The sequence below is a fragment of the Azospirillum sp. TSH20 genome (genome assembly GCF_003115935.1).
In the GTDB taxonomy this organism is placed as follows: Bacteria; Pseudomonadota; Alphaproteobacteria; order Azospirillales; family Azospirillaceae; genus Azospirillum.
Genome location: NZ_LGQU01000118.1, coordinates 1 through 55,592, shown reverse-complemented (window position 1 = coordinate 55,592; position 55,592 = coordinate 1). Strand labels below are relative to the sequence as shown.

Below are 55,592 nucleotides of genomic sequence, written 5' to 3'. Positions count from 1 at the left end.
GCATGTAGACGAAATACTCGACCGAGCCGTGCAACTCCGCCACCCGCTCCGCCGTCAGGCCCAACGAGTCCGCCAGCTCCGCCAGATCGGGGCCGAGGTCGGGGTCGTAGCAGACCGGCAGGCGCCACAGCCGTCCCTCCGCCGGGGCGGCGTCGCTGCCGGCCAGCGCCGCCTCGACCGCCGCCTGCATCTCGCGGCGGCTGGAGGTGACGGGATCATAGACCACCAGCAGCGAGCGGAAGGTCGGCACCGTTTCCACCAGTCCCGGCGGCGGGGCGGCCTTCAGCCGGGCGTGCAGGGCCATGACGCGGGCGTTGGTCGCCCGGTCGATGGTCTCGCCGAACTCGACGTTGAAGGCGGTGTCGCCGGCGCTGGTGAAGCGGACCTCCACGCTGTCGCTCCTCACCCGATCATTTTCGACGGCAGCCAGGTGACCAGCCCGGGGAACACCCACAGGAGGACCACCATCACCACCATCAGCAGGAAGAAGGGCATGCTGGCCTTGCCGATGGTGAAGATGTCCTTGCCGGTCATCGCCTGCAGCACGAACAGGTTGAAGCCCACCGGCGGGGTGATCTGCGCCATCTCCACCACGATGATGATGTAGATGCCGAACCACAGAAGGTCGATCCCCGCCTGCTGCACCATCGGCAGGATCACCGAAGTGGTCAGCACCACCATCGAGATGCCGTCGAGGAAGCAGCCCATCACGACGAAGAAGGCGGTCAGCGCCACCAGCAGCGCCGCCGGCGACAGCTGCATGGTGGTGATCCACTCCGCCAGCAGGCGCGGGATGCCGGTATAGCCCATCGCCACCGTCAGGAAGGCCGCGCCGGCCAGGATGAAGCCGATCATGCAGGAGGTGTGGGCGGCGCCGAACAGGCTGTCGCGGAAGGTCGTCCAGTTCAGCGTGCCGGTCACCAGCGCCAGCACCAGCGAGCCCAGCACGCCGATGCCCGCCGCCTCCGTCGGGGTGGCGATGCCGACATAGATGGAGCCCAGCACCGCCGCGATCAGCAGCATGACCGGGATCAGCGCGCCGGTGTCACGGATCTTTTCGGCGAAGCTCTGCGAGGCCTCCGGTGGCGGCACCCGGCCGGGGTTCAGCAGAGACCAGCCGCCGACATACAGCATGAACAGCCCGGTCAGCACGATGCCGGGAATGACGCCGGCGATGAACAGCCGGGCGATCGACACGTCGGCGGCCACGCCATAGACGATCATGATGATCGACGGCGGGATCAGCAGCCCCAGCGTGCCGGCCCCCGCCAGCGATCCCAAGGTCATCATCGGGTCGTAGCCGCGCCGGTTCAGCTCCGGAATGGTCATGCGGCCGATGGTGGCGGCGGTGGCGGCGGACGAGCCGGACACCGCGGCGAAGATTGAGCAGCCGATGATGTTCACATGCATCAGCCGCCCGGGCAGCCAGCCGGTCCAGGGCGCCAGACCCTTGAACATGTCGGACGAGATGCGGGTGCGGAACAGGATCTCGCCCATCCAGATGAACAAGGGCAGGGCGGTCAGCGTCCAGGAGGTGCTTGCGCCCCACACGTTGGTCGCCATCACCATGCCGACCGGCCTTGCGGTGAACAGCGCCATGGCGACGAAGCCGACGCCGGCCAGCGCCAGCGCCACCCAGACGCCGGCCCCCAGCATCAGGAACATCGTCACCACGACGACGATGGATGCGGTCGTCTCGTCCATCGCTCAGCCCTCGCTCTGCATGCCGGCATGCTGGTAGGAGGCGTCGCGCCCCTGCAGCACGGCCAGCAGGTCGTCGATCAGGGCGATGACCAGCACCACCAGACCCGCCGCCATCAGCGCCTGCGGGATCCACAGCGGGATCGGCAGCACGCCCTGGCTGAGGTCGCCGAAATCGTAGGAATCATAGGTCATGCGCACCCAGTACCAGGCGAAATAGGCGCTGAGCGCGGTGGCGAAGCCCAGGCACAGCAGCTCCATGACGCGGCGGGCGGTGCCGTTCAGCCGCTCCACCAGCACGCCGACGCGGATATGGGCGCCGCGGCGCAGCGCCGGCCCCAGCATGAGGAAGAAGGACGCGGCCATGCAATAGCCCGCCAGCTCGTCGGCGCCCGGCACCATGCGGTCGAACAGGCGGCTCGCCACCTGGGTCACGATCAGGACGGCGATGGCGGCGAGCGAAACCGCGCCCAGGATCTCGGCGGTTCGGTAAAGAATGGACAGTGCGGTGCGCATGGCGCAACCACCTCCTGCGGTCGGTCGTGACGAAGGGGCGTCAGGAATGGAGAGGCCCGGCCGGCCGCCCACGCTGCTGGCGGCCGGCCGAACTCAACACCTTACTTGCGATAGGCCGCGATGATGGCCTCGCCGTCGGCGCCGGCCGACTTGATCCATTCCTCGGTCATCGTCTTGCCGATGGCGGACAGGCCTTCCTTCAGCTTGTCCGACGGTGGCAGAACCTTCATGCCGTTGTCCGACATGGTCTTGTTCAGCTCGGCCGTCTTCTTCTCCCACTCGGCCCAGCCCTTGGCCTCGGCCTTCGCCGCGGCCTCCTGGATCGCCTTCTGGGTGTTGGCGTCCAGACCCTTCCAGACTTCGGAATTGACGAACACCATGTTGCGCGGCAGCCAGGCCTGGACGTCGTAATAGACCTTCACGAAGTCCCAGGCCTTGGTGTCGACGCCGGTGGCGGCCGAGGTGATCATCGCGGTGACGATGCCGGTGCCGAAGGCCTGCGCGACCTCCGCCGCCTCGATCTTCACCGGAATGGCGCCGGACAGCTCGGCGATGCGGGTGGTGGCCGGGTTGTAGGCGCGGAACTTCTGGCCCTTCAGCCCTTCGACCGACTGGATCTCGTCCTTCACATACAGGCCCTGCGGCGGCCACGGGATCGAATAGAGCAGCTTCAGGCGCTGGCGCTCCAGCTTCTTCTCCAGAAAGGGCTTGGAGACGTCGTACAGCTTGTGCGCGGCCTTGAAGTCGGTGGCGAGGAAGGGCACGGAATCGAGACCGTAGAGCGGATCCTCGTTCGCCCAGGAGCTGATCAGCACCTCGCCCAGCTGGGCCTGACCGGACTGGACCGCGCGCTTGATCTCCGGATGGCGGATCAGCGAGCCGTTGGTGTGGACGGTGATGCTGATCTTGCCGTTGGTGGCCGCCTTCACGTCGTCGGCGAACTGCTTCACCACCACGGTGTGCAGGTTCGTGTCCGGATAGGGGGTCGGCATGTCCCAGGTCTCGGCCGCGGCGGCCAGCGGCCCGGCGGCGACGACGCCGAGGCCGAGCAGGCTGGCGACCACCGGACCGGCGATCCGGCGGGTGAGACGGGATTGCAGCGTGTCAGCGGTCATGATGTTCGGAAGCTCCCTGTTGTTGGCCGATGCGGCACCCGCCGGCCTTATGGCCGGTCGGACGGGAGCGGAAGCCGCATCACCGGCCCGGCCGCCCCCCTGATCCCGCCCTGCTTCGGACTCCAAAGGTTCACCGTTCCGGACCTTCCGTCAAACCTCCTGTGAGGAATGCGGGAAAAAAAGTCAGCGCTGCCCGCCGCTTATTGGCTGCAACGCATCCGCCGGTCAGTAGATCAGCTCGTTCTCGCCGCTGCCTTCGGCCAGGACCAGCTCGCCGCGGGCGGCAAGGTCCTTCGCCAGCTGCACCATGTACATCTGCGCCTCGTCCACGTCGCGGACACGCACCGGACCCATGGCCGCCATATCCTCGCGCAGGATCTTGGCGGCGCGCTCGGACATGTTGGAGAAGAACAGATCCTTCAGCGACTCCGACGCGCCCTTCAATGCGGTTCCCAGCTTCTGCTTGTCGACCGTGCGCAGCATCGTCTGGACGCCGGTGGGGTCGAGCTTCGACAGATCCTCGAAGGTGAACATCAGCGACTTGATGCGCTCGGCGCTGTCGCGGTTGCGCTCCTCCAGGGCGGCCATGAAGCGGTGCTCGGTGGTGCGGTCCAGGCCGTTGAAGATCTCCGCCAGCATCTCGTGGCTGTCGCGGCGGCTGGTGCGGGCGAGGTTGGTCATGAACTCCGTGCGCAGGGTGCGCTCGACGTCGTCCAGGACCTCCTTCTGCACCGCCTCCATGCGCAGCATGCGCATGATGACTTCCATGGCGAAGCTTTCCGGCAGCTGGGCCAGGACGCGGCCGGCATGGTCGGAGCGGATCTTGGACAGCACGACGGCGACGGTCTGCGGATACTCGTTCTTCAGATAGTTGGACAGCACCGACTCGTTCACGTTGGTCAGCTTGTCCCACATGGTGCGGCCGGCCGGACCACGGATGTCCTCCATGATCTGGTCGACCTTGTCCTTCGGCAGGGTCTTCAGCAGCAGCCGTTCGGTCGAATCGAAGGAGCCGACCACAGTGCCGCTCGACGACATCTGCTCGGCGAACTCGACGAACAGGCGCTCGATCAGGTTGGCCGACACCGTGCCCAGGTTCGCCATCACCTGGGACAGTTCCTTGATCTCCTCGTCGTCCATCAGCGAGAACAGCTTGGACGAATGCTCCTCGCCCAATGCCAGCATCATGATGGCGGCCTTTTCCGGGCCGGTGAGGGTCCGGTAGTCCTCACGAACCTTCTGAGCCATTGCTACCCTTCATGATGCGCGATTCCGACAATGCGCGATGATTGCGGCAAACATCGTTAACAAACGATAAGGAAGGCGCTGGGGACGTTGCGAAAGGGCGGGGCCGGAACCGAATCCGGGTGGGGCGGTTGGTGGGGGCAGCCCCAACCTCCCGCGCGAAAGGTGGCCTCCATGCCCGCCCGTGCCGCCCTTCTGCTGCCCTGCCTCGGGGCCGTCCTGTCGGCGATCCTGCCGGCCTCCGCCCTGGCGGAACTTGCGGTGACGGTTCAGGGGGCCGACTGCCAGGTCTGGGACCAGTATCCCGACCGGCGCAAGACCATCCGCTGGTCCGGGGCCTGCCCGAACGGCTGGGCGAGCGGTCCCGGCGTGCTGAGCTGGTCCTACGACGGCCGCTATGACGGGCAGGTGGAGGGCACGCTGGTCGACGGGCGGCTGGAAGGGCAGGCGCGCGTCACTTGGCGCGATGGACGCCGCCTCGACGGGAATTTCCGCGACGGTCTGGTCTCGGGGCAGGCGACCCATGTCTGGCCCGACGGGCGCGTCTATGAGGGGGAGTGGAAGGACGACCGCCGCACCGGCTTCGGCACGCTCACCTTCCCCAGCGGGAACAAATATGTCGGCCGGTTCCACCGCAACCGCCCGACCGGGCCGGGCGAGTTCGTCACGGCGGACGGCCACCGCTATCGGGCGCGGATCGACGCCGGCGGCAAGGTCAGTGCCGGCGCCCCGCTGGACCGCCCGCCGCAATCGGCGGAGGCCTCGTCGGCCGCGGAGCCCGACGCCGTTTCGGCTCCGGTCCGAGCGGGCCGGCCGCAGAAGCTGGAGGAGTGGCTGAACCAGCCGGATCATCTCCTTCGCGACAGCTCCCGCTAGGGGGCAATCCCCCTCTCCCCGGGGGGAGAGGGGATCCTCACCCGGACCCACGCCCACCGCATACGCCACTATGTGAAAATGGATTTACAGAAATATGCCGATCCTGTAACTCTATCGACATAGAGGCCGCGCTGACGCTGCGAAGGGGATCGGGGGATGGTGTCGCCCATTCAGACGGGATCGCTGCTGATCCGCATGCAGAACTGCCAGCAGCAGCTTCCGGCGGCGCTCGCCAAGGTCGGGGCCTGGGCGCTGGCCTATCCCTTCCGCACCGCGACGCTGAAGATCGGCGAGCTGGCGGCGGCGGCGGAGGTCTCGGTGGCGTCGGTCAACCGCTATGCCCGCTTTCTCGGCTATGACGGCTTTCCGGAATTCCGCGAGGATCTGCTGCGCGCCTTCGAATCCACCTTCGCGCCGGTGGAGAAGCTGCGCGTCGCGGTGCAGCGCGACACCTCGAATGCCGAGATCATGCGGGAATCGCTGGCCAGCGACGCCGGCAACATCACCCGTACCATGGATCTGCTCCAGCCCGAACAGTGCGAGGCCGCCATCCGCCTGATCCGCGAGGCCGGCCGCGTCGTGGCTCTGGGCCTGGGCGACAGCGCCTATCTCGCCCTGTTCCTGGCCGACGTGCTGGAGCCCTATGTCGACAATGTCCACGAAGCGATCGAGTTCGCGGGCACCGAGCGCACCATCCGCCGGCTGATGACGATGAAGCCCGGCGATCTGGTGATCGCGATCACCTCGCCACGCTATTCGCGCCGGACCATCGAGCATCTGCAGATGTGCCGGGAGCACGGGGCGAAGGCCATCGCGCTGACCGACGCGCCGGACAGCCCGATCGTGCCGCTGGCCGACGTCACCCTGCTGGCCGGGGCCGACCATGGCGTGCGCCACAGCTCCCCAACGGGGCTGATGGCGCTGATCGTGGCGCTGGGCACCGCGCTGTCGCGCTCCGGTCCCGACAGCGTCCATCAGGCCGCCGACATGGCCGAACGCATCCTGCCCTACCTGCACGTCGTGCCGAAAAGCAAGCAGCCGACGGATTGAGCCGGGCTTTCCCTTCCACGCGACAAAGAAGCCGAAAAGCGATGACGATCTCCTATTGGAACGGGCGTTACCTGCCGCTGGACGAGGTCCATGTGTCGCCGCTGGACCGCGGTTTCCTGTTCGCCGACGGCCTCTATGAGGTGACCGCCGCCTACAATGGCCGCCTGTTCGAGCCGGAGGCGCACATCGCCCGCCTGCAGCGCGGCCTGTCCGAACTGCGCATCGACTGCGCCCTGTCGGCCGGCGATTGGCTGGGCATCATGGAGCGGCTGGCGGCGGAGTCCGGCATCGACGGCGACCTGACGGTCTACCTGCAGGTCACCCGCGGCGCAGCATCCAGCCGCGGCCATGCCTTCCCGGCCGGCGTCACCCCGTCGGTCTTCGGCATGGCCAGCCCGCTGAAGCGTCCGCCCGCGGCGTGGCGCGACCAGGGCGTCGCCGCCATCACCATCCCCGACATCCGCTGGGGGCGTTGCGACCTGAAGACGGTGGCGCTGCTCGGCAGCGTGCTGGCGCAGCAGGCGGCGACCGACGCCGGGGTGGTCGATGCGCTGCAACTGCGCGACGGGATGGTGACCGAGGGCGCCGCCACCAACATCTTCGTGGTGAAGGACGGCGTCATCGCCACCCCGATCAACGACACCCGCATCCTGGAGGGCATCACCCGCACCGTCATTCTGCGGCTGGCCGCCGAGGCCGGCCTGCGGCTGGAGGAGCGCGACATCCCGGCGGCGGAGCTTGAGACCGCCGACGAAATCTGGATCGCCAGCACCACCAAGGAAATCACTCCGGTCACCAGCCTGAACGGCAAGCCGGTCGGCAGCGGCGCGCCGGGCATGGTCTGGCGCCGCCTGTTCGCGCTGTTCGCCGAAAGGCTCGGCCGATGAGTGTCGCCGCAGCCGTGAAAGCGGTCGACACCGCGCCGGCCCTGCTGTCGGTCGAGGGGCTGAGCGTCGCCTTCGACGGCGAGCATGGTCCCGTGCGTGTGGTCGACGATGTCAGCTTCACCGTGGCGCCGGGCGAGACGGTCGCCATCGTCGGCGAGTCCGGCTCCGGCAAGTCGGTGACCTCGCTGTCGCTGATGCGGCTGGTCGATTATGCCGGCGGACGCATCGTCGGCGGGCGCATCCGCTTCAAGGGCCGCGACGGGCGCGAGCGCGATCTGGCCTCCCCGCCGGCCGAGGCGCTGACCGACATGCGCGGCAACGACATCGCCATGGTCTTCCAGGAGCCGATGACGTCGCTGAACCCGGTCTTCACCATCGGCGACCAGATTGCCGAGGCGGTGATGCTGCACCAGCGTCTCGACCGCAAGGCGGCGCGGGCGGAAGCCCTGCGCATGCTGGAGAAGGTGCGCATTCCCGAACCGGCCCGGCTGCTCGACCGCCACCCGCACCAGCTCTCCGGCGGCATGCGCCAGCGCGTGATGATCGCCATGGCGCTGTCCTGCCGCCCGTCGCTGCTGATCGCCGACGAGCCGACCACGGCGCTGGACGTCACCATCCAGGCGCAGATCCTGCGGCTGATCCGCCTGTTGCAGGACGAGATGGGGATGGGCGTCATCTTCATCACCCACGACATGGGCGTTGTGGCGGAGGTGGCCGACCGCGTCGTCGTGATGTGGCGTGGCCGCAAGGTGGAGGAGGGGCCTGTCGAGCGCATCTTCCAGGCGCCGCAGCACCCCTACACCAAGGCGCTGCTGTCCGCGGTGCCGAAGCTGGGCGCCTTGCGCGGCCAGGATCTGCCGATCCGCTTTCCCCTGCTCGTGGTGGACGACGCCAAGGCCGATGCGCCTCCGCCGGCCCCGCCGGTGCAGGACACCGTGCGCGCCGCCGACGCGCCGCTCTTGGAGGTGCGCGACCTCACCACCCGCTTCGACGTGCGCAAGGGCATCTTCGGCTCGCTGAAGGCCCGCGTCCATGCGGTGGAGAAGGTCAGCTTCGCCGTCCGTCCGGGCGAGACGCTGGCGCTGGTCGGCGAGTCCGGCTGCGGCAAGTCGACCACCGGCCGCACCATCATGGGGCTGCAATCGGCCACCTCCGGCACCATCCGTTTCGACGGCGTCGACACCGCCACGCTGGATTCCAACGGTCAGGCGAAGCTGAAGGAAAAGATCCAATACATCTTCCAGGATCCCTTCGCCTCGCTGAACCCGCGCATGACCGTCGGCTTCAGTGTCGCCGAGCCGATGCTGGTCCACGACTATGCGCCGGCCGCCAAGCCGGGCATGTCGCGCCGCCGCGCCATCGAGGAGCGGGTGGCGGAGCTGCTGACCCAGGTCGGCCTCAAGCCGGAGCATGCGCGCCGCTATCCGCACGAATTCTCCGGCGGCCAGCGCCAGCGCATCTGCATCGCCCGCGCCATCGCCTGCGATCCCAAGCTGATCATCGCCGACGAGGCGGTGGCGGCGCTCGACGTGTCGATTCAGGCGCAGATCGTCAATCTGCTGATGGAACTGCAGGCCAAGCGCGGCCTGTCCTACCTGTTCATCAGCCACGACATGGCGGTGGTGGAGCGGGTCAGCCACCGCGTCGCGGTGATGTATCTCGGCCAGATCGTCGAACTGGGCCCCCGCCGCGCCGTGTTCGAGAATCCGCAGCATCCCTACACCCGCCGTCTGATGGCGGCGGTGCCGATCGCCGACCCCAGCCGCCGCACCCGCGACCTGCGGCTGCTGACCGGGGAGATCCCGAGCCCGATCCGCAACCTCGGCGACGAGCCGCTGGTCCAGCCACTGGTGCCGGTCGGCGACGACCATTTCGTCGCGCGCCACGCCGTTGGCGGCGATTTCTGAACCAAAAAACAGGGAGTTCTCACGTGAAGCGTTTCGCTCTTCCCCTGCTGGCCGGCCTGCTCGCCGGCACCGCGCTGGCCGGTCCGGCCTTCGCCGCCAAGGATTTGGTCGTCGGCATCCCCGACAACATCACCACGCTGGACCCGGCCGACATCAACGACACCCTGTCGCAGTCGGCCAGCCGCACGATGATGCAGGGCCTGTTCGGCTTCGACAAGGACATGAAGCTGGTGCCGCTGCTGGCGGAAAGCTTCACGGTCAACGACACCGCCACCGAATACACCTACCACCTGCGCAAGGGCGTCACCTTCCATGACGGTTCGCCCTTCAATGCCCAGGCGGTGAAGACCAACTTCGACCGCCTGTCCAACCCGGCCAACCGGCTGAAGCGCCAGAGCCTGCTGGCGATGCTGGCCGAGACGGTGGTGGTCGACGACTACACCGTCACGCTGAAGCTGTCGCAGCCCTTCGGCGCGCTGAACAACAACCTCGCCCATCCCGGCGCCATGATCCACAGCCCGAAGGCGCTGGAGACCTATGGCAAGGAGATCGGCCGCCATCCGGTCGGCACCGGCCCCTACAAGTTCGTCAGCTGGGAAGCGGACACGCTGAAGGTCGAGAAGAACGACAAGTACTGGAAGCAGGGTCTGCCGAAGATCGACCACGTCACGCTGAAGAGCGTGCCGGAGAACGGCAGCCGCATCGCCATGCTCCAGACCAACGAGGCGCAGTTCATCTATCCGCTGCCGCCCGAAATGGTGAAGATGGTGGAAGCCAACACCCAGCTGGAGGTCATCGACGCCCCGTCGATCATCGCCCGCTATGTGGCGATGAACACCATGAAGAAGCCGTTCAACGACCCGCGCGTCCGTCAGGCGCTGAACTACGCCATCGACAAGAACGCCTACGCGAAGGTGGTCTATCGCGGCTATGCCGGCCCGCTGGATTCGGCGATCCCGTCCAAGCTGGGCTTCCATGTCACCCAGCCGAACCAGTACACCTACGACCTCGCCAAGGCGAAGGCTCTGCTGGCCGAAGCCGGCTATCCGAACGGCTTCGAGGCCGAGATGTTCGGCCGCAACAGCACCAACTTCATCCGCGGCATGCAGTTCGTCCAGCAGCAGCTGTCGCAGATCGGTGTCAAGCTGACCGTCACCCCGCTGGAAGCCGGCGTCGAGACCGCCCGCGTCTGGGGCGTCGAGAAGCCGGAGGATGCCACGGTGCAGATGCAGTATGGCGGCTGGTCGGCCTCGACCGGCGACGCCGACTGGGGCCTGCGTCCGCTGCTGTGGGGCAAGGGCTTCCCGCCGAAGTTCTTCAACGTCGCATATTATAAGAACGACACGGTCGATGCGGCCATCGAGACCGGCATCGGCACCGCCGATACCGCCAAGCGCGCCGAGGCCTATCGCGTCGCCCAGGAACAGATCTGGAAGGACGCGCCGTGGATCTTCCTCGGCGTCGAGAACCTGCTGGCCGGCAAGTCGAAGAAGCTGACCGGCTTCTACTACGTCGCCGACGGCGGTCTGCAGATGGAAGAGGCCGATCTGCAGTGAGTTTAAATGCCCTCTCTCCCCCGGGGAGAGGGAGGGGACCCGCCGCGTAGCGGTGGGGAGGGTGAGGGGGCCGGCGCGCTCGCGCGCCGCGAAGGGGCATACTGCCCCTTCGCCATCCCCTGGCACGGGCTAAGGCCCGTGCTGCCCCCTCACCCTAACCCTCTCCCCAGGGGGGAGAGGGAATTTCTTCTCGGCCTCCACCAGGACCTCTGCCCCATGCTGAAATATCTCGTCGGCCGTCTCGCCGGCATCCTGCCGGTTCTGCTGGTGATTTCCGTCTTCGTCTTCGGCTTCGTCCATCTGCTGCCGGGCGATCCCGCGCGGCTGGTCGCCGGGCCGGATGCGACGCAGCGGGACGTCGAACTGGTGCGCCAGGATCTCGGCCTCGATAAGCCGCTGTGGGTGCAGTATGGCCGCTTCCTCGGCAATGCGGTGCAGGGCGAGTTCGGGCGGTCGATGAAGTCCAAGCGGCCGGTGTCGCAGGAGATCGGCGAACGCTTCATGCCGACCCTCTATCTCACCGTCGTCGCGATGATCTGGGCGACGCTGGCCGGGCTGCTGATCGGCGTCGCGTCGGCGACCAAGCGCGGGCGCTGGCAGGACCATGTCGGCATGGTGGTGGCGGTGTCGGGCATCGCCTTCCCGTCCTTCTGGCTCGGCCTGCTGATGATCGACCTGTTCTCGGTCAAGCTCGGCTGGCTGCCGACCAGCGGTTATGGCACGTGGCAGCATTTCGTCATGCCGTCGCTGACGCTCGGCCTCGGCGTCGCCGCTGTGATGGCGCGCTTCACCCGCTCCGCCTTCATCGAGATCGCGCGCGAGGATTACGTCCGCACCGCGCGGGCCAAGGGCGTGCCGGCCCGGCTGGTGGTGTGGAAGCACACGTTGCGCAATGCGCTGATCCCGATCATCACCATGGTCGGCCTGCAGTTCGGCTTCCTGCTCGGCGGGTCGATCGTGGTGGAGACGGTGTTCTCCTGGCCGGGGCTGGGCCGGCTGCTGGTGGATAGCGTCAACTACCGCGACTACACCGTCATCCAGGCCGAGATCCTGCTGTTCTCGTTGGAGTTCATCATCATCAACCTGCTGGTCGACGTGCTGTACGCCCTCGCCAACCCCGAGATTCGCTACTCATGACCACGACAGACGCAACCGGCGTGGCCGCCGCAACTCATGAAGCCGTCCGTTCGCCGCTGCGCGAGTTCTGGCGCAAGTTCCGGCGCAACCGCACCGCCATGGCGGCCGGCATCTGTCTGCTGGCGCTGGCACTGGCCGCGGCGGCGGCGCCCTGGATCGCGCCGTTCGATCCGGCGGCCTTCGATTACGACCGCATCCTGGAAGGCCCGTCCATCGATCATTGGGCCGGCACCGACGCCTATGGCCGCGACATCTTCAGCCGCATCCTGTGGGGGGCGCGCATCTCGCTGTCGGTCGGGCTGCTGTCGGTGCTGCTGGGCGGGGCGGCCGGCGTCGCGCTTGGGCTGATCGCCGGCTTCCGCGGCGGCTGGATCGACAGCCTCATCATGCGCATCTGCGACGTGCTGCTGGCCTTCCCCGGCATCCTGCTCGCCATCGGCATCGTCGCCATCCTGGGGCCGGGTATCGAGAACGTCATCTATGCGGTGGCGATCTTCAGCGTGCCGGTCTTCGCCCGCCTCGTGCGCGGCAGCACGCTGTCGCTGAAGCGCGCGGTCTATGTCGACGCCGCCCGCGCCATCGGCGTGCGCGACCGGCTGCTGATGGTCCGCCACATCCTGCCGGGCACGTTGCCCAGCGTGATCGTCTATGTCTCCATGCGCATCGGCACCTCGATCCTGACGGCGGCGAGCCTGAGCTTCATTGGGCTCGGTGCCCAGCCGCCCAGCCCGGAATGGGGCGCCATGCTGGCCGACGGGCGCAGCTACATCGGCGTCGCCAGCCACGTCACCTTCTATCCCGGCCTCGCCATTTTTCTTACGGTGCTGGCCTTCAACCTGCTCGGCGACGGACTGCGCGATGCCCTCGACCCCAAACTGCGCTGACCGCAAGGGCAGGGCGCGGGCCTTTGGGCTGGCCTGCGGCCGGCTGACGCCGGGGCCGCGCAATGCCATCACCGACGTTCCGGGCGTGCGCGTCGGCCATGTCACGCTGGATGAGGGCGCCATCCAGACCGGTGTCACCGCCATCCTGCCCCATGCCGGCAACCTCTACCGCGACAAGCCGGTCGCGGCGGTCGACGTGCTGAACGGCTTCGGCAAGAGCGTCGGGCTGATGCAGGTGGAGGAACTCGGCGCGCTGGAAACGCCGATCCTGCTGACCAACACCCTGTCGGTCGGCACCGCGTCCACCGCGCTGGTCCGCCACGCCATCGCCGCCAATCCCGACATCGGCCGCACCACCGCCACCGTCAATCCGCTGGTGATGGAGTGCAACGACGGCCCACTGAACGACATCCAGGCGCTTGCGGTGACGGAGGCGCACGCCGCTGCCGCGCTCGCCGCCGCGCTGTCCGAGCCGGACGGGGCGGAGGTTGCGGTCGGGTCGGTCGGCGCCGGGCGCGGCATGTCCTGCTTCGGCTTCAAGGGCGGCATCGGCACCTCCTCGCGCCGCCTCAAGCTGGACGGCAAGCGCCATCACCTTGGCGTCCTGGTGCTGGCGAATTTCGGCCGGCCGGGGGAGCTGCGGCTGCCCGACGGCCGCCGCGTCGCTCCACCGGCGAAGGACGATGCGCCGGAGAAGGGCTCCGTCATCGTCATCGCCGCCACCGACGTTCCGCTCGACCACCGCCAGCTGCGCCGGGTGATCCGCCGCGCCGGAGTCGGACTGGCGCGGGTGGGGTCCTTCTGGGGCCATGGCAGCGGCGACATCGCGCTGGGCTTCACCACCGCCAACCGCATCGACCATGACGAGCGGGCCGACATCGTTGGCCTGCGCATGCTGAACGAACGCCGCATCGACAGCCTGTTCGAGGCGATGGCCGACGCGACGCAGGAGGCCGTTCTCGACGCGCTGGCCGCCGCCACGCCGGTGGTGGGCCGCGGCGGCGCCACCCGGCCCTGCCTGTCTGACCTGTTGACCTCCGGGAGCACGCCGTGAAGATCTACATCTCCGCCGACATCGAAGGGGTGGCCGGCGTCGTCTCCCAGCAGCAGGTGACGCAGGGCAACCCCGAGTACGAGCGCGCCCGCCGCCTGATGACCGCCGAGGTCAACGCCGCAATTGAAGGCGCGCTGGCTGGCGGGGCGAGCGAAATCCTGGTCAACGACAGCCACGGCCCGATGGTCAACCTGCTGCCGGACGAGCTGCACCCCGCCGCCGAGCTGATCCTCGGCCGGCCCAAGCCCATCGGCATGTTCGCCGGGCTGGAGCCGGACAGCGCCGGGGTGATGTGCGTCGGCTTCCACACCTCGGCGCGCCAATACGGCATCCTCGCCCACACCACCAACAGCTTCGCCTTCGGTCGAGTCCGGGTGAATGGGCTGGAGTTGGGGGAGGCTGGCAATTACGGCGCCTATGCCGGCGAGATCGGCGTGCCGGTGATCCTGCTGAGCGGCGACGACCGCTTCGCCGCCGAGATGGAACCGCTGTTCCCGGCGTCCGAGCGCGTGGTGGTCAAGCAGGCGCTCGGCCAGCGCGCCGCCCGCTCCGTGGCGCCGTCCGTCGCCCGCGACCGCATCCGCGCGGCGGCAACCCGCGCCGTGCGCGGGGCCGCGACCATCCCGCCCTTCCGCGTCCCGCCCCAGGACGAAGGCGCGCCCTATCGGTTGGAGATCGAGATGAACAGCCCGGCGCTGGCCGATCTGGCGTCGCTGATCCCGGTGTCCGAGCGCCTCGACCCCATCACCGTCCGCCTGCCGGCCGCCAGCATGGCCGCTGCGTTGGGCTGGATCAACACCCTGTCGGCCATGTCGGCCACCCTGCGCTGAGATCCGCACCCATGACCCTTTCCCACCCGCAGCCCTTCGCGCTGGCCATCCATGGCGGCGCCGGCACCATCAAGCGCAGCGCCCTGACGCCGGCCCTGACCGAGGGCTATCACGCCGGCCTGCGCCGGGCGCTCGCCGCCGGGCACGAGGTGCTGGCCGACGGCGGCAGCGCGCTCGACGCCGTCACCGCCGCCGTCATGGCGCTGGAGGACGAGCCGCTGTTCAACGCCGGCCGCGGCGCCGTCTTCACCGCCGAGGGTGTGCAGGAGATGGACGCCGCCATCATGGACGGCCGCGACCGCGCCGCCGGTGCGGTGGCCGGCCTGTTCGGCCCGCGCAATCCCATCCTGGCCGCCCGCGCGGTGATGGAGCACACGGAGCATGTCCTGCTGATCGGCGAGGGCGCGCTGGATCTCTGCCGCCGCCAGGGTCTGGCGATGGAGGAAGCCCCCTATTTCTTCACCCAACCGCGTTGGGATGCCCTGCAGGCCGAACTGGAGCGCCGCCGCTCCGGTGCGCCCGACGACGGGGATGAACAGCGCCGCCACGGCACGGTCGGCGCTGTCGCCCGCGACCGCGACGGCAACCTCGCCGCCGCGACCTCGACCGGCGGCATGACCGCCAAGGCCAAGGGCCGCGTCGGCGACAGCCCGGTGATCGGCGCCGGCACCTTCGCCGACAACATCACCTGCGCGGTCTCCGCCACCGGCCACGGCGAGCATTTCATCCGCCGCTGCGCCGCCCACGAGATCGACGCCCGCATGCGCTGGGCCGGCCAAAGCCTGGAGCGCGCCGCCGGCGACGTGGTGGACGAGCTGGGCGTGATCGGCGGCTCCGGCGGGCTGATCGCCATCGACCGCGACGGCCGGGTGGCGCTGCCCTTCAACTGCTCCGGCATGTATCGCGGCGTCATCGGGCCGGAGGGGTTGCCGATGACGGCGATCCACCGCGAGGAGTTCCGCATCGGCTGACCCTCCGACGGGAAGGCCTCCTCTCCCCCAAGGAAAGTCCCCTCTCCCCCCCGGGGAGAGGGTTAGGGTGAGGGGGACGCGTGGCGAGGATCCTCAAGCATCGTGCGCCTCCCGCTCTCCCGCCGATCCACCCTATGTATCCCCCTCACCCCGACCCTCTCCCCGGGGGGGAGAGGGGGATTTTGCCAAGTCGGCAGACACGTATCCTGATTTTCGACCGTGATCGTCCCGCACTGCCCCGTTTCCCCGGCTGGACAGGTGGGAGCCGGCTTGCGACGCTTCGGCTTGAACGGCAACGCCCCGGAACGGAGGATGACGGCATGCGTGCGATGGTGATTTCGCGGTTCGGCGGTCCCGACGTGTTCGAACTCCAGGATCGGCCGCGCCCGGTCGCGGCACCGGGCGAGCTGCTGGTGCGGGTGGTGGCGTCGGGCACAAACCCGGTGGACGCCAAGATCCGGCAGGCCGGCAGCTGGGCCGGCATCCCCTTCCCGGCGGTGCTCGGCTATGACGTGTCGGGCGTGGTGGAGGAGGTCGGCCCTGGTGTGACCGGCTTCAGGGCCGGCGACGAGGTGTTCTACACGCCGGAGATCTTCGGCAACCCCAACGGCAGCTATGCCGAATACACCGTCGCCGCCGCGTCCATCGTCGCGCACAAGCCGCCGGGCCTCAGCCATGTCGAGGCGGCGGGCATCCCGCTGGCCGGCGGCACGGCATGGGAGGCCATCGTCCGCCGTCTGGCGGTGCGGCCGGGCGAGACGGTGCTGATCCATGGCGGGGCCGGTGGCGTCGGCAGCTTCGCCATCCAGTTCGCCAAGGCGGCCGGCGCCCGCGTGCTCGCCACCGCCAGCAAGGCCAACCACGAGGCGATGCGCGACCTCGGCGCCGACGTGACGCTCGACTACCGCGACACCGACGTGATGGACCAGATCCTGCGCGAGGCGGGCGGGGCGGGGGTGGATGCCTCCTTCGACACTGCCGGCGGCAATGTGCCGATGAGCACGCTAGCGACCCGTCCCTTCGGCCGCATCGCCACCATCCTGCCGCCGACCGGCGACCTCGACGCGCTCTATGTGAAGAACCAGACCCTCTACGGCACCTTCCTGACCCGCGAGGGCGCCCGCCTGCGCGAGATGGCGCCGCTGTTCGAGCGCGGGCAGGCCAGGGTGATCGTCGATGCCGTCCTGCCGCTGGAACAGGTCGGCAAGGCGCATGAACGGCTCGATTCCGGCCACGGTCGCGGTAAGATCATCCTCCAAGTGGGCGCCTGACGCCCGCACGAGGCTTGCGTGGGGCTTTCGGGGGGCAGTCGTTGTGTATATCTGGCTGATCGGTCTGCACGTCGCCGCGGTGACGGTGTGGATCGCGGGCATGTCCGTCGCCGCCATCCTGATCAGCGCCCTGGACCCCACGACCGCCGCCGAGGAGGGACCGGCCCGCGTCCTGCGCGCGGCCTTGCGCTGGGACCGCCGCGTGACCTCCCCGGCGATGGGGCTCGCCTGGATTCTCGGGCCCACGCTGGTGGTGGTCGGCGGCTGGGGCTTCGAGCCGTGGCTGGTGGCGAAGGTCGCCATCGTCATCGCCCTGTCCGCCCTGCACGGCAAGCTCGCCGCCGGACTGCGCCGGCTGTCCGAACCGGCACCGGCTTCTGGTGTCCGCCCGGTTTCCCCGTTGCTGCGCTTTTCCCCGTTGGCGGTGATCGTCGGGGTCATCGCCATCGTCACACTGGTGGTGGTGAAGCCCTATTGAACACGGTATGGTGTCGAACCGGGAGGATTCCAGCGCGAAAGGACAAGCCATGGCCGTCGCCAAGACCACGATCTGCCTCTGGTACGACAAGGACGCCGAGTCCGCAGCCCGCTTCTACGCCGAGACCTTCCCCGACAGCGCCGTGCACGCCGTCCACCGCGCCCCCGCCGACTACCCGTCCGGCAAGGCGGGCGACGTCCTGACGGTCGAGTTCACCGTCGCCGGCATCCCCTGCCTCAGCCTGAATGGCGGCCCGGCCTTCAAGCACAGCGAGGCCTTCTCGTTCCAGATCGCCACCGACGACCAGGAAGAGACCGACCGCTATTGGACCGCCATCGTCGGCAACGGCGGCCAGGAGAGCGCCTGCGGCTGGTGCAAGGACCGCTGGGGCATTTCCTGGCAGATCACGCCCCGCGTGCTGACCGATGCGCTGGCGGCGGGTGGCGAGGAGGCCAAGCGGGCGTTCGAGGCGATGATGGGGATGACGAAGATCGACGTGGCGGCGATCGAGGCGGCGCGGCGGGGGTGAGGGAGAGTCATGGAGGCGCGGCGAAAGTGTGTGTCGGCTTAGCCCAAAGCCGCCATTCAAGCTGGCGGCGCACCCGCTACGAATTGGCCTGCAATCAGTTGTTGAGTCCGTTCAATAGTTCAGTAAGGGCCTTGTCGTAATCATCCTTCGAGCCAGGGCCCTCAGAATGGAAACCGCCACTGATCGCAGTTGCGATTGCGGCACCATGGGTGAAATCGACGAGTATGTTTACCCAAATTTTGGTTCTCTGCGGCGACAATCCAGCTTCGACCAAAAGTTCGCTAATCTCTTTGGTTATTCGTTGCGCCTGTTCCGGAAAGACCGTGGGTCGGCTGAAGATGAGCAGGGTGAGGCCGGGATGGTTCAGCACTTGGCCATGATAGGCCCGCAAGAGGGCTTCGATCCGGCTCCGGGGGGCGCCTGATGCTGGTGCTGAGACGTCACGGTAGACCCGTTCCGACATGGCACCGATCAAACCGTCACGATCACCGAAATGGTGGTATATCGTCATAGGATTGATCTGGAGCCGTTCAGCCAATGTACGCATGGTGAACGCATCGACCCCATTGGTATCAACCAAGTCTAGTGCGGCTGACAGCATGTCGTCACGCGAGACGGCTGCCTTGTTGTGGGGCGGACGTCCCCGTGGGCGCGTCATGGTGCGATCCGGTAGCGTGACTGGACGAGACCGGAAGCGAAACTGCGGGTCTCTTCATGGATGAGCGCAATATCGGAAGGGATCGCGCCAAACAGGCTGCGCCCCTGTCCAAGCAGCACCGGGACGCGAGTGATTACCATGTCTGTAATCAGTCCTTCGCGCAAGAATGATTGAATGATTAAGCCGCCATCTACATAGACACGGCGATTTCCCGCAGCCTCGAGCATTGCCATCGCTTGCTTTGGAGATTTGTCGGAGAACTGGACCTTTTCCGCCATGTCCTCTGGAACCTGCTGGCCCTTAAGTGAGCCCGACATGACCACAACCGGACGTGTGTAGGGCCAGGGCCTTATATTCTGAATGCTCTCATAGGTGCCGCGTCCCATGAGGATGACATCGATATTATCGATGAAGGCGTCATAGCCATGATCCTCGGAAGGGTCGTCCCTTTCCAGTAGCCAGCCGATGTCCCCGTTATTGCGTGCAATGAATCCATCAAGACTGGTCGCGATGAAGACATGACCGCTGATCATTCTCGACCCCCTTATTTATACGTCGTATAAATAATTAGAGATGGACGTCGTTTGCGTCAAGCTGCGTCGCATCGGAGCCGGAGGTGAAGGGCAACTCCTGGCGCAAAACGGACTCTCACCCCCACATCATCCCGAATGCACGCCACCGAGTGCCCCGGCGCCACCTCTCGCAGGGTCCGTGCCTGAGGATCAGGCGATAGCTTTCGCCCACCGACGATGCGACGCGTTCGCTCGACAGTGCCGTGCCGCCGCAATCCAGAACGGCGCGATCTTGCGGTCCGCCTCCTGTTTGCTGGGGCTCTACCCAGACCGACAAGGAGTCCTCCATGCCCAGCACCCCCGATCCCCGCCCCGAGTCCACCAACGACCGCACCGAAGACCGCACCTCCGGTCAGGCCCAGGTGCCGAAGCCGCCCTCACGCGCGGAGGTCGAGGAGATCAGCCGCTCGCAGGAGTATCTGACCGACGATTGGACCGGCGACGGCGGAAAGCCGGAAGGGTCCGGGCGCTCTCCGGCGTAACAGGCACGGGGACGGACCCTTCCCGGACCCGAACGGCGTACATCCTCCGCCCTCAGGCTTAAGCTGTCTGAGAAGTGGACGAATCAGGGAACTTGCCGTCCGCCCTCCTGTCGAAGGAAGTCCCCCTTCCGACGACGGAGAGACCGGGATGCGCAATCTCCTTCCAGCCCTGATGCTCGCGACCGTCCTGCTGCCGGCCGGTGCCGGTGCGCAGGTCATCGATGCCGGCGACGCCGTCTGCCGGCCGGGCGACAGCGGGTGCGCCCGGTTCGTCGGTGATGTGAAGGGGGGCATGCCGAAGCGGGGTGGCGCCAAGCAGCCGGTCGTCATCGGCACGTCGGTCTACATGCTGACGCCCTGGCAGGCCGAACGGGAGCGCCGCTGTCTCGCGCTGGCCGGCTGGGCCGAGGCGAGGGGGGAGGGGGCCGACGCCATGGCGGCCGTGATGTGGGTGGTCGCCAACCGCGCCGCCTCGGCCGACCAGCCGTCGCTGCCCTGCCGGGTCGTCGTCGCCGCAGGCCAGTTCGAACCCTTCGCGGTGCCGCCGGTCGAGCCGAAGACGCGGGAGAAGCACGGCAAAACGGCAAAGCAGCGGGCCACACAGCGGGAGAAGGCCGCCGAACAGGCGAAACTCGCCGCCGATCCGCGTGTGGAGGCGCGGCGCATCCTGGCGGAGATCCGCCGGCAGGCCCATGTCATCCGGGCGGGCGGCATGCCGTCCTGGCCGAAACCCCGCCTCACCGCCGATCAGGAGGCGCTGCACGTCGCGCGGGGGCTGGCCTGGTATCTCAACGACGACGACATGCCCGATCCCACCGCCCGCGCCTCGCTGTTCTACAGCCCGCCGGCGCAGGCGGCGCTCCGCCGCCAGAAACCGGACTGGGCGGAGGCGCGGCTGCACACCACCTCCATCGGCGGCCATGCCTTCTACCGCTATCCGACGCCGCCTGCCGAGACGGCCCCCACCAAGCTCGCCGATCCGATCGGCACGCTGGTGGCGGAAATCAGCGAATAGGCGGCGGGGCGTGAGATTCGGGAAAGGCGGATGAGCGGCTAGGAGTACGTCATCTCGTCTCAAAGACGAGGGAATGTCTGTTAACCGCCTGAAATTGCGGATAGTTGATCCGTATTTTCCATCAGGCGGAAAGCCGGGTCGTGAATTGCTGCAGATCAATCGTACCCGTCTGTCGATCCCCTAGGCTGTTCTTGTCGAACGACATGACGGCCAACGACTTCGAAGGGGAGAGAAACGATGAAGGCAGTCGATCTTATGACGCCGCGGGTCATCACCATCGGTCCCGATGCGACCGTCGCCGATGCCGCCCGCAAGATGCTGGAGAACAACATCAGCGGCATGCCCGTGGTCGATGCGGCCGGCAAGGTGGTGGGGATCATCAGCGAAGGCGATCTGCTGCGCCGTGTGGAACTGGGGACGGAGCGTCATCGCTCCTGGTGGCTCAGCATGGTGTCCGGCGGCACCCTGCCGACGGAGGACTTCATCAAGTCCCATGCCCGCAAGGTCGCGGACGTGATGACCAACCACGTCACCACGGTGGACGAGAACGCCACGCCGGAGGACGTCGTGCGGCTGATGGAGACCCGACGGATCAAGCGCGTGCCGGTGGTGCGCCAGGGCGCCCTGGTCGGCATCGTCAGCCGCGCCAACCTGCTGCGCGCGCTGGCCAGCGTCGCGCCGGATACCCCGGCCGCCGCCCCCGACGACCGCGCGCTGAAGGAGCGGGTGGCCGCCGCCGTCAGAGAGGTTTCCTGGGACTCGCGCTCGCACGACGCCATCGTCGTCCGCAACGGGGTGGTCCAGCTCTGGGGCTTTGCCAGCAGCGGATCTCAGCGCGACGCCGTGCGCGTCGCGGCGGAAAGCGTCCCCGGCGTCAAGGCGGTGGAGAACAACATCCAGGTCGTCGACGCGGCGGAAAGCGGCGCCTGGGGGCTGTGATCAGGATGCCGGGGCGGGTTTCCGGCGTTCAGATCCGCCCCGGCAGCCTCGCCCCGACCAGATGGGTCGCCTGTGCGCCATACTCATAGACGGCTTCCCGCATGGCGCGGCCCGACACCGTCCCGGTGGGCGTGTTGGGCAGTGGCATCTCCGCATCCGGCAGCTTGCCGGTGACGTGCTCGGCCAGGCAGCGGCCGAGCACGGTGCCGGGGGCGATGCCGCGGCCGTTGTATCCGCTGAAGGCGATGACGTTGCGGTCCAGCCGGTGGAAGCGGGGCAGGTTGTCGCTGGTCATGCCTATCTGACCGTACCATTCCGCCTCGAACCGCACGGGGCCGAGCTGCGGGAAAAGGGCCGCCAGCGACCGCTGCGCCCAGGCCCGATGCACCGCCGTCCCGGTCCCGCGCAGCGCGCCGACGCTGCCGAACACCAGCCGGCCCTGCCGGTCGAAGCGGTAGGAACTCAGCACCGACTTGGTGTCCCACACCCCCTGGCGTTCCGGCAGGATGGCCCGCTGCATGGCGTCGGACAGCGGCTCCGTCGCCAGATTGAAATAGGGCAGGTGGACCTGTTCGGTGCGCAGTTGCTGCCAGGGGCCGATGCTGTAGGCGTCGGTGGCGACCAGCACCCAATCGGCGGTGACCGACCCGTTCGGCGTCTTCACCTCCCACTTCGACCCGGTCTGTCCCGCCGACTGCACCGGGCTGCCGGTGAAGATGCGGGCACCCGCCGCAATCGCCGCCGTCGCCAGTCCGCGCGCATAGGCCAGCGGCTGGATGGTGCCGGCGCGGCGATCCAGCAGCGAACCGGTGTAGGCCGTGGTGCCGACCTTCTCAGCGGTTTCCCTCGCGTCCAGCAGGCGGACGGGGGCACCGCGCTTCTGCCAGATCGCCGCCCGCTGTTCCAGTTCGCGCAGGCCCGCCTCGCCGACGCCGCAATGGAGCGTGCCGGCGCGCTCGTCCTCGCAGGCGATGCCGTGCTTGGTGATGAGCTCGAAGACATACCGGGGGGCATTGCCCAGCAGATCGATCAACCGCTCGCCATAGACCGGCCCCAGGGTGCTGACCAGCTGGTCCGGCATCACCCACATGCCAGCATTGACCAGCCCGACATTGCGGCCGGCGCCGCCGAAGCCGATCTCCACCGCCTCCACCACCACGGCGTCGACGCCGCTTTCGGCCAGATGCAGCGCGGCGGACAGGCCGGTGTAGCCGGCGCCGACGATCACCACGTCGGCCCGGACGCTGCCGGCCAGCGGTGCGGTCGGCGGTGCCGCCGGTGCGGTGCGTTCCCAAAGCCCGTGCGACCGCGGATCGTTCTGCATCCCCTGTGGTCCTTTTCGCGTCTGTTGCTTTTGCTTTTGTACGCCCGTCATTCCCGGCTGGAAACACTGTCCCCACCGCATCCATGGGCGGAACGGGCCGCCGCAGCCCCTGGATGGTTGGGAAGATTGACTTGCCTACCTCCTTCGGCCAAGTGATGTTTGCTCAACCAGTCATTCTTCCCAGGAATGAGATGCAGAGCCCCCGCCGCTTCCTTCCCTCCCTGGCCCTGCTCTCGGCGTTCGAGGCGGCGGCGCGTACCGGCAGCATCACCGCGGCCGCCAAGGAACTCTCCCTGACCCAGAGCGCGGTCAGCCGTCAGATCAAGGCGCTGGAGGAATTGCTGGAGGTCGAGCTGTTCCACCGTGAACGGCAGACCATCCGCCTGACCGCCGGCGGCGAATATTACGTGCGCGAGGTCCGCGACGCGCTGCGCAAGATCAGCACCGCGTCGCTGAACCTGCGCGCCAACCCCTTCGGCGGCACGCTCAGCATCGCCATCCTGCCGACCTTCGGCACGCGCTGGCTGGCGCCGCGTTTGCCGAACTTCCTGGCCGACAATCCCGGCATCACCATCAATCTGGTGACGCGGATGGCGCCCTTCGATTTCCGGCTGGACCCGGCGGATGCGGCGATCCATTTCGGCCGTCCCGACTGGCCGGGCGGGGAGATGGCGCTGCTGCGCCGGGAGACCGTCATCCCCGCCTGCAGCCGGGGCTTGCGCGACCGCTTCGACTTCCGCCAGCCGGCCGACCTGCGGCTCGCCCCGCTTCTGCATCTGACCAGCCGCCCCGATGCGTGGGAGCGCTGGCTGACCCTGCACCGCACCCCCGCCGACGGCGTGCACGGCATGCTGTTCGACCAGTTCGCCACGGCGTCCCAGGCGGCCATCGCCGGGCTGGGCGTCGCCCTGCTGCCGCTGTTCCTGATCGAGGAGGAGTTGCGCTCGGGACAGCTGGTCCCGGCGCTCGACCTGCCGATGGAGAGCGAGAACGCCTATTACGTCGTCTGGCCGGCGGAGCGGGCGGGCTATCCGCCGCTCGCCGCCTTCCGCGACTGGATCCTGGCGGAGACGGCGGACTGCCGCGACCCTGCAGGGTCATGAGCTTTGGTCATGAAGTCGGGAAAAACAATCGCAATCCAGCGCGGCAGATCGTTGCTATAGCAGCGGCTTGGAAGGGACCGCACAGGTCCGGCAAGCCAACGCGAGCGAGATTTGGAATGAGCGTCCAGACGATTACCCGTGCCGTTGCCATCAGCCCCAATGCGATCCGCACCCTGTTCTCGACCGCCATGTCGGAGATGTATCGGACGGAGGTTCCGGCCTATCAGACGCTCGTCGAGCTGGTGGAGGAGGTGAACGCGGCGGTGCTGGCCGCCGACCCGGCCGAACGCCACCGGCTGGAGGCCGCCGGCGGGCTTGCCCGCATTTCGGAGGAGCGCCACGGTGCCATCCGCCTCGGCACCGCGCAGGAGCTGTCGACCATGCGCCGGCTGTTCGCGGTGATGGGCATGCATCCGGTCGGCTATTACGACCTGTCGGAGGCCGGCGTCCCCGTCCATTCCACCGCCTTCCGCCCGGTGGACGGGGAGGCGCTGAACCGCAACCCCTTCCGGGTCTTCACCTCGCTGCTGCGGCTCGACCTGATCGCCGACGCCGATCTGCGGCGGGAGGCGGAGCGGGTGCTGGCCGCCCGCAGCATCTTCACTCCCGGCTGCCTCGCCCTGATCGAAAAGGCGGAGGCCGAGGGTGGGCTTGACGAGGAGGATGCCGACCGCTTCGTTGCGGAGGCGCTGGAGACCTTCCGCTGGCACAGCCGGGCCAACGTTCCGCTGGACCTGTACAACCGCCTGCACGACGCCCACCGGCTGATCGCCGACGTGGTGTCCTTCAAGGGGCCGCACATCAACCACCTGACTCCGCGCACGCTGGACATCGACGCGGTCCAGCGGATGATGCCGGAAAAGGGCATCGCGCCCAAGGCGGTGGTGGAAGGCCCGCCGACCCGCCGCTGCCCGATCCTGCTGCGCCAGACCTCCTTCAAGGCGCTGAGCGAGCCAGTCGATTTCCGGGCCAGTGACAATGACGGTGACGGTTGGCGGTCGGGTGTCCACACCGCCCGCTTCGGCGAGATCGAACAGCGCGGCATCGCACTGACGCCGAAGGGACGGGCGCTGTACGACACGCTGCTGCAGGACTCCCGCCGCCTCGTCGCTCCGGCCGCTGACGGCTCCAACGCCGCGCAGTATATGGCGGCGCTGCAGGAGGTGTTCGCGCCCTTCCCCGACAGCTGGGATGAAATCCGCCGCGAGGGGCTCGGCTACTTCGCCTATTCGCTGACCGAGGCCGGCCGCCGCAACCCGCCGGCGCCGGGTGCCGACCTTGAAACGTTGATCGAAAGCGGCCTCGTCCGCTTCGACCCGGTGGTCTACGAGGATTTCCTGCCGGTCAGCGCCGCCGGAATCTTCCAGTCCAACCTGGGCGATGATGCGCAGCAGGACTTCACCGCCAGCCCGAACCAGCAGCGCTTCGAAGCGGATCTCGGCGCCGCGGTGCTGAACCCGTTCGACCTTTATGCGGAGGTCGAACGGGCCTCCATCGCCGCCTGCGTCGCGGCGAAGTAGGTCAAGCGGACATGGCGGCGGGGCGGAAGGCGCCCGCCGCCAGCCAGTCCTCGAACGCCGTCGGCGCCAGCGGCCGGGAAATCAGGTAGCCCTGGCCGAAATCGCAGCCGTGCAGGCGCAGCCAGTCGTAAGCCTCGTCGGTTTCCACCCCCTCGGCGATGACGAGATATCCCAGGTCATGGGCAAGCTCGATGGTCGAGCGGACCATGATCTGGTCGCTGCGCTCGGCGGCGATGGCGCGGATGAAGCGCTGGTCGATCTTCACCGCCGTCGCCGGAATGTCCTTCAGATAGGACAGGGCGCTCTGCCCCGTGCCGAAATCGTCGATCTCCACCGCGATGCCCAGGTGGCGCAGCCGGCGGAGCTGGCGGTCGACCTCCGCCCGATCGGTCATCAGGGCGCTTTCCGTCACCTCGAAATCGATCCAGTCCGCCCGCACCCCGTGGCGGTCCAGCATCGCCGCCACCCGGTCGGCGAAATCGCCGGTGCCGAGATCCAGCATCGAGATGTTGATCGACACCGGCAGGGCGATGCCGCGCCGACGCCAGTGCGCGACCTGCGCCAGCACCGCCGCGATCACCCATTCGGTCAGCGGCCGCACCAGCGCCGTGCGTTCGGCCAGCGGCACGAATTCGGCCGGTGAGATCGGCCCCAGTTCCGGATGGGTCCAGCGCAGCAGCGCTTCCGCGCCGATGCAGCGGTCGGTGCGCAGGTCGACCTTGGGCTGGTAGGCGATGTGCAGCTGATCCCGCGCGCCCATCGCCTCGGTCAGGCTGCGCAGCAGCAGGAAGGCACGATGGGCGGCGCGGTCCTGTTCCTCGTCATAGGCGCACCAGGGCTTTTGCTCCTCCAGCGACTGGTGGGCGGCACTGGTGGCCGCGCGCAGCAACTCGACGCCTCCCGGCGGACTGTCCGACCGGTGGACGAAGCCGATGCCGGTGGATGTGGCGATCGGCACGCCCTGATATTTGAAGGGGCTGCGAATGGCGGTGCTGACGCGGTGGAGCGTGGAAACAAGCTCGCCGTCCGCCGCGCCGTGGCCCTGCAGGATGAAGGCGAAGCGGGCCGGCGAGACATGGTAGAGCCGCGTCCGCTCCGGCAGGCAGGCGAGGATGCGGCGGGCGCAATCCACCTCGAACGCATCGGCGCAGACCTGCCCCAGCACGCGGGTCAGCTCGGCATATTGCTGGGATGCCGCGGTGTCGATCACCACCGCCGTTTCCGCGGACTCCGCCGGTTCGGCCGTCATGGCATCGACATCGGCGAGGAAGCGGAAGCGGTTCGACAGCGCGGTAACGGGATGCAGATAGCCGACCGCGCGCCGCGCCTCGATATGCGCCATCGTCATCGCCGACAGGTCGCGCAGCGCCTCCTCCTCCTCCGGAGTCAGGGCCGCGCGCGGCTGGTCATCGATCACGCAGATGGTGCCCAGCGCCAGCCCGTCGGTCGTCCGCAACGGCGCCCCGGCATAGAAGCGGATGTTGGGATCGCCGGTGACCAGCGGGTTGTCGGCGAACCGCTCGTCCTGCCGGGCGTCGGCGACCACCAGCAGGGCGTCGGATTCCAGCGCATGGGCGCAGAAGGCGTGGTCGCGCGGCGTCTCCTGCACCGGCAGCCCGATCCGCGACTTGAACCATTGCCGGTCGCGGTCCACCAGCGAGATCAGCGCAACCGGCACCTTCAGCAGCTTGGCCGCCAGCCGGGTGATCTGGTCGAAGGCAGGTTCCGCCGGTGTGTCGAGCAACTCGTACCGCTGCAACGCCACGAGGCGGTCGTCCTCGCGGGCCGGGATCGGCGGCAAGGCCGACGCGGGCATCATGGGGATGGTCATCCTGTTCCCGGCAATATCGTCTTCAACAAAGTCCGGCACCGATCCTGCCGTCAAATCCGTCAATGAGCCAGTGAGAATGGTGCAGCGCAGCATAAAAACAACCCGTCGTCCTCAACTACGCCGATTTTCGCTCTGCAATTTTTCGTCCCGGCGCCGCTCGATGGCGGCCAGCGCCGTCACCGTCAACTGGGCCAGCACCATGCGGTCCACCGTGCCGAAGCTGCGCGGCACCGTATCGATCAGGCAGACGGAGCCGAGCGCCAGCCCCTCCCGGTTGATGATCGGCGCGCCGGCATAGAAGCGGATGTGCGGTTCCCCCAGCACCAGAGGATTGTTCTGGAAACGCGGGTCGCAGGCGGCATCCTCCACCACCATCGGCAGGCTCTGGCGGATGGTGAAGCGGCAGAAGGCGATGTCGCGCGAGGTTTCCTGCACGGCAAGGCCGCGGCGCGCCTTGAACCACTGGCGGTCGGCATCCAGCAGCGACACCAGCGCGATGGGCACGTGGAAATGGTCGCAGGCCCAGCAGACCAGATCGTCGAAGGCCGGCTCCGGTTCGCTGTCCAGCAGTCCCGTGCGCCGCAGTGCATCCAGCCTTGCCGCCTCGTCATCGATGGGGACCGCGCCGCGCGGGATGATGCTTGGAGAAACCTCCCGGGCGGTGCCGCTCGCGCCGGTCTCCGTCAGAAATGTCATGGGCTGGGGCTCCGCAGTGCGATGGATAGGGCTGCGTTCCTTCTACGTTTGGGCGCAGTTTTGGATTTGCGGATTTGGAATTATTTGCTGCCGCGTAGCGGGACGACCGCCCCCATCCTTGCCTGCGGGCAGTCCGCGCTATTCCCCCACCGGCGGGGACAGCGTCCCATCGGCCGCCTCTTCCGCCGTCTTGGGCATCCGCCGGCTCATGCCGCGCAGGACCGCGGCGACGCCCAGCGCCAGCAGCGCCATCGCCCCCACCAGATTGGTCTGGATCGCCCCGCCATAGACATAGCTGGTGAGGTACAGCGCCGCGATGCCGACCGTCATGGCGGTGACCGGCACGCCGAAGCGCAGGAACGAGACGAACGGCATGTGGTGCCCGTCCTTTTCCAGCAGCCCGACGGTGGTGACGTTGGCGCTGGCGCCGATCAGCGTGCCGTTGCCGCCCAGGCAGGCGCCGAGCGCCAGCGACCACCACAGCACGTTGGTGGTCATCTGCAGTTCCGCACCGCCCAGCCCGGCCGCCGTGAACTCCGTGGCGAAGGAGGCAGCCAGGACCCGCACGATGGCGGCGGCGGCGATGGTGTAGGGGATGTTGTCGACCACCGCCGACACCACCGCGCTGAACACCAGGATCAGCAGGGCCGCGGTCAGCAGCTTCGCCTGCAGCCCCATGCCGAAGCCGACGGAGACCGCCTGCACCAGATCCTGCAGCTTCGCCGCAGCGGCAGCGATCAGGCCGGTATGCTCGGCCGAGCTGATGGCCATGAACAGGAAGATGAAGAAGCCTAGCGTCAGCCACTCGATCCCATGTTCGAAGCCATGGGTGAACAGATGCTCCGCCTTCTTGGCCCCCAGCGGGCCGCGCAGGATGATGTGCCGACCGGCCATGGTCAGCACCGCCCCGGTGAAGGCGACGACGCCGACCGGCAGATGGGTGATGCTGTGGGTGAAGAAGCCGAGGAAGGTCAGCCCGACCACGCCCAGGGTCCAGGACAGCACCTTCGGATCCTGCAGTTCCACCGTTTCGGCGTCGCCCTCGCTCTCGGCATGGGCGCCGGCCAGATCCTTGCGGTACCAGAAGGCGCTGAAGGCGCAGAGCGCGACGATCATGAAGATCACCGGCACGGTCAGGAAATAGATGAAGTCCATGAAGGGCAGGCCGGCCGCCACGCCGACGATGACGTTGGGCGGGTCGCCGATCAGCGTCGCCGTGCCGCCGATGTTGGCGGCCATCACCATCGGCATCGCCAACGCCCACACCGACACCCGCAGGCTGCGCGCCGCCTTCGACACCACCGGCGCCATGAACAGCACGGTGGTGACGTTGTCGGCGAAGGCCGACAGCACCGCCGTCGCCACAATGACCGTGTTCGCCAGCAGCTTCGCCCGGCCGCGCGCCCAGGCAACCATGCGGGCGTTCAGCCAGTCGAAGACGCGCGTGCCGATCAGGACCGACACGATCGCCATCATGCTGCCCAGCAGGAAGATGACGTTCCAGTCGACCGCGCGCACTGCCGTGTCGAAATCCATGATGTGCAGCGGCGTCGCCGCCGAGACCATCAGCATCACGGCGACGATGGCGCCGGCCGCCAGCGTCTTGTGGAAGGTCTCGGCGATCAGCGTGGCGAACAGCGCCGCCAGCAGCAGCCCGACGGCGATCTGGGCGCCGCCGTCCGTCGAATAGGCGAAGTGACCGGTATCGGCCAGGACGGCGGTCGGTGCCAACAGATTCACGGTTGCGGCGACCGTCGCGGCTGTGGAGGCCATGAGCTTGACGATGGGCCTCATGGTCGGCTCCCCGGTTCTTGAGTCACGGCGCCCCCGGTTCAGCGGCAGTTCAACGGCAGTTCGATGGCAACTCCCGCCGGCGTCGCTTCCGTGTTCGTTACTCGACTATACTAATATATTAAAGTGGGTCGACAACATGGTAACCGAGCCCGGAGACCTTGGCGCCAAAATGTCGCATGTCATGCGGAAATATGGACTCAGCCATGACGGCAGACGGTCATGGTGGAGGGGAGTTAAAACTGTGTGGGGATCGCCAGGATATCGCCAACCATCATCGGAGTTTACTTGGCGACTACCGTGGTGACTCCAGGATGATTGCGGATGGCCACTTTCCTCTACCCCAACAACGGAGCGGACGCCCTGATGTGATTGTCCGCCGATGACATGGCCGGTTTGCAGTCGTGCCGGTCAGCTTTCTGCCGTGTTGGTGCAACGCAATGGGGGGCTGACGTGTTTCGCGCTGGGGAGCCGTGCCGCTCCCGCGCGACAACGACCGGGCCTTTACCGATCGCCCGGCATTTCGGTCAGGAGCGTCACAGCATGCCGGACGACCAGCAGCACAGGGACGTCGTCACACTTGCGGATCAGGATGCCGGCCGCAGCGAACGCGGACAGCCGGCCGCCGAAGCCGGCCGCAAGAAGCCCGGATTCATCCGGCGCCATCCGCTGGCCATCATCGTCAGGCTGGTGGTCGTCGCCTTGCTGGCGGTGGCCGGCTACATCTATTGGCAGCGCAACATCCATCCCTATGAATCGACCGACGACGCCTTTATCGACACCCGCCAGTTCCCGATCGCGCCCAAGGTGTCCGGCTATGTGGCGGAGGTGGCGGTCGGCGACAACCAGCATGTGAAGGCCGGCGACCTGCTGTTCCGCATCGATCCGCGCGATTATCAGACCGCGCTGGAGCAGGCGCAGGCGCAGATCGACTCCGCCCAAGCCGCGATCACCGGCTATGACGCCCAGATCGCCGCCCAGCGCGCCCAGATCGATCAGGCCAGGGCGGAGGTCGCACAGGCGGAGGCGGCGGTCGGCTTCGCCAAGGAGGATGCGGCGCGCTACCGCGACCTGCAGTCCCGCGGCGCCGGAACAGTGCAGCAGGCGCAGCAATCGACCGCCAACCTGCAGGAACAGCAGGCCAAGCTGACCAGCGCCAACGCCGCGGTGATCGCCGCCGAACGGCAGGTCGGCGCGCTCCAGGCCCAGCGCACCAGCGCCGAGGCCGATCTGGCGCGCGCCAGGGCGCAGCTGGCCCAGGCGAAGCTGAACCTGTCCTACACCACCATCACCGCGGCGCAGCCGGGCCGGGTGGTGCAGCTGAGCGGGGCGGTCGGGCAGTTCGCGCAGGCCGGCCAGAGCCTCGCCATCTTCGTGCCCGACGACATCTGGGTCACCGCCAACTTCAAGGAAACCCAGATCACCGACATGCGGCCGGGTCAGCCGGTGAACATCCGCATCGACGCCTATCCCGATCAAAAGGTCACCGGCCATGTCGACAGCGTGCAGCCCGGCTCCGGCACCGCCTTCTCGCTGCTGCCGGCCCAGAACGCGACGGGCAACTATGTGAAGGTGGTGCAGCGCATCCCCGTGAAGATCGTCGTCGACCAATGGCCGGACGGCGTGTCGATCGGCCCCGGCATGTCGGTGGTGCCGCGGGTGACGGTGCGATGAGCGCCGCGGCGGAAGGCGCCAACGCCGGCGGCTTCGATGCGTCGCAGAGTGCCGCCGGCGGCCGCAATCCCTGGATGATCGCCGTGGTGGTCTCCATCGCCACCTTCATGGAGGTGCTGGACACCACCATCGCCAACGTTGCCCTGCGCTACATCTCCGGCACGCTGGCGGTCAGCGCCGACGAGGCGTCGTGGGTCGTCACCTCCTACCTCGTGGCGAACGCCATCGTGCTGACGGCCAGCAGCTTCATCGCCAAGCGCTATGGCCGCAAGCGCTTCTACCTGACCTGCCTGGGGCTGTTCACCGCCAGCTCGATCGCCTGCGGCTTCGCTTGGAATCTGGAATCGCTGCTGCTGTTCCGGGTGCTCCAGGGCTTCGCCGGCGGCGGCATGGTGCCGATCTCGCAGTCGATCCTGGCCGACAGCTTCCCGCCGGCCAAGCGCGGGCAGGCTTTCGCCATCTTCGGCATCGCCGTGGTGGTGGCGCCGGTGGTCGGGCCGACGCTGGGCGGCTGGCTGTCGGACAATCTGTCCTGGCACTGGTGCTTCCTGATCAACGGACCGGTCGGGCTGTTCGCCTTCGCGCTCGTCAGCTTTTTGGTTCAGGAGCCGAAATCCGCCATCGAGGAGCGCCAGCGGATGAAGCGGCAGGGCATCCGCATGGATGTGGTCGGCTTCCTGCTGGTGGCGACCTTCCTCGGCTCGCTGGAGGTGATCCTCGACCGCGGCCAGACCGACGACTGGTTCGCGTCCGGCTTCATCATTATCTTCACCGTCATCTGCATCGCCGCCTTCTGCCTGATGATCCCGTGGGAGATGACGCGGGAGAACCCGATGCTCGACCTGCGGATGGTGGCGACGCGGCAGTTCGGGTCCTGCTTCCTGGTGATGCTGGCGACCGGCGCCATCCTGATCGCGACCACCCAGTTCCTGCCGGAGCTGCTGCAGGCCTATTACGGCTTCACCGCCACGTGGGCCGGCCTCGCCCTGTCGCCGGGCGGCATGGTGACCATGGTGATGATGATCGTCGTCGGCCGGCTGTCCGGACGCATCCAGCCGAAATACCTGATCGCCACCGGCGCCACCATCGTCGCGCTGGCGATGTGGGACCTGACGCGGCTGAACCCGGAGTCGACCTTCTGGTTCTTCGCGTGGTCGCGCATCTATATCGGCATCGGGCTGCCGCTGATCTTCATTCCGATCACCACGGCGTCCTATGACGGCATCCCGCGCGACAAGACCGATCAGGCCTCCGCCCTCATCAATGTCGCGCGCAATGTCGGCGGCTCCATCGGCGTGTCGATCGCCCAGAATGTGCTGGCCATGCGCGAGCAGTTCCACCACAGCCGGCTGGTCGAGACCATCGTCCCCTCCAACCCGGCCTATCAGCGCACCCTTGAACAGGCGACGACCTATTTCTCCTCCGCCGGCGGACAGGCGGGGGCGCGGGACCGGGCCATCGCCTATATCGGGCAGCAGGTGCAGATGCAGACCGCCTATTGGGCCTACATCGACGTGTTCTTCGCCCTGATGCTGATCTCCGCCTCGGCCGTGCCGCTGGCCCTGATCCTGCGGCGGGTGAAGCACTGAAGACCGGCGGGACTCACGCCCCGGCCTGTCCTTCGTACCAAGGCTTGGATGCCTTGACGATGCGCACCACCGACAGCATTACCGGCACTTCGACCAGCACGCCGACCACGGTGGCGAGCGCGGCGCCGGAGCCGAGCCCGAACAGGCTGATGGCGGCGGCGACCGCCAGTTCGAAGAAGTTGGAGGCGCCGATCAGCGCCGCCGGCGCCGCCACGCACCACGCCACCCCGAACCGGCGCGACAGCCAATAGGCCAGACCGGCGTTGAAATAGACCTGGATCAGGATCGGCACCGCCAGCAGGACGATGACCAACGGCTGCGCCAGGATCCGGTCGCCCTGGAAGCCGAACAGCAGCACCAGCGTGGTCAGGAGCGCCAGCAGCGACACCGGCTGGATCCGGCTGAGAACGCGCGCCAGCGCCGGCTCGCCGCCGGCCGCCAGCAGGCTGCGCCGCCAGAGCTGGGCCGCCAGCACCGGGATGACGATGTAGAGCAGCACCGACAGCAGCAGCGTCCCCCACGGCACGGTGATCGACGCGACGCCCAGCAGCAGCCCGACGATGGGCGCGAAGGCGAACACCATGATCAGGTCGTTCAGCGCCACCTGGCTCAGCGTGTAATGCGGTTCGCCCTCGCACAGGTTCGACCAGACGAACACCATGGCGGTGCAGGGCGCCGCCGCCAGCAGGATCAGTCCGGCGATGTAGGAGGAAATCTGTTCCTGCGGCAGCAGCGGGGCGAACAGATGGCCGATGAACAGCGTGCCGAGCAGCGCCATCGAGAAGGGCTTGACCGCCCAATTGATGAACAGCGTCACGCCAATGCCGCGCCAATGCTCACCAACCTGTCCCAGCGCGCCGAGGTCGATCTTCAGCAGCATCGGCACGATCATCAGCCAGATCAGCACCGCCACCGGCAGATTGACCTGGGCGACCTCCGCCGCCGCGATCGCCTGGAACAGGCCGGGCACCAGATGGCCGAGCGCGATGCCGGCGACGATGCACAGCGCCACCCACAGGCTGAGATAGCGCTCGAACAGGCCCATGGCGGGAGGCGCCGCCGGGGCGGTGGAGTGGACGTCAGCGGACATCGGTGCCGCCCTCCGCCCGTGCCATGTCGTCCATTTTCCGCTTCAGCGCCATACGGTCGAGCGACGCGATGGGCAGGGCGGCGAAAGCCTGGATGCGGCGTTGGATCTGCCCGAACACCGTGGCGGTGAAGGCGGCCTTCTCCGCCTCGGTGCCCGTGGCGCTGGACGGATCGGGGAAGCCCCAATGGGCGCTGATCGGTTGGCCCGGCCAGACCGGGCAGACCTCTCCGGCGGCGTTGTCGCAGACGGTGACGACGAAGTCCATGTGGGGGGCGCCGGGGGCGGCGAACTCGTCCCAGGTCTTCGACCGCAATTCCGCCGTCGGGAAGCCCAGCCGCTCCAGCAGGTCGCGGACATGGGGGTTGATGCGCCCGGACGGCTGGCTGCCGGCGCTGAAGCCGCGGAAGCGGCCCTTGCCCTCCCGGTTCAGCAGGCATTCGGCCATGACGCTGCGGGCGCTGTTGTGGGTACACAGGAACAGCACGTTGTAGACGCGATGCTCGACCATTCTTCGCTCCGTTTGCAGGCGGTCAGCAGCCGCGGCGCGGCCCTGCGGACGCTCCTTGGCAGGGATTTTCCTCGGTCACCGTGTTGGCCGGTCCCGGCGTCGGCGCGCAGAGCGGCACGCAGGCGGCGGGATTGGCCGACCGGCCGCAGCAATTCTCCGACAGGAAGCCGACGATACCGGTCATCCGTTCGAAATCGGCCGAGTAGATCAGCGACCGGCTCTCGCGCCGCTGCACGATCAGCCCGGCATGGGTCAGGTTGGACAGGTGAAAGGAGAGGGTGGCCGGCGCGACCGCCAGCGCCTCCGCGATCGCCCCGGCGGAGCTGCCCTCCGGCCCCGCTTCCACCAGCAGGCGGAAGATGTCCAGCCGCGTCTCCTGCGCCAGCGCCGCCAGTCCGGCCAGGACGTCCTTCTTCTCCATGCCGGCCCCCGTAAATTCGATGTTTCAACAAGTATCGAATTAACTGCCGTGGATAGGGCTGTCAATCTCATTTCGATGACAGTCGAAATGACCGGTGGCCGGCCGGCGCCGTGGACAGGACTGCCTTCCGGAGATTGTCGGCAGCCGCATCGGCGGCGCGGCGAGTGTCAAGATCCAGTTAAGAATGCGGCACAACCAAAATCATATTACGTCATAATTCAGAATGATTTTATCTCTATGCTTTTGAGTCCCTATAGACAAGCGAGCCATCCAAACATACCTCTATCGATAACGCCGATGACGAAGAGGTTTGGGGCGATCAACGCCTTCTTCGAATTCATTGTCCATTCATGAGCGATGTCCGCCAACAGGCATCGACTTTCGTCCGCTGCGCGCCCGGCGCGGCGCGCGTCTTTCTGGATACGGAGAACTCCCCACCATGCCCGCGACCATGCAACTCGTCGAGTTCGGCTCCTCCGACATCGAAAACACCCTCGGCAAAATGAGCGCGTCGGAGATCGACCGTCTGGCGTTCGGCGCCGTTCAGCTTGATGCCACCGGTCGCATCCTCCAATACAATTCCGCCGAAGGCGCCATCACCGGACGCGACCCGAAGACCGTCGTCGGCAAGAATTTCTTCACCGAGATCGCCCCTTGCACCAACACCCCGGCCTTCAAGGGCGTGTTCGACAAGGGAGTGAAGTCCGGAGACCTGAACACGATGATCGAGTACACCTTCAACTACCAGATGCAGCCGACCAAGGTGAAGGTCCACATGAAGAAGGCGTTGATCGGCGACAGCTATTGGGTGTTCGTCAAGCGCCTGTGAGCGGGTTGCCATGACGATCCAACGATGGTGGCGAAATCGCGAGAGCCTGAGCCGGGTCGTGTGCGATTTGCTGGCCGGCGAATTCGCACGGCTTCGGCCGGGCGGTTCGCCGCCGGCGCATCCCCATCGCTGGCCGGAGACGCTTCCGCTCGGCCCTGACGGGGTAGGAGCCGACTCCCTCGATCTCCTGCAACTCGCCGCGGCCCTCAACGAGGCGCTGCACCTGCACCGCAGCGGCATCGAGGATTACCTTCTGGTGCATCGGACGGTCGGGGACTGGCTCGACGTTTGCGAGGCGGCGCTCGGCCGCTTCGATGGTGCGCTGAGTTTCCGCACGTCGGGCAGCACCGGCGAGGGGAAGCGTTGCGAGCATCCGCTGGCCGCGCTGGAGGAAGAGGCCGACGCGCTGGCCGCTCTCCTGTCCGGCGGCGCGGAGGCGCCGCGGCGTGTCGTGAGCGTCGTCCCCGCCCACCACATCTACGGCTTCCTGTTCACGGTGCTGCTGCCGGACCGCCTCGCCGTCCCGGTGGTGGATGGACGCGGCACCTCGCCCGGCGGTCTTGCGGCCCGGCTCGGCCCCGGTGACCTCGTCGTCGCTCACCCCGACTGGTGGGGCGCCTTGCTGCGTTCCGGCGCGGCCCTGCCGGACGGGGTGACGGGCGCCAGTTCCACCGCGCCCTGTCCGCCGGACACGGCGCGCGGCGTGCGTGGGGTCGGGTTGGCGCGGCTGGTGGAGGTGTTCGGGTCCTCGGAAACCGCCGGGCTCGGCTGGCGCGAGAGCCCCGACGCACCATTCCGGCCCTTTCCCTGGTGGCGTTTCGGCGACGACGGCAGGGTGACCCGGCGTCTGGCCGACGGAACGGTCCTGTCCGCCACACTCCAAGACCGGTTGAGTCACGACGAAGAAGGCTTCCGTCCAAGCGGTCGCCTCGACACGGTCGTGCAGGTCGGTGGGGTGAACGTGTCACTGGCGGGGGTGCAGGCGCATCTGGCCGGCCATCCCGATGTCGAAGCCGCCGCCGTAAGGCTGATGCGGCCCGAGGAGGGGACACGCCTCAAGGCCTTCATCGTCCCGGCACGCACGGCACCACCACGGGAGGAGCTGTATCGGCGGCTGACCGACTGGATCGAGGCGACGCTTCCCGCCCCGCACCGTCCGCGTGCCCTTGCCTTCGGCCCGGCATTGCCGGTGAATGGAATGGGAAAGCCCTGCGACTGGCCGCTGGCGACTGACCGCTGACGTCGCAGGGGTGAGCGGCGGGGCGGGTTGCCCGCGGAACTCGTCTGGAAGACGCGGGCCAACCGCTCCCCTCGCCGGGCTTAGAAGCCGATGATGCCGGTCATCCAAAGCAGGATCACGATAATTCCGGGGACACCCAGAAGCCAAAGCAAGATAGGCATGCGACGCCTCCATATTCCGAGGGACAGGTTGGAAGAGCAGAACTCTTCGATGCTGCCGATTCAACGAAACAGCGTGGGCATCTGTTCCATCATTTTTTTGCCGCGCTCACGGTAGACGCAAAAATTTCAAGGGCGTCGCCGATGGAACCGTTCGGAATTGGGCGGTGGGCAGGCGATGAACTCCCTCAATCCTCCAGCAGTTGCCGCCCGTTGGCGATGATCGACACCAGGGCGTCCATCACCGCCCGCACCCGTGCCGACCGCCGCAAATCGCCATGCACCAGCAGCCACAGCTCGCGCGGCTGCGGCGGCGGGGGAGCGGGGTCGGGCATGACCGCGACCAGGGCGGGATCGGACCGGCCGAGGAAATGCGGAATCGCCGCGATGCCGACGCCGGCCGCCGCCGCGCCGCGCAGGCTCATCAGGTCGTTGGCGCGGAAGACGAAGGGTCGGCGGCCGGCGATCTGGCGCAGCCAGCGCTGTTGCGGCACATGGTCAAGGCTCTCGTCATAGCCGATGAACTCCCAGCCGGCCTCGTCCCGTCCGTCGAGATAGCCTTGCGTGGCGTAAAGCCCGTAGCCCATCGCGCCGACGCGCCGGGCCACCAGCCCCTCGTCCTCCGGCCGCTGCAGGCGCAGGGCGAGGTCGGCTTCCCGCCGGGTCAGGCTGACCGCGCGGGCATCGCCCACCAGCTCCACCACCAACTTCGGCAAGGTCCGCCGCAGCCCGGCCAACCGCGGGGCGAGGAAATGGCTGGCGAAGGCCGGCGGGGCCGACAGGCGCACCGTGCCGGCCGGCTCGCCCGGCTGGCCGCGGGCATGGCGCTCCACCGCCAGCACGCCGTCCTCCACCCGGCGGGCCAGCGCCGCGAACTCCTCCCCCTCCGCCGTCGGGGCGTAGCCGCGCGGCAGCCGGTCGAACAGGCGCACGCCCAGATCGGCTTCCAGCGCCGCCACCCGGCGGGCGACCGTGGAATGGTCGACTCCCAGCCTCCGCGCCGTCGCCGACAGGCTGCCGCTGTCCGCCAGCGCCAGGAAGATGCGCAAGTCATCCCAATTCATCGCTCACCAGTTCTGCGTAAAAACACCCGGCTTGTGAGCAATCTTGCCGAATGTCCGCGTACTGCGCCACAGATTAACCTCCGCTCCATCGCAACGATTGACGGAGACAGCCGCGATGATCCGCTCCATTCAGATGACCGCGCCGGGTGGCGCCGAGGTGCTGAAGCACGCCCTTATCGACCTGCCGGCGCCGGGCGCCGGGGAAATCCGCCTGCGCCATGAGGCCGCCGGGGTCAATTTCGTCGACATCTACCATCGCACCGGCCTGTACCCGCTGCCATGCTATCCCGCCACGCTCGGCGTCGAAGGCGCAGGCGTGGTGGAGGCGGTCGGGCCGGGCGTGGAGGGGCTCGCCGTCGGCGACCGCGTCGCCTGGGCCGGTCTGCCGGCCGGCGGCTATGCCGAGGCGCGCCTGCTCGCCGCCGACCGCGCCGTACGCCTGCCCGACGGTGTCGAGCCGGTCACTGCCGCCTCGCTGATGCTGCGCGGGATCACCGTGCATATGCTGCTGAACCGGGTCTGCCCGGTGGGTCCCGGCAGTACGATCCTGGTGCACGCCGCCGCCGGCGGGCTGGGCCTGCTGCTGACCCAATGGGCGAAGAGCCTGGGCGCCACCGTCATCGGCACCGTCGGCAGCGCCGCCAAGGCGGAGACCGCCCGCGCCCACGGGCTCGACCACGCCATCCTTTACCAGGAGGAGGACTTCGTCGCCGCGGTGCGCGACCTGACCGGCGGGCGCGGAGCCGACGTCGCGGTGGACGGCATCGGCGGCGACACGCTGCGCCGGACCTTCGACGCGGTGCGGCTGTTCGGCACGGTGGCCAGCGTCGGTCAGGCCGGCGGCCCGGTTTCGCCGATCGAGCTGTCCGAACTTGGGCCGCGCCGTTCGCTTTGCCTCGCCCGGCCCAGCGTGTTCGGCTACATGTCCGACCTCGCCGCCTACCGCGTCGCCGCCGAGGAGGTGCTGTCGCGTGTCGCCAATGGCCTGAGTGCCGGCCCGGTGACCTGCCTGCCGTTGGACGCCGCCGCCGAGGCCCATCGCGCGCTGGAAGGGCGCGGCACCAGCGGCGCCCTGGTGCTGATGCCCAACTGACGCCGGCCTGACGCGCCGCCTATCGCGGCGCCAGCCACTTCTCCATCGCATAGTTGTGGATCGGCACGTCGCCGATCCGCAGCTCGCGGCGCTCCAGCAGGGTGAAGCCGCGGCGCAGGAAGAAGGGGCGGGCCGCCTCGCTCGCTTCCACATGCAGGCGGGGATGGCCGAGCGCCCGGGCGCGCGCCTCCAGCATGTCGACCAGCGCCGACATCACGCCGCGGCCGGCGGCTTCCGGCGCGCAATAGAGGAAGTTGATGTGGCCGTCGGATTCGACGTCGCTGAAGGCCACCGGCCGGTCGGCCTCGTCCACCGCGACCAGGGCGACGCGGCCGTCGCCATAGGCCTCCCGCACCCGCTCCACCGTCGGCGCCTGCGCGGCCCAGGCCTCCACCTGCTCGGGGCTGTAGAATCGCCAGCCGATGCCGCGGACGGAGCGGGCATAGATCTCCGCCAGAACCGGGGCGTCCGACGGTCGGTAGTCTCTGATCCTCATCTGCCCCTTCTTTCGGCCCATCTTCAGGCGGTCACTTCGCCGGCGCCAGCCTCAGAACCACGCCGTCGGCGGCATCGGTGATGACATAGAGGGCGTCGTCCGGTCCCTGTGCCACATCGCGGATGCGCGCGTCGAGCGGAATGCGCTCCACTTCCTTCGCGCTGCTTCCGTCGATGGCGACGCGCACCAGTCCCCTGGCGCTCAGGCCGCCGAGCAAAGCGCTGCCCTGCCAGTCGCGGAACAGCCCGCCGGTGTAGAAAACCATGCCTGAGGGCGAGATCACCGGCGTCCAATGGATCGCCGCATCGGCGAAGTCCTTGCGGGTCGGCGGATCGGGGATGTCGCGGCCGTCGTAATGCTTGCCCCAGCTGACCACCGGCCAGCCGTAATTCCTGCCGGCTTCCGGCCGGTTCAACTCGTCGCCGCCCAGCGGTCCCATCTCGCCGATCCATAGCGAGCCGCTGCGCGGGTCGATGGCCGCCGCCTCGATGTTGCGGTGGCCGTAGGACCAGATGGCGCCGGCCGTCTTGCCCTCGCCGGCGAAGGGGTTGTCCTTCGGCAGCGAGCCGTCGCGGTTCAGCCGGACCACCTTGCCCAGCGTGTTGTCGCGCTTCTGCGCCGGGTCGAACTTGTAGCGTTCGCCCAGCGTCAGGAAGAGGTGGCCGTCGGGGGCGAAGGCGATACGGGTGCCGAAATGGTTGCCGCCGTCCACCTTGGGCGACTGGCGGAAGATGACCTGGAAGTCCTCGATTCCGCTTTCGCCCAGCGTGCCGCGTCCCAGCGCCGTCCCGGCGGTTCCGTTCTCGCCCGGCTCGGCATAGGCGAGATAGACGGTGCGGTTGCGGGCAAAATCCGGATCGGCCGCCACGTCCATCAGCCCGCCCTGGCCCTGGGCGAAGACCTTCGGCGTGCCGGCCAGCGGCGGGGACAGAGAGCCGTCGCGCGCCATGATCCTCAGCCGCCCCGGCTTCTCCGTAACCAGCGCCCGGCCATCCGGCAGGAAATCGATGCCCCAGGGCCGTTCCAGCCCGTCGGCGAAGCGGCTGACCTCCACCGGCCCGGCACTGGTCGGAACGGTCTTGACCGCCTGCGCCAGGGCAGGGCCGGTGGCGAAAAGACCGGCGGCAACAAGGGCGGCAACAGGGCTTGGGGCCGACAGGGTCAGGGTGCTGCGCATCACGATCCTCCGGTTTCTATTGGTTGGCCTTGTAGGTGGGGGTGCCGCACCGGCGGCCAAGGCCGGCCACTCCGAAAGACTTCGATGCCGCCACCGCGAAAAGGGGCATCGACGAAATTCGTCACAACATTGTGCGCATACCCCGGTCATCCGAATCCGGATCCCGGCTGTTATCCCGTCGGTTGTGTCGTGGGTTGCGCTGCGGGGAGCAAGGCACGGGGTATGGACAGCATCTTGCGCCGGCTGAGTTCCAGCTTGCCGCACGCGGCCTGGGCACGATATGGGATCACGCTGCTGCTGGTGGGGCTGACGGCACTGCTGCGCTACGCGCTGGACCCGCTGCTGTTCAAATACCCGTTCCTGGTCTTCATCCCGACCATCTTCGTCATCTCGCTGCTGTTCGACCGCGGGTCGGGCTATCTGTCCGTGGCCCTGTCCGGGCTGTGTTCGGCCTGGTTCTTCATGAAGCCGGAATGGCAGCTGTGGATCGCCGAACCGGGCGACCGGCTGGCCTTCCTCATCTATATGGCGCTGGGCTTCGGGATCGCCGCCGGGGCTCACGCCCTGCGCCGGGCGAACGAGCAGCTGCGTCTGTCCTGGGACCAGCTGTCCGCCGCCAATGCGGAAAAGGACCTGATGCTGCACGAGATCCATCACCGGATCCGCAACGACCTGCAGCAGATCTGCGCCCAGCTGACACTCGCGGCCCACAAGTCGGGGACCGGGCAGGACATCGTCAACGGCACCATCGAGCGGATCGGCGTGCTGTCCCGCGTCTATGTCCGCCTGCGCCGGGTGGAGGGCGTCAACATCGTCGGTTCCAGGGACTTCCTGGAAAGCCTGGTGGAGGACATCCAGCTCGGCGTCGTCGGGGTCCGGCCGGTTGCGGTCAGCGCGGAGGTGGACGACGTCGACCTCGACATGGGCGTCGCCGTGGCGGTCGGCACCGTCGCCAACGAGCTGATCACCAACGCGCTGAAATACGCCTTCCCCGACGGCCGATCCGGCCGCATCGACCTGTCCTTCCGCAAGGAGGAGACGGAGTGCGTGCTGCGCGTCTGCGACGACGGCGTGGGCATCCTGTCCGACCGGCCGCAGGGAACCGGGCTGGGCGGCCGGATCATGCGGCAGCTTGCCATGCAGCTGCGCGGCAGCCTCGACCTCGAGCCCCGGCCGGAGCAGGGACTGAAGGTCACCCTGCGCTTTCCCTGCTGCCGGGAGGCATTGCCGGACGACAGGCCCGCCGCCTCATGAAAAGAGGGGTCGCGCCACCATGGGCGCGACCCCGTCCAGGGAACATCCAGACTGCAGGCGATGTGCGGCCGTCCGGATCAGAAGTCCATGTCGGCGCCGGGGGCGGGCATGGCGGGCTTCTTCTCCGGCAGTTGGGCGACCATCGCCTCGGTGGTGATCAGCAGGCCGGCGACGGAGGCCGCATCCTGCAGCGCGGTGCGCACCACCTTGGCCGGGTCGATGATGCCGGCCTTCACCAGATCGCACCACTCGCCCTTGGCCGCGTCATAGCCGACGCCGTAGTCCTTGCTGTCGGTCAGCTTGCCGACGATGATCGAGCCGTCGACGCCGGCGTTTGTGGCGATCTGGCGCACCGGGGCGGTCAGCGCCCGGCGCACGATCTCCACGCCGACGCGCTGGTCGTCGTTGGCCGGCTTGACGCTCTCCAGCACCGCGACCGCACGGGCCAACGCCACGCCGCCGCCCGGCAGGATGCCTTCCTCCACCGCCGCGCGGGTGGCGTGCATGGCATCGTCGACGCGGTCCTTGCGCTCCTTCACCTCCACCTCGGTGGCGCCGCCGACGCGGATCACCGCGACGCCGCCGGCCAGCTTGGCCAGCCGCTCCTGCAGCTTCTCGCGGTCGTAGTCGGAGGTCGTCTCCTCGATCTGCTGGCGGATCTGGCCGCAGCGGGCCTTGATGTCGTCCTTCGACCCGACGCCGTTGACGATGGTGGTGTTGTCCTTGGTGATGACCACCTTGCCGGCGCGGCCCAGCATGTCGATGGTGACGCCGTCCAGCTTGATGCCAACCTCCTCGCTGATCACCTGACCGCCGGTGAGGATGGCGATGTCCTCCAGCATGGCCTTGCGGCGGTCGCCGAAGCCGGGGGCCTTCACCGCCGCGACCTTCAGGCCGCCGCGCAGGCGGTTGACCACTAGGGTCGCCAAGGCCTCGCCCTCGACCTCCTCGGCGATGATCAGCAGCGGCTTGCCCGACTGCACGACCTTCTCCAGCACCGGGATGATGGCCTGGATGCCGGACAGCTTCTTGTCGTGGATCAGGATGTACGGGTCATCCAGCTCCACCTGCATCTTGTCGGCGTTGGTGACGAAGTAGGGCGAAGTATAGCCGCGGTCGAACTGCATGCCCTCGACCACGTCCAGCTCGGTCTCCAGGCTCTTGGCCTCCTCGACGGTGATGACGCCCTCGTTGCCGACCTTCTCCATCGCGCGGGCCAGCATGTCGCCGATCTCACGGTCGCCGTTGGCGGAGATGGTGCCGACCTGGGCGATCTCCTCGTTGGTGGTCACCTTCTTGGAGCGGGCCTTCAGCTCGGTCACCACGGCGTCGACTGCCATGTCGATGCCACGCTTCAGGTCCATCGGATTGATGCCGGCGGCGACCGACTTGGCGCCCTCGCGAACGATGGCCTGGGCCAGCACGGTGGCGGTGGTGGTGCCGTCGCCGGCCAGATCGGCGGTCTTCGACGCAACCTCGCGCAGCATCTGCGCGCCCATATTCTCGAACTTGTCGGCCAGCTCGATTTCCTTGGCGACCGACACGCCGTCCTTGGTGATGCGCGGGGCGCCGAACGACTTCTCAATCACCACGTTGCGGCCCTTCGGGCCCAGCGTGACCTTCACGGCGTCGGCCAGGATGTCCACGCCGCGCAGCATCTTGTCGCGGGCGGTGGAGCCGAACTTCACGTCCTTCGCAGCCATGGTCCTGTTCCTCCCCTATCACGCGGCCTTCTTGGCGGGTTCGGCGGCAGCCTCGATCACGCCGAGGATGTCGCTCTCCTTCATGATCAGGAGATCCTCGCCGTCGATCTTCACCTCGGTGCCGGACCATTTGCCGAACAGCACGCGGTCGCCGGGCTTCACGTCGAGGGCGATCAGCTTGCCGGCCTCGTCCCGCGCGCCCGCACCGACGGCGATGACCTCGCCCTCCTGCGGCTTTTCCTTGGCGGTGTCGGGGATGATGATGCCACCCTTCGTCCTGGTGTCGGATTCGACGCGGCGGACCAGAACGCGGTCGTGAAGCGGTTTGAACTTCATGGTGTGACACTCCTTGAGCGTAAGCGAATGTCTGTCTTTCCCAAGCACGCCCGAATGGGCCGCGCTTTCGGTTGGGAAATTTACTCAGGCTGTTTTGGTCGTCAAGGGGATTTTTGAAGGAAAAATCAGCGTATTTTTGTTTTTTCTTAGACAACGGCAAGTGTCCGTGGCCGCTGTTGCAGGCACGGGTCGATATATCTGTTCGGCTGTTCTTGAGGTCTTGCCGGCCGGGAGTGGCCGTCGTCTCAGGCGGGCGCCGATTCCGGCTGGACCGGGTGGGGTGGGGCGCGCAAGAGTCTTGTCGTCGGCATCGCACACATCCTCCGCAGAGCAACATGCAGGACACGGTCTTCGGGTAAGCCGGGACCCTGTTGGGTAAGGCAACCCGGCGCGGGCAAAATTTAGCCAGGCCCGGGCGAGCGTCAAGATGGGGCGGCGAGACCGTCGGCAGCTTGTTCGTCAGTACCGCCCGTGATACTATCCGTTCATGACTCAGACGGACAAGATCCTCGCCCGCATGAAGAACAATCCGCGGGATTGGCGGATCGAGGATCTTGAGGCTGTCGCCCGCGCACAAGGTGTGAATATCCGCAAACCCTCCGGCAGCCACGTCATTTTCGACTATGCCGGTGTTGTCGAGGCGCCATCCGTTCCCGCTCATCGCCCGATCAAGGCGGTCTATGTCAAAGCCTTCCTCTCCTTCATCGAAGCCGTCCGAGAACGGCAGGCGACGGAGCGGCGTGAAGCACAGGAGAATGACCGATGAAACTCGACTATCCTTTCACCATCCGGCCCCTCAGCGAAGAGGATGGCGGCGGATACCTGATCGAATTTCCGGATCTTCCCGGCTGCATGTCCGACGGTGACTCCATCGAAGAGGCGCTTGCCAACGGTGCCGACGCCATGCACGGCTGGATCGAGGCGATGCGTGCCGCAGGGCGGGAGATCCCGCCGCCGTCGGTCGCCGATGACGGGGCCTTCAGCGGCAAGTGGCAGCAGAGGGTGCCGAAATCGCTGCATCGGCGGCTCACCGAACGGGCCGGGCGTGAGGGCGTCAGCCTGAACACCCTGGTCGTCTCGCTCCTCTCGGAAGGGTTGGGGCGTCGTGACAGCGCGGGCCCCGACGCCAAAGCTCCCTCCATTTAATCTGCATCAACGCGAGGCCCTCCCCGCCATGCCAGACTGGACGGCGTGAAGCACAACGCCGGCCGCGGGCCGTTTGCGATGTTTGCGCGACGCAGCTCCGGGACCGGCGGCCACCATCCAGGGGAGGACGCCATGGTCATGATGAAAGCGGCGGTGTTCGTCGAACCGGGCCGCATCGTGCTGGACGACAAGCCGGTCCCCGACGTCGGACCGCTCGACGCGCTGATCCGCATCACCACGACGACGATCTGCGGCACCGACATCCACATCCTGAAGGGCGAATATCCGGTCAATCGCGGCCTGACCATCGGCCATGAGCCGGTCGGCATCATCGAAAAGCTGGGCTCCGCCGTCACCGGCTACCAGGAAGGGCAGCGGGTGATCGCCGGGGCCATCACCCCCAGCGGCCACAGCAACGCCTGCCTGTGCGGCTGCCATTCCCAGGACGGCGCCGGAACCAGGCATGGCTGGAAGCCGCTGGGCGGCTGGCGGTTCGGCAACAGCATCGACGGCGCCCAGGCCGAATATCTGCTGGTGCCCGACGCGATGACCAACCTCGCCCCCGTCCCTGACGGGCTGACGGACGAGGAGGTGCTGATGTGCCCCGACATCATGTCCACCGGCTTCGCCGGGGCGGAGCGCGGCAACATCCGCATCGGCGACACGGTGGCGGTGTTCGCGCAGGGCCCCATCGGCCTCTGTGCCACCGCCGGGGCCAAGCTGAAGGGCGCCACCACCATCATCGGCGTCGACACCGTGCCGGCGCGGCTGGAGATGGCGCGGCGCATGGGCGCCGACCATGTGGTGGATTTCCGCAGTGTCGATCCGGTGGAGGAGATCATGCGCCTCACCGACGGCCGCGGCGTCGATGTCGCCATCGAGGCGCTGGGCACCCAGGCGACGTTCGAGGCGGCCTTGCGCGTCCTGCGGCCCGGCGGCACTCTGTCCAGCCTCGGCGTCTATTCCGGCGACCTGCGCCTGCCGTTGGGGCCGTTCGCGGCAGGGCTGGGCGACCACACCATCGTCACTTCGCTCTGCCCCGGCGGCAAGGAGCGGATGCGCCGGCTGCTTGGCGTCGTCGCCTCCGGCCGCGTCGACCTGAAGCCGCTGGTCACCCACCGCTTCACGTTGGACCAGATAGAGGCGGCCTATGAGCTGTTCGGCCACCAGCGCGACGGCGTGCTGAAGGTGGCGATCACGCCGAACTGACGGCGGTCGCGACGCCGGTCTCCTCCTATGCGCGCCCTCCCACGCCTCGTTTGTAGACGACCAGGAAGGCGACGGCGGCGAGGAAAGGCAGCCCGGCGTCGCGCAGGTCGTTGTTGAGGTGGAGCATGGCGGCATAGAGACCGATGCCGGTCACCGCGATCGTCGGCAGCAGGGCGTCGGCGATGCCCAGGATGCCGCGGCCGTCCAGCCAGGCTCCCACCGCCAGGGTCGCGCGGACCAGCGCGATCAGGATGAGGAAGGCGATGCCGGCCAGCAGGACATATTCCAGGGTGATCGCCGCCGGCAGATAGGCGGCGGGAACCGATCCGGCGAGGACCGGCGCCAGCGCGCCATGCGCCGACCTCACCGCGGCGACGGCGAAGTAATGCAGCGCGGTCGCCAGCAGCAGATTGCCGGACAGCAGGTCCACGGTCCGCCAGGACAGGAAGGCCGGCCATTGGACGCGGTCGAGGGCGAGGAACGCCAGCGCGGTCGCGCTGCCGAACAGCAGCGCATAATCGGGCGACAGCGGCCATTTCGACAGTCTGTGCCCGAGGATCAGGATGTCGAACAGCGCCACCGACAACCCCAGCAGGGCGATGACCGCGGTGCGGGAGGACTGCCGGTGATGGGCGAACATCCGCCCGGCGACGACGAAGAGGATCCAGGGAAACACCGGAAACCAGCCCGGAAACGGCGACGCGAACAGGTCGTAGACGTAGGGGAGCGGAAGGACGACCCAGGCGCCGCACAGCGCAAGAAGGAAAAGGGCGATGAACACCCGGTTGGCGGCGCCGACACTGGCGTGGATGTCGAACAGAAGCCGGGCGGCGAAGAGAAACATGAAGAAGTCGCTGGTGAACGGATTCTTCTCCTGGTACAGGCCGTGGATGGCCGCCAGGATGAACAGCTTCAGATGGCCTTCGATCCGCCGGGCCAGCGGCTTTCTCAGGAAATGATCGAGCGTCATTCCGAAGGCGAAGAAGAACATCACCGGCGCCAGTTCGAATACGAACTGCAGGACGTTGACGAGGTGGTCGGCGTCCTTGATCGTGCGGCCCCAATGGGCCGCCACCATGAAGACAAGGGCGGTGACGCGGATGACGTCCAGGCTTCTGTCCCTGGCCGGCTGCGGGGTCGGCATCAGCATAGGGTCACTCCCAGGCAAGGGCGGAGCCGTGGTCCGGCCTGTCGTGGCGAGGGTTTCGATCGTGCTGGCTGGAATCCGGTGCTCGCTCATGGCCGGCCCCTCATGATCGGTGCGCCCGGGCCATGCGCAGGCGTCCCGGCAGCGACGCCGCCCATGCGGCGACCGCCGCCCTCTCCCCGCGGCCAAGCATCCAGACCATGAAGAGGGTCGCCCCCGCATAGAGCGGAAGGGCGGTCAGCGTCTTGGTGTAGAAGGGATCGAATCCGTCTTCGTAGCGCCAGAAGGGGACGACCGCGAAGGGGGCCAGGGCCGCGACGCCGAAGATCCAGCGCGAGAACCACCAGGACGGCACCAGCGCGGCCAGCGCCAGCGGCCACAGCATGAACCAGGGCCACAGGTGGGTCGACAGGCCGAACACCACCGCCGCCATCACCGCGGTGGCGGCCTTCCAGGCATTCTCCGAGGTCGGCCGCCGGTACAGCGCGGCCAGCGTCCACAGGGCGAAGCCGGCGAAGGCTCCGCGTACCAGCCAGCGCAAGGGGGCCATGTCGATGCCCAGCATCCGTTCCGCCACCCGGACGACGTCCGCCGGCTGCAGCCACTGCCATCCGGACATGCCGCGCACGGCGTCGAAGAAGGCGGGCGAGCGGTAGAAGAGGAACAGGACGGCCAGGAAGAAGGCGGCGGCCGGGATTCCGCGCAGCAGGTAGGCGGTGAGCCTGTCCTTGAAATCCAGCTTCCTGGATTTGCCGAACCTGTAGAGCAGGTCGACGGAGACCAGGGCGGCGCTGGTGTATTTGCAGGCGGCCGAGGCCGCCAGAGCCAGCGGGCCGGCGCGGTCGCCGGCGGAGAGGCGCATCAGCCACAACAGCATCAGGACGACCATCGCCATGTCGTTGTGCGCCTCGCCGGCCGAATAGATGTGGCCGATGGGCAGCCAGCCGAAGGCGACGAGCCCGGTGGCGGCGGTCGCCTCGTCATGGCTGCGGCCGATCTTCCGGATGATGGCGAGCCCGCCGATCCAGGCGCCTGCCAGCAGCAGCTTGAACAGAAGCGCGGTCACCCAGACGTTCCCGCCGCTGAGCGCCATGACGCCGGCCGAGACCACCGCCCACAGCGGGCCGTAGGTCATCATTGCCGGCACCTCGTCGAACGGGAAGGCGGCGGCCTGCTCCGGCGTGAAGGGGGCATAATAGGGGTTCTGTCCCCGAACGACTTCCTCGCCCCACAGCGCGGAAAACCAGATGTCCTGCGTCATCACCGGAAACGAGAGGATGCTGACGGCGGTGAAGACGACCGGCCACAGGAACAGCCGGTCCGTCACCGCCTTCGGAACCGGCCCGTCGACGTCGGACAGCCAGCGGAACAGCCATGCGGCCAAGGCGACCGGAAGGGCGAGCGGCAGGCAATAGGCCAGGAAATACAGGCCGTCATGGGTGAAGACGTTGCCGGCGGTCAGCGCGTGGGCCAACTGGCGGGCCAGCGGGATGGGCAGATCGGCGATGGAGGCCGCCAGGCGGTCGAAGAACGCCGCCTGATTGGGCAAGCCGACTTCCCCATAATGGGTATTCGACGCGGCGAGGAAATAGCTCAACACCGAGAGCGACAAAAGGCACAGGGTTGTCGTCAGTCCAAGACGGTCAAGGATCTTGATTGATCCGTTGCCGAATCCGCCGGGTAAACTGGTGTCCGCAGGCAGTGTTTGTTTTTGGAACGGCATCCGCATTTCGCCCACCAATGATGTTCCCGACGGAAAGGCCGGTGAACACGTTAGCGGAAGTCGGCGGAACCGATAAATTTCTAAAGAGATTCTAGAGAGATTGCTCCGGCGCTAATGCCCGCATTGCCTGTCGGACGGCGGCCATTCGCCTTGCGTGCGCGCCGGTTTCCTTCGCTTCCGCACGATCGGGGTAAGTGGGCCGCAAGCCGCCGGCAAATGTCCGGCCTGTCGGACCCATCCGGTTCCCATCGGAGATCACCGGAATGGCTGTCGGGTTGCCGCGGCGAACTTTCGGCTGCCCGGCGCCATCCTGTTTCACCACCGGAACCGCGGGGCTCCCGCAATTCGCGGGGCGAAAGAAGAAAGCCCCTCTCCCATGGTGGAAGGGGGGCTTCAAGGTCACGCGCAACACCAGAGAAGGAGAGACGACACCAAAGAAAAACGGAGACTTACTTCGCCAGATCGACCGCCTCGGCCAGACGCTTCACCGCGTCCTGCGAGGACATGGTGGAGTTGAAGTGGGCGGTGACGACGTCCAGGAAGGCACCGCGCACGGCGCCGGGCACCGCCATTTCATGCGCCATCGACGGCACGGCGCTGTTGTTGTCGATGGCGGCCTTCAGATCATCCATCGACTTCACCGCGCATTCGTCGAAGCTGTCGCGCGCCATGTCCTGGCGGGCGGGGATCGAGCCCTTCAGCACGTTGAAGGTCTCCTGGAACTTCTTGCCCAGGATCAGCTTGGCCAGCAGCTTCTGGCCGGCGGCGCGGTCGGGGTCGGCCGAGCTGAACATGACGAAGCTGTCGGAATTGACGATGTAGCCCGACTTGCCCGGCACATGGGCGCAGACGAAGTCCTTGCCCGGCACCTTGCCGGCGGCGGTCAGCTCGCCCTTTTCCCAGTCGCCCATGATCTGCATGGCCGCCTGTCCGTTCATCAGCAGGCCGGCGGCGAGGTTCCATTCGCGGCCGGGGAAGCCGTCGTCGACATAGCCGCGCAGCTTGCGCATCTGGTCGAACACCTTGACCATCGTGTCGCTGGTCAGCGACTTCTCGTCCAGCTCCACCAGGGCCTTGCGGTAGAAGTCGGGACCGCCGAGGCCGAGGACGACATCCTCGAACAGCGCGCCTTCCTGCCAGGGTTGGCCGCCATGGGCGAGCGGGATGATGCCGGCGGCCTTCAGCTTCTCGGCGGCGGCGTTGAACTCGTCCCAGGTCTTGGGGATCTCGACGCCGGCCTTCTTCATCGCCTGCGGGTTCACCCACATCCAGTTGACGCGGTGGATGTTCACCGGAACGGCGTAATAATGGCCCTTGTAGGTCACCACGTCGCGAATCTGCGGCGGCAGGATGGCGTCCCAATTCTCCGCCTTGGCGACATCGTCCAGCGTTGCCAGCTTGCCCTGCGCCGCCCAGTCCTTGATGTTCGGGCCCTTCAGCTGCACCGCGTTCGGCGGATCGCCGGCCAGCACGCGGGAGCGCAGCACGGTGCTGGCCGCGTCGCCGCCGCCGCCGGCCACCGGCGCGTCGATCCACTTGCCGCCCGCCGCTTCGAAGTCCTGGCGCAGCGCGCCCGCCGCCTTCGATTCGCCGCCGGAGGTCCAGTAATGCAGCACCTCCACCTTCGGCTCGGCCCGGGCCGGAGCGGCCAGCAGGGCGCCGGCCATCACGGTCGCGATCGCGGTCATGCCGAGGATCGATGTGCTGAGAGACGGCATCTTGGACATTTCCCCCTGTTCCCTTCTTCGTTCGGTATTCCGGCTGGCCGTTCGGCCGCTGGAGGAACTCTATCCCGCACGCAATTCGGCGCCCGGATTATTTGGTAACAACGCCTTTTCACGGCGCCGCCGCTGTTACGCAACCGTTACAAACCGGCCCTGGCGGCGCACTGTACCCGGACCGGCCGGGGAGGCTACACTCGGCGCCAACAAAGAAGAATGCGCCATACGGAATAGGGAAGGGAAACCATGGAGCGCGCGCGCCATCTCCTGGTCGTGGACGACGATCCCGAGATCCGGGACATGCTGCATGATTTCCTGGTGAAGAGCGGATTCCGCGTCTCCACCGCCGGCGACGGGCGCGAGATGGCGCGGGTGCTGGCGCAATGGCCGGTCGACCTCATCGTGCTGGACGTGATGCTGCCGGGGGAGGACGGGACCAGCCTGTGCCGTTCCTTGCGCGCCAAGTCGGAAACCCCGGTCATCATGCTGACCGCCATGGGCAGCGAGGTCGACCGCATCGTCGGGCTGGAGGTCGGCGCCGACGATTATCTGGTGAAGCCCTTCAGCGCCCGCGAACTTCTGGCCCGCATCCGCGCCATCCTGCGCCGCTGCGGCGGGCCGGAGCCGGTGCGCGAACGGCCGCGCGTGCTGGGCTTCGCCGGCTGGTCGCTCGACCAGGGCCGGCGGGAGCTGCGCACGCCGGACCGGGTGGTGGTGCATCTCAGCCAGGGGGAATATGCTCTGCTCGGCACGCTGCTGGAACGCGCGCCGCAGGTGGTGGAGCGCACCGAACTGCTGGAAAAGCACCGCGGCGACACCTCCATCCCCTTCGACCGCAGCATCGACATCCAGATCAGCCGCCTGCGCCGCAAGCTGGAGGAGGGGCCGGGCGGCTCGGCCCTGATCAAGACGGTGCGCGGCATCGGCTACCAGTTCATCGCGACGGTGGTGGACCAGGGCGAATCCGCCTCTTCCGGACCCAGCTCCGGGACCGGCCGTGGCGCTTGAGCGTCTGCTGCCGGCCCGGCTGCGCGCCGCCCGCCTGCGCCACCGTATCCTGTTGGCGATGGTGGCGCTGCTGGCGTTGACCCATGGCGGGGCGCTGGTCGGCATGCGGCTGGTGGATGACCGCGCGCGGGAACTGCTGACCGCCCACCGGCTGGGACCGGCGATGGCCGCGGCGGTGGAGGCGGCGGACCGCGCCGTACTGGACGGGGTTGCCGCCGGGCCGGCGCTGGCGCTGAGCGGACTGCCCGACCTGTCGGTATCCTGGCAGGCCCCCGGAACCCCGACCGTGCCTGCAGGCTGGGTGCTTGACGGCGTTGTCGACGCGCCGCGTCCGGTGTTCGTCGCCGCCGCGCGCGCCCTGCTGCCGCTCCAGCCCGCCCATGCCCAGACGCTGGCCGAATCGCTGTCCCTGGTGGCGGAGGACACGGCGGCCCAGCTGCGCGACGCCCGCGTCTATGTCCAGCTTGCCGGCGGCGGCTGGCTGGAGTTCGCCAGCCCGCGCTTCTGGCGGCCGCGCAGCACGCCGTTCGAGATGGTGCTGGCCGGTCTGGCGGCTTTAGGTCTGGCGCTGGGACTGCTGCTCTGGCTGCCCGGCCGGCTGGTCCGCCCGCTGGAGGCGCTGGCGGAGCAGGCGACCCGCCCGCACGACCGCCTCCACCCCCGCCCGCTGCCGGAAGACGGGCCGGAGGAGGTCGCCTCGCTCGCTCGCGCCTTCAACCAGGCACGCAACGCGCTGCGCGACCTGATGGAGGGTCGCACCCATCTGCTGGCGGCGATCAGCCACGACCTGCGCACCCCGGCGACGCGGCTGCGGCTGCGCGCCGAGTATGTCGACGACGACGCGCTGCGCGCCAAGATGATGGCCGACATCGACGAGATGGCGGCGATGGTGACCGCGACGCTGGAGTTCCTCGGCGACGACGTGCTGCGCGAACAGGTGGAGGTCGTCGCCTTCGCCAGCCTGTTGCAGAGCCTGTGCGACGATTACGCCGACACCGGCGCCCCGGTGACCTACCACGAGCCGCCGCCGCTGCAGTTCGCCGCCGTCCGCACCATCTTCGGCGGCGGGGTGGAGCGCAACGACCGCTTCGACCAGCCGCGCCAGCTCCGCCTCGCCGGCCGCCCGTCCAGCCTGCGCCGCGCCTTCGCCAACCTGATCGACAACGCCATCAAGTATGGCGAGCGCGCCACCATCTCCGTCGATGCCGACGCCGCCGAGATCGTGGTCGATGTCTGCGACGAGGGGCCGGGCATCCCGGAGGCGGAGATCGCCAACGTCTTCAAGCCCTTCGTCCGGCTGGAAGGCTCCCGCAACCGCAAGACCGGCGGCAGCGGGCTGGGCCTGTCCATCGTGAAGTCGATCGTCGAGGCCCACCAGGGCCGCATCGAGCTGAGCAACCGCGCCAGCGGCGGGTTGCGCGTCAGGGTGACGCTGCCGCGGATGTTGTGACTGTTCTGGTCGCTATGGGAGCGGTTGCGGCTTGATTTGGGCGTCAGGTGTGCGCACTCTCTATGCGTATTATCATGGAGGCTCCGATGGCCGGTGAGCGCCACTCCTTCGATGCGTCTGCACCCCGGCGGGCAACGAACATCAGCCTGAACAGCGATTTGCTGGAGCAGGCAAAGGCACTCGGCATCAATGTGTCGCGTGCCTGCGAACGCGGATTGGCACAGCAGATTGCCGAACTGCGCGACCGGCAGTGGCTGGAAGAGAACCGGGAAGCCATACAGTCGTCCAATGCCTATGTGGAGGCGCATGGCCTTCCGCTGGCGAAGAACCGGCCGTACTGATGGCGCGTTTCGACGTTTATCGCCGGCTGGACGGACCGGGTTATCTACTGGACCTTCAAGCCGATATTTTGCGTGATCTGAACACGCGCTTCGTGGCTCCGCTGCTTCCGCCGGACAAGGCTCCGCGTCCGGCAGCGCGTCTTAACCCCGTGTTCTCTGTCGAAGGCCGCCCGCATGTCATGGTGACCCAGTTCGCCAGTGCGGTGATGCTTTCAGAGCTTGGCCCCCAGGTCAGTAACTTGCTGTCCGAGGACACCGCAATCGTAGCCGCCTTGGACATGCTGATTGGCGCGTGAGTCGGAGAGCCGACGACACGCGCCTCAATCGTCAGCTTTGTTCGCTTCTCACTTGTCCCAAACCGGCGCCAGCCCCGCAGGGCTGACAATCCGTCCATTCGGCTGCGCCAGCTTCGCAATCGCGGCCATGTCGCCGTCGTCCAGCGCGAAGTCGAACAGCGCAAAGTTCTCCGGCACCCGTTCCGGCTTGGCGGTCTTCGACAGCACGATGTGGCCCAACTGGATCAGCCAGCGCAGCGCCACCTGCGCCGCCGTCTTGCCGTACTTGGCGCCGATCCGCTGCAATTCCGGATCGCGCGGCACCTTGCCGTCGGCCATGGCGTAATAGGCGGTGATCGCCACGCCCAGTTCCCTGACCGCCGCCGCCATCTTGCTCTGGTCGAGATAGGGGTGCACCTCGATCTGGTTGGTGACGATGGGGGCGCGGCTGCGCTGCACCGACTCCCGCAGCTGGGCGATGTTCTGGTTGCTGACGCCGATGAAGCGGGTCTTGCCGGCGGCCTGCACCGCGTTCAGCATCTCGATCTGGTCGGCGATGGCGACCTGATCGGCCGGCCAGTGCAGCAGAAGCAGATCGACCCTGTCGACCTTCAGCTTTTCCAGGCTCTCGTCCACTGATGCGGCGAACAGGTCGGGGCTGTATTTGTCGACCCAGACCTTGGTGGTCAGGAACAGCTCGTCACGGCGGGATCCTGCGGCTTGCAGGGCGCGGCCCAGCGCCGCCTCGTTGCGGTAGATCTGTGCGGTGTCGAAATGACGGAAACCGGCTTCCAGCGCGGCCGGGACCACCCGCTCGACCTCCTCGTCCGACATGCGGAACACGCCGAAGCCCAGTGCCGGGATCTCGGCTCCATTCGCCTTCACGGTCTGCATCCTGCTCTCTCTCCTGATCGGCGCCGCGGCGCTTCTTCATGTGTCGGATGGAGACATATGGCGGGAAGGGCAGTCTGCAAACCGCCTCTCCCGCCATATCACCTGTGA

At 67.7% G+C, this 55,592-nt stretch carries 54 protein-coding genes (1 of these 54 running past the window's edge); 31 read left to right on the top strand and 23 right to left on the bottom strand.

The features are described from left to right. The 5 genes from pxpB to fliG form a co-directional block, all read right to left on the bottom strand. Nucleotides 1–406 carry the 5' portion of a 5-oxoprolinase subunit PxpB gene (pxpB, locus tag TSH20_RS28570; protein ID WP_247874546.1) on the bottom strand. The gene continues 329 nt to the left of window position 1, outside the view, so the window shows 406 of its 735 coding nt (coding positions 1–406); its start codon is at nt 404–406; its stop codon lies off the left edge, out of view. Continuing rightward, nucleotides 403–1,704 (bottom strand): TRAP transporter large permease subunit, encoded by a 1,302-nt coding sequence (locus TSH20_RS28565; protein ID WP_109156723.1) that lies wholly within the window; start codon nt 1,702–1,704, stop codon nt 403–405. The genes pxpB and TSH20_RS28565 overlap by 4 nt, the downstream gene beginning before the upstream one ends. Nucleotides 1,705–1,707: 3 nt before the next feature. Beyond that, on the bottom strand, nt 1,708–2,217 hold the full coding sequence (locus tag TSH20_RS28560) for a TRAP transporter small permease (RefSeq protein ID WP_109156722.1): 510 nt from the start codon (nt 2,215–2,217) through the stop codon (nt 1,708–1,710). 101 nt (nt 2,218–2,318) lie between these two features. Beyond that, nucleotides 2,319–3,332, bottom strand: a complete 1,014-nt coding sequence (locus TSH20_RS28555) for a TRAP transporter substrate-binding protein (RefSeq protein WP_109156721.1) — start codon at nt 3,330–3,332, stop codon at nt 2,319–2,321. Between the two features lie 225 nt (nt 3,333–3,557). Beyond that, complete coding sequence (gene fliG, locus TSH20_RS28550) at nt 3,558–4,580, bottom strand: flagellar motor switch protein FliG (protein ID WP_085084489.1); 1,023 nt, start codon at nt 4,578–4,580, stop codon at nt 3,558–3,560. 171 nt (nt 4,581–4,751) lie between these two features. Here fliG and TSH20_RS28545 point away from each other — a divergent pair, with 171 nt between their 5' ends. The 13 genes from TSH20_RS28545 (at nt 4,752) to TSH20_RS28485 (ending at nt 18,007) form a co-directional block, all read left to right on the top strand. Next, nucleotides 4,752–5,453, top strand: coding sequence for a hypothetical protein (locus TSH20_RS28545; RefSeq protein ID WP_109156720.1), 702 nt, complete (start codon nt 4,752–4,754; stop codon nt 5,451–5,453). 156 nt (nt 5,454–5,609) lie between these two features. Continuing rightward, nucleotides 5,610–6,503: a MurR/RpiR family transcriptional regulator gene (locus TSH20_RS28540; RefSeq protein ID WP_109156719.1), complete on the top strand. Its 894-nt coding sequence runs from the start codon at nt 5,610–5,612 to the stop codon at nt 6,501–6,503. A gap of 41 nt (nt 6,504–6,544) precedes the next feature. Continuing rightward, nucleotides 6,545–7,390, top strand: coding sequence for a D-amino acid aminotransferase (locus TSH20_RS28535; RefSeq protein WP_109156718.1), 846 nt, complete (start codon nt 6,545–6,547; stop codon nt 7,388–7,390). Further along, a complete protein-coding gene (locus tag TSH20_RS28530) occupies nt 7,387–9,297 on the top strand; it encodes a dipeptide ABC transporter ATP-binding protein (protein WP_109156717.1) in 1,911 nt (636 codons plus the stop codon). The genes TSH20_RS28535 and TSH20_RS28530 overlap by 4 nt, the downstream gene beginning before the upstream one ends. 23 nt (nt 9,298–9,320) lie before the next feature. Further along, entirely contained in the window at nt 9,321–10,853 is a 1,533-nt protein-coding gene (locus TSH20_RS28525; protein ID WP_109156716.1) for a glutathione ABC transporter substrate-binding protein, read from the top strand. Between the two features lie 216 nt (nt 10,854–11,069). Continuing rightward, entirely contained in the window at nt 11,070–11,990 is a 921-nt protein-coding gene (gene gsiC / locus TSH20_RS28520; protein ID WP_109156715.1) for a glutathione ABC transporter permease GsiC, read from the top strand. After that, a complete protein-coding gene (locus TSH20_RS28515) occupies nt 11,987–12,874 on the top strand; it encodes an ABC transporter permease subunit (RefSeq protein WP_109156714.1) in 888 nt (295 codons plus the stop codon). Before gsiC ends, TSH20_RS28515 begins: the two co-directional genes overlap by 4 nt. Next, a complete protein-coding gene (locus tag TSH20_RS28510; protein ID WP_109156713.1) occupies nt 12,849–13,928 on the top strand; it encodes a P1 family peptidase in 1,080 nt (359 codons plus the stop codon). The genes TSH20_RS28515 and TSH20_RS28510 overlap by 26 nt, the downstream gene beginning before the upstream one ends. Next, nucleotides 13,925–14,758 carry a M55 family metallopeptidase gene (locus TSH20_RS28505; RefSeq protein WP_109156712.1) on the top strand — a complete coding sequence of 278 codons (834 nt, stop codon included), beginning with the start codon at nt 13,925–13,927 and terminating at the stop codon, nt 14,756–14,758. Before TSH20_RS28510 ends, TSH20_RS28505 begins: the two co-directional genes overlap by 4 nt. An 11-nt stretch (nt 14,759–14,769) precedes the next feature. Then, on the top strand, nt 14,770–15,729 hold the full coding sequence (locus TSH20_RS28500; protein ID WP_109156711.1) for an isoaspartyl peptidase/L-asparaginase: 960 nt from the start codon (nt 14,770–14,772) through the stop codon (nt 15,727–15,729). 320 nt (nt 15,730–16,049) lie between these two features. Continuing rightward, nucleotides 16,050–17,000: a zinc-dependent alcohol dehydrogenase family protein gene (locus TSH20_RS28495; RefSeq protein ID WP_109156710.1), complete on the top strand. Its 951-nt coding sequence runs from the start codon at nt 16,050–16,052 to the stop codon at nt 16,998–17,000. Nucleotides 17,001–17,043: 43 nt separating this feature from the next. Further along, nucleotides 17,044–17,478, top strand: a complete 435-nt coding sequence (locus TSH20_RS28490) for a CopD family protein (protein WP_247871434.1) — start codon at nt 17,044–17,046, stop codon at nt 17,476–17,478. A 49-nt stretch (nt 17,479–17,527) separates the two neighbouring features. After that, nucleotides 17,528–18,007, top strand: a complete 480-nt coding sequence (locus TSH20_RS28485) for a VOC family protein (protein WP_109156708.1) — start codon at nt 17,528–17,530, stop codon at nt 18,005–18,007. 94 nt (nt 18,008–18,101) lie between these two features. Here the strand turns inward: TSH20_RS28485 and TSH20_RS28480 are convergent, their stop codons facing one another. Continuing rightward, complete coding sequence (locus tag TSH20_RS28480) at nt 18,102–18,665, bottom strand: TetR/AcrR family transcriptional regulator (protein WP_109156707.1); 564 nt, start codon at nt 18,663–18,665, stop codon at nt 18,102–18,104. Then, on the bottom strand, nt 18,662–19,198 hold the full coding sequence (locus tag TSH20_RS28475; RefSeq protein ID WP_109156706.1) for a dihydrofolate reductase family protein: 537 nt from the start codon (nt 19,196–19,198) through the stop codon (nt 18,662–18,664). The genes TSH20_RS28480 and TSH20_RS28475 overlap by 4 nt, the downstream gene beginning before the upstream one ends. A 326-nt stretch (nt 19,199–19,524) precedes the next feature. Here TSH20_RS28475 and TSH20_RS28465 point away from each other — a divergent pair, with 326 nt between their 5' ends. From TSH20_RS28465 to TSH20_RS28455, 3 genes are all read left to right on the top strand, one after another. After that, complete coding sequence (locus TSH20_RS28465; protein WP_109156704.1) at nt 19,525–19,719, top strand: hypothetical protein; 195 nt, start codon at nt 19,525–19,527, stop codon at nt 19,717–19,719. Between the two features lie 148 nt (nt 19,720–19,867). Beyond that, on the top strand, nt 19,868–20,734 hold the full coding sequence (locus TSH20_RS28460; RefSeq protein WP_109156703.1) for a cell wall hydrolase: 867 nt from the start codon (nt 19,868–19,870) through the stop codon (nt 20,732–20,734). A 237-nt stretch (nt 20,735–20,971) separates the two neighbouring features. Then, a complete protein-coding gene (locus tag TSH20_RS28455; RefSeq protein ID WP_109156702.1) occupies nt 20,972–21,673 on the top strand; it encodes a CBS domain-containing protein in 702 nt (233 codons plus the stop codon). A 28-nt stretch (nt 21,674–21,701) separates the two neighbouring features. On the opposite strand, the gene TSH20_RS28450 is transcribed toward TSH20_RS28455, so the two are convergent. Next, complete coding sequence (locus tag TSH20_RS28450) at nt 21,702–22,997, bottom strand: FAD-binding oxidoreductase (protein ID WP_109156701.1); 1,296 nt, start codon at nt 22,995–22,997, stop codon at nt 21,702–21,704. A 191-nt stretch (nt 22,998–23,188) separates the two neighbouring features. On the opposite strand from TSH20_RS28450, the gene TSH20_RS28445 reads away from it, so the two are divergent. Continuing rightward, nucleotides 23,189–24,100 (top strand): LysR family transcriptional regulator, encoded by a 912-nt coding sequence (locus tag TSH20_RS28445; RefSeq protein ID WP_109156700.1) that lies wholly within the window; start codon nt 23,189–23,191, stop codon nt 24,098–24,100. 116 nt (nt 24,101–24,216) lie between these two features. Then, on the top strand, nt 24,217–25,620 hold the full coding sequence (locus TSH20_RS28440; protein ID WP_109156699.1) for a VOC family protein: 1,404 nt from the start codon (nt 24,217–24,219) through the stop codon (nt 25,618–25,620). Between the two features lies 1 nt (nt 25,621). Here TSH20_RS28440 and TSH20_RS28435 read toward each other — a convergent pair whose 3' ends face one another. The 3 genes from TSH20_RS28435 to TSH20_RS28425 form a co-directional block, all read right to left on the bottom strand. Further along, a complete protein-coding gene (locus TSH20_RS28435) occupies nt 25,622–27,439 on the bottom strand; it encodes a sensor domain-containing phosphodiesterase (RefSeq protein WP_247871433.1) in 1,818 nt (605 codons plus the stop codon). 123 nt (nt 27,440–27,562) lie between these two features. Further along, nucleotides 27,563–28,147, bottom strand: a complete 585-nt coding sequence (locus tag TSH20_RS28430) for a GAF domain-containing protein (protein WP_109156697.1) — start codon at nt 28,145–28,147, stop codon at nt 27,563–27,565. Between the two features lie 138 nt (nt 28,148–28,285). Continuing rightward, nucleotides 28,286–29,941: an SLC13 family permease gene (locus tag TSH20_RS28425; protein WP_109156696.1), complete on the bottom strand. Its 1,656-nt coding sequence runs from the start codon at nt 29,939–29,941 to the stop codon at nt 28,286–28,288. A gap of 540 nt (nt 29,942–30,481) precedes the next feature. Between TSH20_RS28425 and TSH20_RS28420 the strand changes: the two genes are divergently transcribed. Further along, on the top strand, nt 30,482–31,612 hold the full coding sequence (locus TSH20_RS28420; RefSeq protein ID WP_109156695.1) for an HlyD family secretion protein: 1,131 nt from the start codon (nt 30,482–30,484) through the stop codon (nt 31,610–31,612). Then, nucleotides 31,609–33,201, top strand: coding sequence for a DHA2 family efflux MFS transporter permease subunit (locus tag TSH20_RS28415; RefSeq protein ID WP_109156736.1), 1,593 nt, complete (start codon nt 31,609–31,611; stop codon nt 33,199–33,201). The genes TSH20_RS28420 and TSH20_RS28415 overlap by 4 nt, the downstream gene beginning before the upstream one ends. Before the next feature lie 13 nt (nt 33,202–33,214). On the opposite strand, the gene arsB is transcribed toward TSH20_RS28415, so the two are convergent. From arsB to TSH20_RS28400, 3 genes are read right to left on the bottom strand one after another with little or no spacing between them, the layout of a single operon-like run. Then, nucleotides 33,215–34,291, bottom strand: a complete 1,077-nt coding sequence (gene arsB / locus TSH20_RS28410) for an ACR3 family arsenite efflux transporter (protein WP_247871432.1) — start codon at nt 34,289–34,291, stop codon at nt 33,215–33,217. After that, nucleotides 34,281–34,799, bottom strand: coding sequence for an arsenate reductase ArsC (locus tag TSH20_RS28405; RefSeq protein ID WP_109156694.1), 519 nt, complete (start codon nt 34,797–34,799; stop codon nt 34,281–34,283). Before TSH20_RS28405 ends, arsB begins: the two co-directional genes overlap by 11 nt. 22 nt (nt 34,800–34,821) lie before the next feature. Beyond that, the gene (locus tag TSH20_RS28400; RefSeq protein ID WP_247871431.1) at nt 34,822–35,220 is read right to left on the bottom strand and encodes a helix-turn-helix transcriptional regulator; all 399 of its coding nucleotides are present in this window, start codon (nt 35,218–35,220) and stop codon (nt 34,822–34,824) included. 439 nt (nt 35,221–35,659) lie between these two features. On the opposite strand from TSH20_RS28400, the gene pyp reads away from it, so the two are divergent. Both pyp and pcl read left to right on the top strand, forming a co-directional pair. Then, nucleotides 35,660–36,049 (top strand): photoactive yellow protein, encoded by a 390-nt coding sequence (gene pyp / locus TSH20_RS28395; protein ID WP_247870963.1) that lies wholly within the window; start codon nt 35,660–35,662, stop codon nt 36,047–36,049. Nucleotides 36,050–36,059: 10 nt separating this feature from the next. Further along, nucleotides 36,060–37,289 (top strand): 4-coumarate--CoA ligase, encoded by a 1,230-nt coding sequence (gene pcl / locus TSH20_RS28390; RefSeq protein WP_109156693.1) that lies wholly within the window; start codon nt 36,060–36,062, stop codon nt 37,287–37,289. 346 nt (nt 37,290–37,635) lie between these two features. On the opposite strand, the gene TSH20_RS28385 is transcribed toward pcl, so the two are convergent. Then, nucleotides 37,636–38,511 carry a LysR family transcriptional regulator gene (locus TSH20_RS28385; protein ID WP_109156692.1) on the bottom strand — a complete coding sequence of 292 codons (876 nt, stop codon included), beginning with the start codon at nt 38,509–38,511 and terminating at the stop codon, nt 37,636–37,638. A 115-nt stretch (nt 38,512–38,626) separates the two neighbouring features. On the opposite strand from TSH20_RS28385, the gene TSH20_RS28380 reads away from it, so the two are divergent. Further along, nucleotides 38,627–39,604, top strand: a complete 978-nt coding sequence (locus TSH20_RS28380; protein WP_199232035.1) for a quinone oxidoreductase — start codon at nt 38,627–38,629, stop codon at nt 39,602–39,604. Between the two features lie 19 nt (nt 39,605–39,623). Here the strand turns inward: TSH20_RS28380 and TSH20_RS28375 are convergent, their stop codons facing one another. Beyond that, nucleotides 39,624–40,100 carry a GNAT family N-acetyltransferase gene (locus tag TSH20_RS28375; protein WP_109156690.1) on the bottom strand — a complete coding sequence of 159 codons (477 nt, stop codon included), beginning with the start codon at nt 40,098–40,100 and terminating at the stop codon, nt 39,624–39,626. A gap of 31 nt (nt 40,101–40,131) precedes the next feature. Continuing rightward, entirely contained in the window at nt 40,132–41,277 is a 1,146-nt protein-coding gene (locus TSH20_RS28370; protein WP_109156689.1) for a PQQ-dependent sugar dehydrogenase, read from the bottom strand. 222 nt (nt 41,278–41,499) lie between these two features. Here TSH20_RS28370 and TSH20_RS28365 point away from each other — a divergent pair, with 222 nt between their 5' ends. After that, a complete protein-coding gene (locus TSH20_RS28365) occupies nt 41,500–42,531 on the top strand; it encodes a DUF4118 domain-containing protein (RefSeq protein ID WP_158282075.1) in 1,032 nt (343 codons plus the stop codon). A 77-nt stretch (nt 42,532–42,608) separates the two neighbouring features. Here the strand turns inward: TSH20_RS28365 and groL are convergent, their stop codons facing one another. Both groL and groES read right to left on the bottom strand, forming a co-directional pair. Then, entirely contained in the window at nt 42,609–44,234 is a 1,626-nt protein-coding gene (gene groL, locus TSH20_RS28360; RefSeq protein WP_109156687.1) for a chaperonin GroEL, read from the bottom strand. A gap of 18 nt (nt 44,235–44,252) precedes the next feature. Then, the gene (groES, locus tag TSH20_RS28355; RefSeq protein ID WP_109154222.1) at nt 44,253–44,570 is read right to left on the bottom strand and encodes a co-chaperone GroES; all 318 of its coding nucleotides are present in this window, start codon (nt 44,568–44,570) and stop codon (nt 44,253–44,255) included. Between the two features lie 487 nt (nt 44,571–45,057). On the opposite strand from groES, the gene TSH20_RS28350 reads away from it, so the two are divergent. From TSH20_RS28350 to TSH20_RS28340, 3 genes are all read left to right on the top strand, one after another. Next, on the top strand, nt 45,058–45,336 hold the full coding sequence (locus TSH20_RS28350) for a hypothetical protein (protein ID WP_109156686.1): 279 nt from the start codon (nt 45,058–45,060) through the stop codon (nt 45,334–45,336). After that, nucleotides 45,333–45,716 (top strand): type II toxin-antitoxin system HicB family antitoxin, encoded by a 384-nt coding sequence (locus TSH20_RS28345; protein ID WP_109156685.1) that lies wholly within the window; start codon nt 45,333–45,335, stop codon nt 45,714–45,716. Before TSH20_RS28350 ends, TSH20_RS28345 begins: the two co-directional genes overlap by 4 nt. Nucleotides 45,717–45,848: 132 nt before the next feature. Beyond that, nucleotides 45,849–46,925: an NAD(P)-dependent alcohol dehydrogenase gene (locus TSH20_RS28340; RefSeq protein WP_109156684.1), complete on the top strand. Its 1,077-nt coding sequence runs from the start codon at nt 45,849–45,851 to the stop codon at nt 46,923–46,925. A gap of 25 nt (nt 46,926–46,950) precedes the next feature. On the opposite strand, the gene TSH20_RS28335 is transcribed toward TSH20_RS28340, so the two are convergent. The 3 genes from TSH20_RS28335 to TSH20_RS28325 form a co-directional block, all read right to left on the bottom strand. Further along, a complete protein-coding gene (locus TSH20_RS28335; protein ID WP_199232033.1) occupies nt 46,951–48,075 on the bottom strand; it encodes a hypothetical protein in 1,125 nt (374 codons plus the stop codon). Nucleotides 48,076–48,175: 100 nt separating this feature from the next. Then, complete coding sequence (locus TSH20_RS35380) at nt 48,176–49,621, bottom strand: hypothetical protein (protein WP_199232032.1); 1,446 nt, start codon at nt 49,619–49,621, stop codon at nt 48,176–48,178. A 623-nt stretch (nt 49,622–50,244) separates the two neighbouring features. Continuing rightward, a complete protein-coding gene (locus TSH20_RS28325) occupies nt 50,245–51,513 on the bottom strand; it encodes an ABC transporter substrate-binding protein (RefSeq protein ID WP_247871430.1) in 1,269 nt (422 codons plus the stop codon). Nucleotides 51,514–51,762: 249 nt separating this feature from the next. Between TSH20_RS28325 and TSH20_RS28320 the strand changes: the two genes are divergently transcribed. The 4 genes from TSH20_RS28320 to TSH20_RS28305 all read left to right on the top strand — a co-directional run bounded on the left by TSH20_RS28320 (nt 51,763) and on the right by TSH20_RS28305 (nt 54,611). After that, nucleotides 51,763–52,524, top strand: a complete 762-nt coding sequence (locus TSH20_RS28320) for a response regulator transcription factor (protein WP_109156683.1) — start codon at nt 51,763–51,765, stop codon at nt 52,522–52,524. After that, nucleotides 52,514–53,974 (top strand): ATP-binding protein, encoded by a 1,461-nt coding sequence (locus tag TSH20_RS28315; protein ID WP_109156682.1) that lies wholly within the window; start codon nt 52,514–52,516, stop codon nt 53,972–53,974. Before TSH20_RS28320 ends, TSH20_RS28315 begins: the two co-directional genes overlap by 11 nt. An 86-nt stretch (nt 53,975–54,060) precedes the next feature. Then, nucleotides 54,061–54,315, top strand: a complete 255-nt coding sequence (locus tag TSH20_RS28310) for a type II toxin-antitoxin system CcdA family antitoxin (RefSeq protein ID WP_247870961.1) — start codon at nt 54,061–54,063, stop codon at nt 54,313–54,315. Continuing rightward, a complete protein-coding gene (locus TSH20_RS28305) occupies nt 54,315–54,611 on the top strand; it encodes a CcdB family protein (protein ID WP_109154215.1) in 297 nt (98 codons plus the stop codon). Before TSH20_RS28310 ends, TSH20_RS28305 begins: the two co-directional genes overlap by 1 nt. Nucleotides 54,612–54,659: 48 nt before the next feature. Here the strand turns inward: TSH20_RS28305 and TSH20_RS28300 are convergent, their stop codons facing one another. Beyond that, nucleotides 54,660–55,484 carry an aldo/keto reductase gene (locus TSH20_RS28300; protein ID WP_109156680.1) on the bottom strand — a complete coding sequence of 275 codons (825 nt, stop codon included), beginning with the start codon at nt 55,482–55,484 and terminating at the stop codon, nt 54,660–54,662. Nucleotides 55,485–55,592: the final 108 nt, after the last annotated feature.

Bases quoted from the DNA above. Each gene is read 5' to 3' on its own strand.
- TSH20_RS28565 (WP_109156723.1), bottom strand. From the start codon at position 1,704: ATGGACGAGACGACCGCATCCATCGTCGTCGTGGTGACGATGTTCCTG.
- TSH20_RS28560 (WP_109156722.1), bottom strand. From the start codon at position 2,217: ATGCGCACCGCACTGTCCATTCTTTACCGAACCGCCGAGATCCTGGGC.
- TSH20_RS28555 (WP_109156721.1), bottom strand. From the start codon at position 3,332: ATGACCGCTGACACGCTGCAATCCCGTCTCACCCGCCGGATCGCCGGT.
- fliG (WP_085084489.1), bottom strand. From the start codon at position 4,580: ATGGCTCAGAAGGTTCGTGAGGACTACCGGACCCTCACCGGCCCGGAA.
- TSH20_RS28545 (WP_109156720.1), top strand. From the start codon at position 4,752: ATGCCCGCCCGTGCCGCCCTTCTGCTGCCCTGCCTCGGGGCCGTCCTG.
- TSH20_RS28540 (WP_109156719.1), top strand. From the start codon at position 5,610: ATGGTGTCGCCCATTCAGACGGGATCGCTGCTGATCCGCATGCAGAAC.
- TSH20_RS28535 (WP_109156718.1), top strand. From the start codon at position 6,545: ATGACGATCTCCTATTGGAACGGGCGTTACCTGCCGCTGGACGAGGTC.
- TSH20_RS28530 (WP_109156717.1), top strand. From the start codon at position 7,387: ATGAGTGTCGCCGCAGCCGTGAAAGCGGTCGACACCGCGCCGGCCCTG.
- gsiC (WP_109156715.1), top strand. From the start codon at position 11,070: ATGCTGAAATATCTCGTCGGCCGTCTCGCCGGCATCCTGCCGGTTCTG.
- TSH20_RS28515 (WP_109156714.1), top strand. From the start codon at position 11,987: ATGACCACGACAGACGCAACCGGCGTGGCCGCCGCAACTCATGAAGCC.
- TSH20_RS28510 (WP_109156713.1), top strand. From the start codon at position 12,849: ATGCCCTCGACCCCAAACTGCGCTGACCGCAAGGGCAGGGCGCGGGCC.
- TSH20_RS28500 (WP_109156711.1), top strand. From the start codon at position 14,770: ATGACCCTTTCCCACCCGCAGCCCTTCGCGCTGGCCATCCATGGCGGC.
- TSH20_RS28495 (WP_109156710.1), top strand. From the start codon at position 16,050: ATGCGTGCGATGGTGATTTCGCGGTTCGGCGGTCCCGACGTGTTCGAA.
- TSH20_RS28485 (WP_109156708.1), top strand. From the start codon at position 17,528: ATGGCCGTCGCCAAGACCACGATCTGCCTCTGGTACGACAAGGACGCC.
- TSH20_RS28480 (WP_109156707.1), bottom strand. From the start codon at position 18,665: ATGACGCGCCCACGGGGACGTCCGCCCCACAACAAGGCAGCCGTCTCG.
- TSH20_RS28475 (WP_109156706.1), bottom strand. From the start codon at position 19,198: ATGATCAGCGGTCATGTCTTCATCGCGACCAGTCTTGATGGATTCATT.
- TSH20_RS28465 (WP_109156704.1), top strand. From the start codon at position 19,525: ATGCCCAGCACCCCCGATCCCCGCCCCGAGTCCACCAACGACCGCACC.
- TSH20_RS28460 (WP_109156703.1), top strand. From the start codon at position 19,868: ATGCGCAATCTCCTTCCAGCCCTGATGCTCGCGACCGTCCTGCTGCCG.
- TSH20_RS28455 (WP_109156702.1), top strand. From the start codon at position 20,972: ATGAAGGCAGTCGATCTTATGACGCCGCGGGTCATCACCATCGGTCCC.
- TSH20_RS28450 (WP_109156701.1), bottom strand. From the start codon at position 22,997: ATGCAGAACGATCCGCGGTCGCACGGGCTTTGGGAACGCACCGCACCG.
- TSH20_RS28445 (WP_109156700.1), top strand. From the start codon at position 23,189: ATGCAGAGCCCCCGCCGCTTCCTTCCCTCCCTGGCCCTGCTCTCGGCG.
- TSH20_RS28440 (WP_109156699.1), top strand. From the start codon at position 24,217: ATGAGCGTCCAGACGATTACCCGTGCCGTTGCCATCAGCCCCAATGCG.
- TSH20_RS28435 (WP_247871433.1), bottom strand. From the start codon at position 27,439: ATGATGCCCGCGTCGGCCTTGCCGCCGATCCCGGCCCGCGAGGACGAC.
- TSH20_RS28430 (WP_109156697.1), bottom strand. From the start codon at position 28,147: ATGACATTTCTGACGGAGACCGGCGCGAGCGGCACCGCCCGGGAGGTT.
- TSH20_RS28425 (WP_109156696.1), bottom strand. From the start codon at position 29,941: ATGAGGCCCATCGTCAAGCTCATGGCCTCCACAGCCGCGACGGTCGCC.
- TSH20_RS28420 (WP_109156695.1), top strand. From the start codon at position 30,482: ATGCCGGACGACCAGCAGCACAGGGACGTCGTCACACTTGCGGATCAG.
- TSH20_RS28415 (WP_109156736.1), top strand. From the start codon at position 31,609: ATGAGCGCCGCGGCGGAAGGCGCCAACGCCGGCGGCTTCGATGCGTCG.
- arsB (WP_247871432.1), bottom strand. From the start codon at position 34,291: ATGTCCGCTGACGTCCACTCCACCGCCCCGGCGGCGCCTCCCGCCATG.
- TSH20_RS28405 (WP_109156694.1), bottom strand. From the start codon at position 34,799: ATGGTCGAGCATCGCGTCTACAACGTGCTGTTCCTGTGTACCCACAAC.
- TSH20_RS28400 (WP_247871431.1), bottom strand. From the start codon at position 35,220: ATGGAGAAGAAGGACGTCCTGGCCGGACTGGCGGCGCTGGCGCAGGAG.
- pyp (WP_247870963.1), top strand. From the start codon at position 35,660: ATGCCCGCGACCATGCAACTCGTCGAGTTCGGCTCCTCCGACATCGAA.
- pcl (WP_109156693.1), top strand. From the start codon at position 36,060: ATGACGATCCAACGATGGTGGCGAAATCGCGAGAGCCTGAGCCGGGTC.
- TSH20_RS28385 (WP_109156692.1), bottom strand. From the start codon at position 38,511: ATGAATTGGGATGACTTGCGCATCTTCCTGGCGCTGGCGGACAGCGGC.
- TSH20_RS28380 (WP_199232035.1), top strand. From the start codon at position 38,627: ATGATCCGCTCCATTCAGATGACCGCGCCGGGTGGCGCCGAGGTGCTG.
- TSH20_RS28375 (WP_109156690.1), bottom strand. From the start codon at position 40,100: ATGAGGATCAGAGACTACCGACCGTCGGACGCCCCGGTTCTGGCGGAG.
- TSH20_RS28370 (WP_109156689.1), bottom strand. From the start codon at position 41,277: ATGCGCAGCACCCTGACCCTGTCGGCCCCAAGCCCTGTTGCCGCCCTT.
- TSH20_RS28365 (WP_158282075.1), top strand. From the start codon at position 41,500: ATGGACAGCATCTTGCGCCGGCTGAGTTCCAGCTTGCCGCACGCGGCC.
- groL (WP_109156687.1), bottom strand. From the start codon at position 44,234: ATGGCTGCGAAGGACGTGAAGTTCGGCTCCACCGCCCGCGACAAGATG.
- groES (WP_109154222.1), bottom strand. From the start codon at position 44,570: ATGAAGTTCAAACCGCTTCACGACCGCGTTCTGGTCCGCCGCGTCGAA.
- TSH20_RS28350 (WP_109156686.1), top strand. From the start codon at position 45,058: ATGACTCAGACGGACAAGATCCTCGCCCGCATGAAGAACAATCCGCGG.
- TSH20_RS28345 (WP_109156685.1), top strand. From the start codon at position 45,333: ATGAAACTCGACTATCCTTTCACCATCCGGCCCCTCAGCGAAGAGGAT.
- TSH20_RS28340 (WP_109156684.1), top strand. From the start codon at position 45,849: ATGGTCATGATGAAAGCGGCGGTGTTCGTCGAACCGGGCCGCATCGTG.
- TSH20_RS28335 (WP_199232033.1), bottom strand. From the start codon at position 48,075: ATGCTGATGCCGACCCCGCAGCCGGCCAGGGACAGAAGCCTGGACGTC.
- TSH20_RS28325 (WP_247871430.1), bottom strand. From the start codon at position 51,513: ATGCCGTCTCTCAGCACATCGATCCTCGGCATGACCGCGATCGCGACC.
- TSH20_RS28320 (WP_109156683.1), top strand. From the start codon at position 51,763: ATGGAGCGCGCGCGCCATCTCCTGGTCGTGGACGACGATCCCGAGATC.
- TSH20_RS28310 (WP_247870961.1), top strand. From the start codon at position 54,061: ATGGCCGGTGAGCGCCACTCCTTCGATGCGTCTGCACCCCGGCGGGCA.
- TSH20_RS28305 (WP_109154215.1), top strand. From the start codon at position 54,315: ATGGCGCGTTTCGACGTTTATCGCCGGCTGGACGGACCGGGTTATCTA.
- TSH20_RS28300 (WP_109156680.1), bottom strand. From the start codon at position 55,484: ATGCAGACCGTGAAGGCGAATGGAGCCGAGATCCCGGCACTGGGCTTC.